The following is a 41524-nucleotide window of genomic DNA, read 5'->3' on the forward strand; positions in this document are numbered from 1 at the left end:
CGCCCCACCCGGCACGGGAAGGGCCCCGGTCACCACGATGGTGACCGGGGCCCTTTCCATGTGCCCGCGCGCGAACTGCTCCGTGTGCCCGCCGCGCGAGCGGCTGTTCCTCAGCCGCTCAGCGCAGCTCGACCGGCTTGGTGCGGTCCTTGTCGACCTTCTCCGTACGCTCCAGCTCGCCCCACACGATGTACCGGTACTTCGAGGTGTAGACCGGGGTGCAGGTCGTCAGCGTGATGTAGCGGCCGGGCTCCTTGACGCCCGACTCCTCCGGGACCGGCTGGATCACGTCGACGTTGAACTTCGACGTCTCGGGGAGCTTCTTGTAGACCTTGTAGACGTACCAGGTGTCCTTGGTCTCGAAGACGACCGGATCACCGTTCTCCAGCTTGTGGATGTTGTGGAACTTCGCGCCGTGCCCGTCGCGGTGCGCGGCCAGCGTGAAGTTGCCCTCGTCGTCCCAGGGGAGGCCCGACTCGACCGGGTCCGTGTAGTAGCCCGCGATGCCGTTGTTCAGGGTCTCGGGGTCGGTGCCCTTCTTGACCAGCACCTCGCCGTTCTTCATGGCGGGCACGTGCAGGAAGCCGATGCCGTCCTTGGTGTCCAGGGCGCCCGGTCCGTCCGCCCATTTGCTGCGGACCGTGTCGCCCTGCTTGTCGGCCTCGCGGTCGGCGAGCACATTGGTCCACCACAGGGAGTACGCGACGAAGAGCGCGAGCACCAGGCCCGCGGTGATCAGCAGTTCGCCGAAGAGGCTGACGGCCGTCGCGACGGGGTGGCGGCCTCGCGGGCGCGCCGGGGGCGGGGCCGCGGAGGTGTCGGCCCGCTCGTCGTGCTCGGTCCTCGCTGCCACCGCACCGTCCCTGTCGTGAGGATGTTCAGCCGACGAGCGCGTCGGGCTTTCCCTGGCTGCGCGGCCGTTCGTCGACCATCTTGCCCCAGACGATCAGCCGGTAGGTACTCGTGAATTCCGGGGTGCAGGTCGTCATCGTGAGGTACCGGCCGGGGCCCTCGAACCCGGACCCCACCGGTACCGGCTCGATCACCGAGATGTTGGACGGCGCGGTCTGCGGGAGGACGCTGGCCATCTCGTACGTGTAGTACGCGTCCTGCGTCTCGACCACGATCGGGTCGCCGGGTTCGAGCTTGTTGATGTAGCGGAACGGCTCGCCGTGGGTGTTGCGGTGGCCGGCCACCGAGAAGTTTCCCTGCTTGTCGGAGGGCATCGCCGTCTTGAGCCTGCCCTCGCCGTAGTGGCCGAGCATCCCCCGGTCGAGCACCTTCTCCTTGTCGATGCCCTCGGCGATCGGGGCGACGACGTCCAGCTTGGGGATGTGCATGATCGCGAAGCCCTGGCCGGGTGCGAACACCCCGGGCTTCCGCTCGCCGTTGGCCCACTCGTCCTGGATCCGGTTGGTCTCCTTGCCGGCGATCTGTTCGGCCCGGATGTTGGTCCACCAGAGCTGGTAGGTGACGAACAGCAGCATCAGGACGCCCAGCGAGATGAACACCTCGCCGACCACCCGGCTGGCGACGACCGCCGGGCTGTCCTTGGCCGCCTTTGCCGCGCGCCGGGCCTCCATCCGGGACATCGGGGCGGCCGGGGCGGCCTGTTCGGCGACCGGTTCCGGGCGCCGGCGGCCGCGCCCCTTGGCCGCCCGCCGCCGCTCGGCCCGCCCACCGGAGGGAGGCGGACCGGGGCGGGAAGCCGGCTCGGGATCGGGCTCGGCCGGAATGCGGCTGATGACTTCGGTGCGCGGCTCGGCGGGCCCCCCGCCGACCGCGGTCATGACTTCGGTGCGCGGCTCGGCGGGAAGGTCCGGGGCCGGGGCCCGCCCCTCGGGCGGAGCTATGCGCGCAGACGGCTCCTGGGGCCCGTACCAGTCGCGCTGGTACCCGGCGGGGTCGTACCACTCGTTCGGGGCTCCCTGGGGCTGCTGAGGCCCTTGGTGAGGCGTGTAACCGCCCCCGTGCGACGAGGCCGCCGCCGGTACGTGCCCGAGCACGGGCTCCGGTACGGGCCCGGGCGTGGGCGCCGGTGCGGATTCCGACGCTCCGGGGCCCGGTGCGGACGCCGGCCCGGGTCCCGGCCCTGGGCCGTCCGTCCCCGGTCCGCCCGGGATGTTGTCCGCCCGGAACCACGGCGAGGCGTGCCCGCCGGGCAGCGGATCGCTGAGCGGATCCGCGAGGCCGTCCACCGCCGCCACGAACGCGCCGTCGGCCCCGTACGCCCCTTGCGGGTGAGGGCCCTCCGGTCCGGCCTCGTGCCCGGGGTGGCCCACGGTCACGCGGCGGCCTTGCCCACCACCGGCGCGAGCCCCGCCGACCGCGCGACGGCCCCCTGGTCTCCGCACTGCTCCAGCCAGTTGGCGAGCATCAGGTGGCCGTGTTCGGTGAGCACCGACTCGGGGTGGAACTGCACGCCCTCGACCGCCCGGTCACGGTGACGCAGCCCCATGATGATGCCGTCCGCCGTGCGGGCGGTGACCTCCAGCTCCGGGGGCAGCGCGCCGGGTTCGGCGGCGAGCGAGTGATAGCGCGTCGCGGTGAAGGGGGACGGCAGTCCGGCGAAGACGCCCTTGCCCTCGTGCGTCACGGGCGAGGTCTTGCCGTGCAGCAGCTCGGGGGCCCGGTCGACGACGCCGCCGTACGCGACCGCCATCGACTGCATCCCCAGGCAGACGCCGAAGACCGGGATACCGGTGTCCGCGCAGTGGCGGACCATCTCGACGCAGACGCCGGCCTGCTCGGGCGTTCCGGGACCGGGTGAGAGCAGGACCCCGTCGAAGCCGTCCTGCGCGTGGGCGGGGGTCACCTCGTCGTTGCGCAGCACCTCGCACTCGGCGCCGAGCTGGTAGAGGTACTGGACGAGGTTGAAGACGAAGCTGTCGTAGTTGTCCACGACGAGGACGCGTGCGCTCACTGGTCTGCTCCTGCTCCACCGGCGCTCTCGCCGTCGACGGTCACATCACCGAACGGAAGCAGCGGCTCCGCCCAGGGGAACACGTACTGGAACAGCGCGTAGACGACCGCCAGAACCAGCACGAGCGAGATGACACCCCGCACCCATGCGTTGCCCGGCAGATGCCGCCAGATCCAGCCGTACATGCTGACCCCTCCATTCGGTACCCGCCCCAGACTAGAGGGCCGCGGCCGGGGAGGGGGTCAGCTGTGGAAAAGCGTGGACAAGCACCGTCAGCCGGAAAGCTCCAGCGGCCTTCCGTCGCTCACCGGACGCGTGGCGTCCAGATGCGCCCAGGCGATCAGCCGGTGGCTGCTGCCCCATTCCGGCTCGCACGTGGTGAGCGTCAGATAGCGTCCGGCGCCCTCGAATCCGGAACCGCGGGGCACCGGGTCGACGACGGCCGTATCGGTGGGCACGGTCCGGTACGGCTTCTTCGCGACGCGGTACGTGAACCAGGTCGTGCCGTCGTTCACGACCACCGCGTCCCCGGGGCGCAACCGCGGGAAGTCCTTGAAGGGGTCGCCGTACGTCCGCCGGTGCCCGGCCACCGCGAAGTTGCCCGTGTCACCGGGGCGGGCCGTTCCGCTGTAGTGCCCGAGCCCCTTCTGCAGGGTCGCGACCGCGGTGTTCTCCAGGACGGGCCACTCCCAGTCGGCGCCGAAGCGCGGGATGTGCATCGTCGCGAAGGGCTTTCCGGCGCGGTACGGGACCGGTCGCGGGTCCGGGGTCTTCGAGGGGGACGTCTCCGGGGAGGCGGGCGGCGGGGCCGGCGCCACGGGCTCCTGGGCCCACTGGCTCCGGAGGGTGTCGATCTCGCCCTCGGCCGCGTCGGCCGCCTTCACACCGGTCCAGAAGAGGAAGTAGACGACGAAGAGGATGATCAGCGCACCCACGGTGATGCAGAGTTCGCTGAAGGTTCTGACGACGAGTCGCACCGACACCGGACGGCCTCCCCGGGGCTCAGCTCGGGCTCACTCCACAGGCTGTGCGTAGTGGAGATCCACTGTGCCCGAGTACCCGGGAAGAGTCACCGCCTCGTTCTCGTCGACTTTCCAGCCCAGCCCGTACGCCTTCACGTACAGCAGGTAGTTCTGGATCGCGGTGGAGTCGTTGAGCGCCTGCTTGAGCTTGCCCGGGTCGCCGACCGCGGTGACCTTGTACGGCGGGGAGTAGACGCGGCCCTGGAGGATGAGCGTGTTGCCCACGCAGCGAACGGCGCTGGTGGAGATCAGCCGCTGGTCCATCACCTGGATTCCCCGCGCCCCGCCCTGCCACAGCGCGTTCACCACGGCCTGCAGGTCCTGCTGGTGGATGACCAGGTCGTTGGGCTGGGGCTCGGGGTAGCCGGGGTTGGCGGTGGCGTCGGGGGGCGCGTCGTCGAGCGTCACGCTGACGGAGTCGCCACTGATCTTCGTGGTGCCGGCCGCCTTCTCCAGTGCCTTCAGCCGGGCGTCCTCGGCCTTGGTGGAGCCGTCGTCGCGCTGGGCGAGGGCGTCGACGTCCGCGCGGGCGCCGGCGACCGCGTCGTTCAGCTCGCCGTTGTTCTCGCTGCGCTCCCTGATCAGGTCGGAGAGCTTGAGCAGGGAGGAGTCGCTGCGCAGATTGGTGCCCTTGGCGGTGTTGGCGCTGGTGACGAAGATGAGTCCGGCCAGGGCGAAAACCGCAGCGGTGAGGCCCCGGACCGCCCACGCGGAGGTGCGCCGGGCCGGGCCTTCTGGGGAGTCGGCGGAATTGCTCAACGTACCCTTATCTCATCAGGCGCCAGAGAAGCACTACGCTAACGGACGCTCGGGGGAGGCAGCATTCCCCCTGGCACCCGCCCCCGGCGCCCGCCACAGATCCCTGCGCGGTCACGCAGCGCATCGACAGGAGAGTCCCTCGTGCCGAAGTCACGTATCCGCAAGAAGGCCGACTTCACGCCGCCCCCGGCGAAGCAGGCAACGACCATCAAGCTGACCAACCGCAGTTGGGTCGCTCCGGTGATGCTGGCCCTGTTCCTCATCGGGCTGGCCTGGATCGTGGTGTTCTACGTGACCGAAGGTGATCTTCCGGTCGACGCCCTGGGCAACTGGAACATCGTGGTCGGCTTCGGCTTCATCGCCGGCGGTTTCGCCGTGTCGACGCAGTGGAAGTGACGACCACTTCCGCGCAAGCCTTGCCCTGAGTTACCCACAGAGTTATCCACAGTCGGGGGAAAAGGTCAGACGATCTGTGGATAACCTCCGCTCATGTTGACGCCGGTGTGACCGCAGCCTCCCTCGTCGAGGGGGGCTGCACCCCGTTGTCCAGGCGGAAAGACCCAGCTCAGCGACGAGGGGAACGCATGTTCCTCTTGCCATGCACAAGATTCTGCGCACACTGTGGACAACTTCGGTCGGCCTGGGGGTGGAGACCCCCTGTTCCGCCCGGAATCCGGCTCGTCCGGCTCAGGTGAGGGACATCGTGCGGGCGACGACGATCCCGACGGACGCCAGCAGGACGAGCGCGCACACACCGGCCTGCACCGCCGTACGCCGCTCGCGCGGGGCGTGAACCATGCCGATGGCGATGGCGACGCCCGCGATCAGACCGCCGATGTGCGCCTCCCAGGCGATGCCGCCCCAGGTGAAGGTGAAGACCATGTTGATCGCCAGCAGCACCAGCACCGGACGCATGTCGTAGTTCATCCGGCGCATCAGGACAGCGGTGGCTCCGAAGAGACCGTAGACCGCGCCGGACGCGCCCAGCGAAGGCTGGTTCTGCGCGGCGAGCAGATAGGTGAGGGCGCTGCCCGCGAGACCGGACAACAGATAGAGCGCGAGATAGCGGGAGCGGCCGAGCGCGGCCTCCAGCTGTCCGCCGAGCCACCACAGCCCCAGCATGTTGAACCCGATGTGCACCACTTCCTCGTGCAGGAACATCGAGGTCACCAGGCGGTACCACTGGCCCTCGGCGACGCCTTCGATCGATCCGGGCGGCGGGCTCGGGTCCCATGCCCGCCCGAGCAGCGTCAGATCGCCCACCAGCGCGGGACGGACGGAGACCAGGAGGAAGACGGCCAGATTGATGCCGAGCAGGATCTTGGTGACCAGGCGCGGATCGGCGGCCACCGAGCCCCCCGCCAGCGTCCGCGGCCGACTGGCCGCCGGGTGGTGCCCGGTGCCCGAGCCCTGGCGTACGCAGTCGGGGCACTGGAAGCCGACCGAGGCGCTGACCATGCACTCGGGACAGATGGGCCGCTCGCAGCGCGTACAGCTGATGCCGGTCCCGCGGTCGGGGTGGCGGTAGCAGGTCGGCGTCGGCACACCGCTTCCCGCGGCGGCACGGTCCCCCGGCGGCTGCTGGTCCATCGGTCCTGGCCTGCCTCTCGGTCCTCGTCGCTCGGCGGCGCGAACAGGGCCGCCCCGCTGGTCCGCTATGTATCAGTACGGACGGGCAGGGCGGTTGGTTCCCGCGAGGGGTGTCCGACGGACTCCCGGGGAATCGGCGGGAGCGGACGTCAGCGGGTCTCGACGACCACGGACTCGATCACCACGTCCTGCAGCGGACGGTCGGTGCGCGGATTGGTCGGGACGGCCGCGATGGCGTCGACGACCTTGCGGCCGGACTCACCGGACACCTCACCGAAGATGGTGTGCTTGCCGGTCAGCCAGGCGGTGGGGGACACCGTCAGGAAGAACTGCGACCCGTTCGTCCCCGGGCCCGCGTTCGCCATGGCCAGCAGATACGGCTGCGTGAAGCCCAGCTCCGGGTGGAACTCGTCGGGGAACTTGTAGCCGGGGCCGCCGGTGCCGTTGCCCAGCGGATCGCCGCCCTGGATCATGAAACCGCTGATGACGCGGTGGAAGACGGTGCCGTCGTACAACCGGTCCGTGGATTTCTCGCCGGTCTCCGGGTTGACCCACTCGCGCTGCCCGGTGGCCAGCTCGACGAAGTTCCGGACCGTCTTGGGCGCGTGGTTCGGCAGGAGCCGGATCTCGATGTCGCCCTGACTGGTCTTCAAGGTGGCGTAAAGCTGCTCGGCCACGGTCTGCCTTCCTTCGTCCTTCACCTGACGTCACATCCATCGCTGACGTCCGCCGATCCTCCCACGGACCGGGAAACGTGCGGCCGGATGCCGGACGAAACGGCGCGTTCGGCACCGAACCATGGCATTGTCGTCGGCACACTTCACATGAACCGTTTTGGCCGCATACGCCGCATGACCCGGATGCCCGTCCCGCATGCCGGGCATCGAGGCAACAGGCATGATTTTGAACTGGGCGGACAGGCGGAGTACCTACCCGCCACCAAGGAGGAGGATCTCGTGACCCGCATCGACAGCGTGCGCGCCGCAACCGACTCGGCGAAGGACAGCGCGCAGCACGCCGCGGAAGTGGTGGCGCCTTACGCCGACACAGCCAAGAAGCAGGCGGCCCACTACGCGCACGAGGCTCGTACGCAACTCGCGCCGAAGGTGACGAAGGCCGCCAAGCAGGCCCGTGTCCAGTACGCGTCCCACCTCGCACCTCGCCTCGAACAAGCCCGTACGCACGTACCGCCCAGGGTCGACGAGGCCGCGCACCGCGCCGCGGTCTCCACCCGTAAGGCCGCACGGAGCGCCGCCGACTACACCGCCCCCCGCGTCGAGCACGCCCGTGCGGTGGCCCTGCCCGTCGCCGAGCAGGCTTCCGCCCGCAGCGCGGCCGCCCTCGCGGCGCTGCGCACCCAGGTGACGGCCAAGGAGATCCAGAAGCTGGCCAGAAAGCACCAGCGGCGCGCCAAGGCCGGCCGGACCGCGAAGGGGTTCCTGGTGCTGGGCGTCCTGGCCGGCGGCGCCTATGCCGCCTGGCGCTGGTGGGACAAGCAGGCCAACCCGGACTGGCTGGTCGAGCCGCCCGTCGCCACCGAGGTGGGTGACGAGCGTTCGCCGCTCAGCTCGGTCGACGGCAGCGCCCGGGCCGACCTCGACCCGGAGGTCAAGGCCAAGCAGGCCGAGGCCGAGGGCGACACCCCCGGACTCGACGACAGGCCCTGACCCGGGGCGCCCCGGGCGTACCCCTGAGAGAACGGACGCGGCTGCGGTAACCGCCCTGGCGGTTACCGCAGCCGCGTCCGTTCGTGTGTCCCCGCCCCGCCGTAAGAAGCCGGCGGGGCCCCGCTCACCGGCGACTACCGGCTCACGGCGAAGCGCATCAGGGCCTGCTCGTCGCCCTGCTTGATCTTCCCGGTCTCGTTGATCACCTGGAGCTTCCAGCCGGCGCCCTCGCGGATCGCCTTGGCCACGGCGACGCCGTTGTCCTGGGTGAGCATGCTCGGCCAGATGTCGGCGACCTGCTGCGTGCTGCCGCCCGTCGCGTCGTACACCTTGAAGCTGATGTTGCGCGCGTTGCTGAACGCGCTGCGCTTCTTGTACGCGGCGGCGATGAAGACGATCGCCGTGATGTTCGAAGGAATCTTGGCGAACTCGACGGTCACCGTCTCGTCGTCACCGTCACCGTGCCCGGTCTGGTTGTCCCCGCTGTGCACCAGCGAGCCGTTGCCCAGCGGGTCCAGCGAGTCCAGACCTGCCAGCCGCACCGGGTCCCCGCCCTGCAGCGCGATGGCGATCAGGTCGAGGTCCGTACCGGCCTTCTGCCGGAGCTTCCCCATCAGGCCGCCGCTGCTCCCGACGGTGGGGTCCCAGGACGCCCCGATGGACAGATGGGTCACCCCACCCAGGTCGGCCGGGCCGTCTTCCTTCGTCAACGTGATCATGCCTGAGTCCTTTTGTGGCTCGACTGTTTACGTATGAAGTGTGCCTGGTACCTCCGCCACGCGTCCCCGGAGGAAGCGCGCCGGGAACGAGAAAGACCCCCCTGAACCGCGTTACCGCAGTTCAGGGGGGTCCTGGGATGTGGAGCCTAGGAGATTCGAACTCCTGACATCTGCCTTGCAAAGGCAGCGCTCTACCAACTGAGCTAAGGCCCCGGGCCACAACGAACGAGGGCAACGTCCAGCACGTCCGTGCCAGGGCTACCGTCGCAGACCAGAGTACCGGGTGACCCCCGTAATCCTGCAAAAGGATAGGGACTCCCCGTGGACGACCACGCTCCGTAAGATGCTCGCAAGGTTCGCAGCAGCGAAGCGGCAGCGATGGGGAGACGCCATGGACGCAGCGCAACAAGAGGCGACGGCAAGAGCCAGAGAGCTTCAACGCAGTTGGTACGGAGAGCCGTTGGGGGCGCTCTTCCGCCGGCTGATCGATGATCTCGGCCTGAACCAGGCCCGGCTGGCCGCTGTTCTCGGGCTCTCCGCCCCGATGCTCTCCCAACTGATGAGCGGCCAGCGGGCCAAGATCGGGAATCCCGCGGTGGTCCAGCGCGTCCAGGCCCTCCAGGAGCTGGCCAGCCAGGTGGCCGACGGCAGCGTCAGCGCGGGCGAGGCCACCGACCGCATGGAGGAGATCAAGAAGTCGCAGGGCGGGTCGGTCCTGACCGCCACCGGCCAGACCACCTCCACGGGCGGCGCTCCCACCGTCCGCCGCGTGGTGCGCGAGATCCAGTCCCTGCTGCGGTCGGTCGCGGCCGCCGGCGACATCATCGATGCCTCGGACGCCCTCGCCCCGACCCACCCGGAGCTGGCAGAGTTCCTCAAGGTGTACGGAGCGGGACGCACCGCGGACGCGGTCGCGCACTACGAGGGGCACCAGAGCTAGCGGCTCCGGACCACGACGGACGACGGAGCCAGGGCACGCGCGCACCGTGCGACGCCCTGGTACCGGCAGGCCACGGGTCCGGACACGGGCCGCGGCAGACGCCGCGGCACCACAGGAACGGGGAGCGGGCGCAGCACAATGGGTGAGGTCTTCGCTGGTCGGTACGAGCTGATCGATCCGATCGGACGGGGCGGGGTCGGCGCCGTCTGGCGCGCCTGGGACCACCGCCGCCGCAGGTACGTCGCGGCCAAGGTGCTCCAGCAGAGCGACGCGCACACGCTGCTGCGCTTCGTCCGCGAACAGGCCCTTCGCATCGAGCACCCGCATGTGCTGGCCCCGGCCAGCTGGGCCGCCGACGACGACAAGGTCCTGTTCACCATGGACCTGGTGAGCGGCGGCTCGCTCGCCCATGTCATCGGCGACTACGGCCCGTTGCCCCCGCGCTTCGTCTGCCTGCTGCTGGACCAGCTGCTCTCCGGGCTCTCCACGGTGCACGCCGAAGGGGTGGTGCACCGCGACATCAAGCCCGCCAACATCCTGATGGAGGCGACCGGAACGGGCCGTCCGCATCTGCGCCTCTCCGACTTCGGCATCTCGATGCGCAAGGGCGAACCCCGGCTGACCGAGACCAACTACGTGGTCGGTACGCCCGGTTACTTCGCCCCCGAGCAGATGATGGGCGCCGAGCCCGACTTCCCCGCGGACCTCTTCGCGGTCGGCCTGGTCGCGCTCTACCTCCTCCAAGGCCAGAAGCCCGACTCCCAGGCGCTGGTGGAGCACTTCGCCGCGCACGGCACCCCGAGCGCCCCGAACGGCGTTCCCGAGCCGCTGTGGCAGGTTCTCGCCGGGCTGCTCCAGCCGGACCCGCACGCCCGGTTCCGGACCGCGACGGGCGCCCGCAAGGCCCTGACCGCGGCGGTCGAGATGCTTCCCGAGCCCGGCCCGGACGACGAGCCGGTGGAGGTGTTCGACCAGATCGGGCCGCTGCCGGCGGGGTTCGGCCCCGACGGGCCCGTGACCGCCCCTCAGCAGCCCGAGAAGCCCTCACCCCCACCCGCGGCCGCACCGGCGCGGCCGGTCGTTCCGGGGCCCGGTCAGCAGGCCTACGCACCGCCCCCCGCGTCGATGTCCGAGACGGGCAGCTTCCACCTCGCGCCCCCGCCCGGAGTCTCGCCCCCACAGCAACAGGCTTACGCACAGCCGGGGTTCCCGCAGCCGCCGGCCGCACCGTTCACGCCGGACGCGCCGCCCCCGTACGCCGTCGGCGCGCCGGACCTCTCCCAGGCGCCGACCTCCGGCGTACCGCACGATCCCGTCGCCACCCGCGCCTACACCGCCCAGCAGCGACAACCACCGGTGCCGGCCCCGCCGGTGCAGCACGCCGCGCCCCACGCGCCCGTACGGGGAACGCGTCCGGGACCGCCCCCGAAGGTCGCGGCCGGGGTGCTGGTGGTGGCGCTGATCTGCTTCGCGGTCGGCATCTGGGCCCTGACCCGGATCTGACGGTCCGCCGGCGAGCCGGCTACCGGCCCGGCGGCGGCCGGTGGCCCCCGTCGGCCGGCGAACCCGCCGCCGGGGCCCCGGCGGCGCGGCGGCGGGCCAGCAGCGTCCAGACGCCCAGCCCGAGCACCAGCACGGACCCCGTGCCGATTCCGGCCGCTGCGACCACCGTCATCGGGCCGCTCTGCGCGGCCTCCCGGGCGTTCTTCCCCTTCCGGGCCACTTCCCGGTCCTGGTCGGTGACGCCAAAGACCCCGGCGTCACCCTCGTACGGGGACGTCTCGGCCTTGTTCTTCACCTGGACCGCCAGCTCGAACGGGATCGGCTCGGCGCCGTAGGAGTCCTTGAGCTTCGGGCTGAGGGACACCGACAGGTAGTACCAGCCCGCGAAGCGCATGGTGCTGACCTGCGTCGAGGTATCGAACCGGTTGCGGTAGGCCACCGGCGGCAGCGGCTTCAGGGACGCGGAGGCGGGGCCTCCGGAGTACGAGAGCGTGGCGTCGGAGACGTGCCCCTGGGCGGGGTTGTCCAGCGACAGGGTGAGCGCGTTGCCGACGAAGTCCGTTTCGGCGCTCGTGCTGTTGGAGAGCCCAGCGGTGGCGTGGATCTGCTGGCCCCAGTCGACCGGCACCCGGTAGAAGCGGGTCTGCCCCGGGGCGACCGTGTCCCGCCAGCGGCCGTTCTCCAGGCTGGTGGCCTCGGAGTACCCGGACCCACCGGACCGCTTCCGCTGCTTCCCGGTCAGCGGCTGCGCCGAGGCCGAGGGCCAGCTTTCGGGCCCGTCGGTCGGCATGGCCGCCCCGCTCTTCAACCGCGGCTCCTGGAGGAAGCGCAACTCCAGCCCCCAGGCGTCGGAGTTGGACGCGTCCTTGCTCTCGCGCTCGACGAGGACGTCGTACTGGCCGCTCTCCTGGCAGGTGGAGCTGCCCTCCTCGACGGTCCGGGAGACGTACGCGGCGATGGGACGCGCGTACTCACCCGAGCCGAAGTTCGCCCGCTCCGAACCGCACCGGGTGTCGTCGGTCTCCCGGAGGCTGACGTCGATGCCGTCGCCGTAGGCGACCGCGCCGCTGTCGCCGGGCACCGCGACCGCCGAGACGTAGGCGGCGGAGGCGTCGTCCAGCGTGACCCGGTAGTAGAGCTTCTCGCCCGGCTTGATCGTGCTGCGGTAGGGGACGCCCTCGTCCAGCGTGGACGCCTCGACGTTGGTCGCCGCGCCCTGCACGTTCTTCGCGTCGGGGTCGAACGCGTACACCCCGGGGCCCGCCGCGTGCGCCTGCCCCGGCAGGGCCGCCGCCGCGCACATCGCCGCGAGTACCGCGGCCACCGGCCGGCCCTTGTTGCGCTGCCTCTTCACGCGCTTCCCCTCGTCGTCCTCACGCGCCGGTGCCGTCGACCGCCCGGCCGCGATGCCGGTCCATCCTGCCCCGCCCACACCGCCGGTGTCTCCGGCCACAGCCGCATTGCCCCTCTTGTCCGCGTTCCTGGCCTCACCGGCACCCACCGGAGTTCACCAGAGCAATTTATGTATGTGCTCCAGTGAACTCAAGAGGCCGGGAGTCCGGGACGTACGGGCGTCACACGCGCACGACGAAGGGCCCGCTCGTCGGCGAGCGGGCCCCGGACAGCACGAAGCCCCGGCCGCTCAGCGACCGGGGCCCGTAACAGACTGTGCCGTCTCACACACCCGAACCTGCGGGCACGGAGTCGGTCGCCTCCGTCCACAGATCCTGCTCGGCGCGATCCGCCTGGATCTGGCGGTACACGAGGAGCCCGCCGATGGCAGCCAGTGCGACCAGGAGAAGCTTCTTCACCGCGCGACCTCGTCTTTCCTTGGCGTAAGGGCCTTCTGTCGCCGACTATACACACCGGCCGATACCGATCGGTTACCTGCCCGGGGCCCCGGAGCACCCCCTCCACGGCGTCCGGAAAGACCTCCCGGCACCCTCTTCCGACCGCCCGCGAGGGCCTGTCCACTCCGGTTGCACCATACGAGTGGTGTTCATCCGAAGATCGGCACAGAGCGGGCGTCGCTCCTCGAAATCACGGCCCGGATCCACATGATCGGAGAAGTCAGCAACCGGACCGTCCGAAAGCGAGGGGCCATGAGCACCTTCCAGCCCAAGAACCTCTGGACCGCCTTCATCACCGCGTTCTTCGCCCTCCTGGCGTCGCTGGGCCTCGCCACCGCCACGGCGAGCACCGCGAACGCCACGAACGCCGCCGCGCAGCCGAGCGCCACGCCCCAGGAGCACACGGCGGCCACCGCGGCAACCCCGATCGCCCCCTCGGTCCGATGGACCCTTCCGCGTGACCGGGCCCTGCCGCCCACGATGAAGCAGCGCATCCGCGCCGAGGCCCACGGCTCCTCCCCGGCCACCCGGCACCTGTCGCTCGACCCCGCGGAGAACGCCCGAACGACCGGACCGGCCGGCTCCCACCACACAGCCCCGGAAGGCGACTCCCCGGCGCCACCCCCCTGATCCCGGCGCCCACCGCACTCCGGGGCCCCTGGTCCGGTTCACACCGGCCGGGGGCCCTTTCCGTGTGCCCGGCCCGGCCCCGTACCCCCAGGACACGGCCTGCGAGGACGCCCCCACCCGCGGCCCGGCCGCGACGTGATCAGAAGAGAGGGACGCCGTGCTCGCGTTGGGCTTCTTCTCCGTCGTCCTGCCGTGCCTGTCCATCGTGAGCTTCACCGGCTTCGCCGCGTGCCGGGCCCAACAGCACAGGCCTTCAAGGTTTTGGCGTACGTGTGCCTGTCGGTCGGCCTCGTGTGCGGGCTGACACCGATAGCGGTCCTGATGCACGCGTCCACGCTGTAGGCGCCCTGCGGCATCCTCTCGCCGGCCGCACATGCGAAAGGCCCCCCACCGTCTCCGGTGAGGGGCCTTCAGGCTGGTGGGGCTAACAGGATTTGAACCTGTGGCCTCATCCTTATCAGGGATGCGCTCTAACCAACTGAGCTATAGCCCCGCCGCGCTGTCGCGCTGACTTCTGAAGATTAGCGCACGTCGGGGCCAGTCCCAAAATCGATACTCGGCGCGCTACTCGTCCTCGGCCAGCGTGAGCTCGACGCCGCCCACGAAGCCCGCCGACAGGTTGTAGATGAAAGCGCCCAGCGTCGCCAGCGCGGTGGCCAGCACCACGTCGATCACGGCGATGACCGAGGTGAAGATGAGCACGCGCGGCAGCGACAGGAACGACTGCAGATCGAAGCCGTTGCTCTCGTTCGAGCCGGTGGCCTCGCTGATCGTGCCGCCGACGGTCTCGAAGACGCCCATCGCGTCCATGACCATCCACAGCACCGCCGACGCCACCACGGTGCAGATGCCCAGGGCGATCGACAGCAGGAAGCTGACCTTCATCACCGACCACGGGTCGGCCTTGGCCACCCGCAGACGGGCCTTGCGGGTACGCGGAGTGGTCCGCGCCCCCGTGCGCGGCTTGCGCGTCGCCTGAGCGCCGCCCACGCCCTGCGCGCCGCCCAGTGTGCCGCCGTCCGGCTGTCCGGGGCGCTGGCCGCCCTGGGTGCCGCCGCCGGGCGCCTGGTACGCCTTGGGCGGGTGGTACGGCCCCGACGGCCCCGGTGCGGGCTCACGCTCGCCGGGCAGGGGCCCGGTCGCGTAACCCTCGTACTGGGGCTGAGGCCCTCGTGTGTCCGTCACAGTGCCCCCTTGGGAGTCCGTGGCAGGGCCACGGGCACCGTTCGCGCCGGCTCCGGAAGCGGCCGAACCGGCGCCCGTGGCTCCACTCACGCTCTACTCCTCGTGCTCCCCGGTCGAAGGCTCCGTGCCCTCGACAGTGCCCTCTGTCACGCCCTCGGCGTGAACCTCGGCCAGCTCGCCATCGACGTCATCGGCCCCATCGACCTCTTCCGCCTCACGGCCGGCCTCGGCATTGCGCGCGATGCCGACGACGGCGTCGCGCTTGCCCAGATTGATCAGTTGAACGCCCATGGTGTCACGGCCCGTCTCCCTGACTTCATTGACTCGCGTACGAATCACACCACCGCCGAGCGTGATGGCGAGAATCTCGTCGGTCTCCTCGACCACCAGCGCACCGACGAGCGATCCGCGGTCCTCCACGATCTTGGCGGCCTTGATACCGAGGCCGCCGCGGCCCTGGACGCGGTACTCGTCGACGGGAGTCCGCTTCGCGTACCCGCCGTCGGTAGCGGTGAAGACGAACGTACCGGGCCGGACGACATTCATCGAGAGCAGTTCGTCGCCCTCGCGGAAACTCATCCCCTTGACGCCCGAGGTGGCACGGCCCATCGGGCGCAGCGCGTCGTCCGTCGCGGTGAACCGGATCGACTGGGCCTTCTTGCTGATGAGCAGCAGATCGTCCTCGGCCGACACCAGCTCGGCGCCGATCAGCTCGTCGTCGCCGCCGTCCGGCATCTCGCGCAGGTTGATCGCGATGACACCGCCCGAGCGCGGCGAGTCGTAGTCCTTGAGCGCGGTCTTCTTCACCAGACCGCCCTTCGTCGCCAGGATCAGGTACGGCACGGCCTCGTAGTCGCGGATCGCCAGGATCTGGGCGATCTTCTCGTCCGGCTGGAAGGCCAGCAGGTTGGCGACGTGCTGGCCGCGCGCGTCCCGGCCGGCGTCCGGGAGCTCGTACGCCTTGGCCCGGTAGACCCGGCCCTTGTTCGTGAAGAACAGCAGCCAGTGGTGGGTCGTCGAGACGAAGAAGTGGTCGACGATGTCGTCTTCCCGCAGCTTCGTCCCGCGCACGCCCTTGCCGCCGCGCTTCTGCGAGCGGTAGTCGTCCGTCTTCGTGCGCTTCACATAGCCGCTGCGGGAGATCGTGACGACGATGTCCTCCTCGGCGATCAGGTCCTCGATGGACATGTCACCGTCGAAGGGCACCAGCTGGGAGCGCCGCTCGTCGCCGAACTTGTCGACGATCGCCGCCAGCTCCTCGCTGACGATGGTGCGCTGCTTGGCGGGCGAGGCCAGGATCGCGTTGTACTCGTTGATCTTCGCCTGGAGCTCGTCGTGCTCGGCGGTGATCTTCTGGTGCTCCAGCGCGGCCAGCCGGCGCAGCTGCATCTCCAGGATCGCGTTCGCCTGGAGCTCGTCGATCTCCAGCAGGCCCATCAGGCCCTCGCGCGCGATGTCCACCGTGTTGCTGCGCCGGATGAGGGCGATGACCTCGTCGATGGCGTTCAGGGCCTTGAGGAGGCCGCGCAGGATGTGCGCCCGCTCCTCGGCCTTGCGCAGCCGGAACTTCGTCCGCCGGACGATGACCTCGATCTGGTGCGTCACCCAGTGACGGATGAACGCGTCGATCGACAGCGTGCGCGGCACCCCGTCGACGAGCGCCAGCATGTTCGCGCCGAAGTTCGTCTGGAGGTCGGTGTGCTTGTACAGGTTGTTCAGGACGACCTTGGCGACCGCGTCCCGCTTGAGGACGACGACCAGGCGCTGACCCGTACGCGAGGAGGTCTCGTCCCGGACGTCCGCGATCCCGCCGACCCTGCCGTCCTTGACCAGGTCGGCGATCTTCTGCGCGAGGTTGTCGGGGTTGGTCTGGTACGGAAGCTCCGTGACGACCAGGCACTGGCGGCCCTGGATCTCCTCGACCGCGACGACCGCGCGCATCGTGATGGAGCCACGGCCGGTGCGGTACGCCTCCTCGATGCCCTTGCGGCCCACGACCAGCGCGCCGGTGGGGAAGTCGGGGCCCTTGATGCGCTCGATCAGCGCGTCCAGCAGCTCCTCGTGCGAGGCCTCGGGGTGCTCCAGATACCACTGGGCGCCGGAGGCGACCTCACGGAGGTTGTGCGGCGGGATGTTGGTCGCCATGCCGACCGCGATGCCCGCGGAGCCGTTGACCAGGAGGTTCGGGAAGCGCGCCGGCAGGACCGTCGGCTCCTGGTTGCGGCCGTCGTAGTTGTCCTGGAAGTCGACGGTCTCCTCGTCGATGTCCCGGACCATCTCCATGGACAGCGGCATCATCTTGCACTCGGTGTACCGCATGGCGGCGGCCGGGTCGTTGCCCGGGGAACCGAAGTTGCCGTTGGAGTCCACCAGCGGCATGCGCATCGACCAGTGCTGCGCGAGGCGCACCAGGGCGTCGTAGATGGAGGAGTCGCCGTGCGGGTGGTACGTGCCCATGACGTCGCCGACGACGCGGGCGCACTTGTAGAAGCCCTTCTCGGGGCGGTACCCGCCGTCGTACATCGCGTACAGCACCCGGCGGTGGACGGGCTTGAGGCCGTCCCGTACGTCGGGCAGCGCACGCGAGACGATGACGGACATCGCGTAGTCGAGGTAGGAGCGCTGCATCTCCGTCTCGAGCCCGACGGGCTCGACACGCATGCCCACACCGGGGACGGTCTCTTCCTCGGGCGTCACGGGTTCAGGTGTCACAGGGGTGTTCTCGTCGGCCATTACTGGTCAAAGTCCTTTCGAGCTGCGGCGTCGCTGGTACGGCCGACTCAGATGTCGAGGAAGCGGACGTCCTTGGCATTGCGCTGGATGAACGAGCGCCGTGCCTCGACGTCCTCACCCATGAGCACCGAGAACAGGTCGTCGGCCTGCGCCGCGTCGTCCAGCGTGACCTGGCCGAGGACCCGGTGGTCGACGTCCATGGTCGTGACGCGCAGCTCTTCGGCGTTCATCTCGCCGAGGCCCTTGAAGCGCTGGATCGAGTCTTCCTTGATCCGCTTGCCGTTCTGCTTCCCGAGCGCCACCAAGGCGTCGCGCTCCCGGTCCGAGTACGCGTACTCGAAGTCGTCCCGGCCCCACTTGATCTTGTAGAGCGGCGGGCGCGAGAGGTAGACGTGCCCGGCCTCCACCAGCGGCCGCATGAAGCGGAAGAGGAACGTCAGCAGCAGGGTGTTGATGTGCTGACCGTCGACGTCGGCGTCCGCCATCAGGATGATCTTGTGATAGCGGAGCTTCTCGATGTCGAAGTCCTCGTGGACCCCGGTGCCGAACGCCGAGATCAGCGCCTGGACCTCGGTGTTCTGGAGGATCTTGTCGATCCTGGCCTTCTCGACGTTCAGGATCTTGCCGCGGATGGGCAGGATCGCCTGGTACATCGGGTTACGGCCGGACTTCGCCGAACCACCGGCGGAGTCGCCCTCGACGATGAAGATCTCGCACTTGGTGGGGTCGTTCGACTGGCAGTCGCTGAGCTTGCCCGGCAGTGAGGCGCTCTCCAGCAGCCCCTTGCGCCGCGTCAGGTCACGCGCCTTGCGGGCCGCCACACGGGCGGTCGAGGCGGCGATGCCCTTGCGGATGATGTCGGCGGCCTCGTTGGGATTGCGGTCGAACCAGTCCGTCAGCTGCTCGTGGACGACCTTCTGCACGAAGGTCTTGGCCTCCGTGTTGCCCAGCTTGGTCTTCGTCTGGCCCTCGAACTGCGGCTCGCCCAGCTTCACCGAGATGATCGCGGTGAGGCCCTCGCGGACGTCCTCGCCGGTGAGGTTGTCGTCCTTCTCGCGGAGCAGCTTCTTGTCGCGCGCGTACCGGTTGACCAGCGAGGTCAGCGCCGCACGGAAGCCCTCCTCGTGCGTGCCGCCCTCGTGCGTGTGGATCGCGTTGGCGAAGGAGTAGACACCCTCGGTGTACTGCGTGTTCCACTGCATGGCGATCTCGGCCGAGAGGAGACGGTCCTTGTCCTCGGCCTCGATGTCGATCACCGACTGGTGAATGACGTCGCCCTTGCGGGAGTTGAGGTACTTCACGAAATCGACGATGCCGTTTTCGTAGTGGTACGTGACCGTGCGGGCGGTCTCCTCCTCGGCCGGCTCGACCGCGTCCGCGCTGTCCGCGCCCGCCGTCGCCTTCGCCGACTCCCGCTCGTCGGTGAGCTTGAGAGTGAGGCCCTTGTTGAGGAACGCCATCTCCTGGAAGCGGCGCGAGAGGGTCTCGAAGCTGTACTCGGTGGTCTCGAAGATGTCCCCGTCGGCCCAGAAGGTGACCGTCGTACCGGTCTCCTCGGTGGCCTCGTGCTGGGCCAGCGGGGCGGTCGGGACACCGAGCTTGTAGTCCTGGGTCCAGCGGTGGCCGTCCGTCTTGACCTCGACGGCGACCCGGGTGGACAGGGCGTTGACGACGGAGACGCCGACGCCGTGCAGACCGCCGGAGACGGCGTAGCCGCCGCCGCCGAACTTGCCGCCCGCGTGCAGCACGGTCAGCACGACCTCGACGGCCGGCTTCCCTTCGGACGGCACGATGCCGACCGGGATGCCCCGGCCGTTGTCGATCACACGCACCCCGCCGTCGGGGAGGATCGTGACGTCGATGGTGTCCGCGTGGCCCGCCATCGCCTCGTCGACCGAGTTGTCGACGACTTCCTGCACGAGGTGGTGCAGGCCGCGCTCACCGGTCGAGCCGATGTACATGCCAGGCCGCTTGCGGACCGCGTCCAGCCCTTCCAGCACGGTGATCGCGCTGGCGTCGTACGAGGCGGCGACCTCGCCGTGCTCGCCCGCTGTGGACGGAATGTTCTCGTTGGGGTTGCCGGAATCGGCCACGAAGCGCCCTTTCTGGCACAGCACAGGCCGTTCTCCGGACAGGCGGGAGCGGCTGCGTCGTTCGGCTTGTATCGACGACTCCCGCCTCAGCGGCGGGATTACTCACCAGTCTACCGGTAGCACTGACATGAATGGGGGTTTGCCGGTACCTGAGTACGCATGTGCCGCCCTGAATGAGCGGCTGACGACTCCCCATATTCGGGAAGGGGCTCCAAGAGGCCCTGAAGGGCTTTGAGCGCTTCGGCCTGTCAACCTCTCACTAAGGTGAGGGACGCTCCGGCCGTACCGCCCGGTTTCCTCTCGCGCGAACCCTGACGAACCCGCCCAGAAGGCCGCCCGGTACACGACAAGTTTACGCCAAAAGTGCAGCTCAGCGCGGTGACCGGTGATCCTTACGGGAATGGCGGGAGGAGCGGACGACCCGGCCGCGGACCCGGCGGGGCCCGACCCCCTCCCGCCGGCGGCCCGCGCCCTCACCCGTAGGTGTCGCCCGGGCCCTTGCTGCCGGGCGCCCGCAACGGCCCGAACCGGCGCTCCGGGCCCCCCGGCCCGACCACTTTGATCATCCGTACGGTGCCCTGCCCCAGATCCGCGTTCAGCCGGGCCACCAGCTGCGGAGCCAGCAGCCGCAGCTGCGTCGCCCACGCCGTCGAGTCGCAGCTGACGGTCAGCACCCGGGCGTCCGGATCGTCGTCGTACCGCAGGGGTACGCAGTGGTTGGCCAGATCGTCGCCGACGATCTGCGGCCACCGCCCCATTACCCCGCCGACCGCCGCGGGCGTCTCCCAGCCCCGCTCGGTGATGAGCCGGTTGATCGCGGAGCCCAGCGGCTGCGGATCCCGGCCGTCCGAACGGGCGCCCGAGCGCAGCCCGCCGCCCCGCCGGGCCTGCTTCTTCTGCTGCGCCGCCGCACCCCGCGCCCTGGCCTGTTCCTTCGCCGCCCGCAACGCGACCCGGGCGAGATCGACCCCGGTCACCTCGGGCGGCTTCGACGCCCCTGAAGGCGCCCCGGAGGCGGCTCCGGACGAAGTCCCGGAGGCCGCCCCGGAAGCGGCCGGATCCGGCAACGCCTCTCCCGGCCCACCGGCCCGGCCCGCGCCCTTGCCCTTCGCGCGCGCCGCTCCCGTACCGCCCGCGCGGGCGGCCGATCCCCGTCGGCCCGCCCCGCTCTCGCCCCGGCCGGTCATACGCGCTCCACCTCGCCCGAGGACACCGCGTACCGCGCCCCCGCCAGCACGCCGGGAACGTCCTCCGCCACCGCGGCCGTCACGAGCACCTGCTCGCCGGGGGCCACCAGCTCCGCCAGCCGCTCACGGCGACGGGCGTCCAGCTCGGCGAAGACGTCGTCCAGCACCAGCACCGGCTCGTTGCCCTCGGAGCGCAACAGCTCGTAACTGGCCAGCCGCAGCGCCAGCGCGTAGCTCCAGGACTCGCCGTGACTCGCGTACCCCTTCGCCGGCATCCCCCGCAGACCGAGCACCAGATCGTCGCGGTGCGGGCCGACGAGGGTCACGCCCCGCTCGATCTCCTGCTTGCGGACGCCCACGAGCGCCGCGATGAGCTGCTCGTACAGCTCGTCGCGGGTGCGCGCGGGACCCACGTCCTCGCCGACCGAACTGCGGTACTCCAGCGCCACCGGACCGCCGCCCGGAGCCACGTCCCCGTACGCCTTGTCGGCCAGCGGCTGGAGCGTGGCGATCAGATCGAGGCGCTGCGCGAGCAGCTCCGCGCCCACGCGGCCCAGGTGCTGGTCCCAGACGTCGAGGGTGGACATGTCCATCGAGCGGCCGCCGTGCCGCCGGGCCATCGCCGCGGACTTCAGCAGGGTGTTGCGCTGCTTGAGCACCCGCTCGTAGTCGGAGCGGACCCCGGCCATCCGGGGGGACCGCGCCGTGATCAGCTCGTCCAGGAACCGCCGCCGCTCACCGGGGTCGCCCTTGACCAGGGCCAGGTCCTCCGGAGCGAACAGCACAGTCCGTACGATCCCGAGCACGTCACGCGGTCTGACCTGCGAGGACCGGTTGATACGGGCCCGGTTGGCGCGTCCGGGGTTCAGCTCCAGCTCGATCAGCTGGGAACGCTCGCCCTGGGTGACCGCAGCACGGATCACCGCCCGCTCGGCGCCCATCCGCACCAGCGGGGCGTCCGAGGAGACCCGGTGGCTGCCGAGAGTGGCGAGATAGCCGACGGCCTCGACGAGGTTGGTCTTGCCCTGCCCGTTGGGGCCCACGAACGCGGTGACGCCCGGGTCGAGAGGGACCTCGACCCGGGCGTACGAGCGGAAGTCGGCCAGCGAGAGATGGGTGACGTGCATGGTGGCCGCCCTCTCCCGACAGTGCTTCCAGGTTGTCGCGGCGCCGGCGCGTGGCCGGCGGCGCGATCAGTTCTCGTTCTTGGACTCGACCGCGTGCCCGCCGAACTGGTTGCGCAGCGCGGCGATCATCTTCATCTGCGGCGAGTCGTCCTGGCGCGAGGCGAACCGCGCGAACAGCGACGCCGTGATCGCGGGCAGCGGCACCGCGTTGTCGATCGCGGCCTCCACCGTCCAGCGGCCCTCGCCCGAGTCGGCGGCGAAGCCCCGGAGCTTGTCCAGGTGCTCGTCGTCGTCGAGCGCGTTGACCGCGAGGTCGAGCAGCCAGGAACGGATGACCGTGCCCTCCTGCCAGGAGCGGAAGACCTCGCGCACGTCGGTGACGGAGTCGACCTTCTCCAGCAGCTCCCAGCCCTCGGCGTAGGCCTGCATCATGGCGTACTCGATGCCGTTGTGGACCATCTTCGCGAAGTGGCCGGCGCCGACCTTGCCCGCGTGCACGGAGCCGAAGTCGCCCTCGGGCTTCAGCGCGTCGAAGACCGGCTGGACCTTCGCCACGTTCTCCTCGGTGCCGCCGTACATCAGGGCGTAGCCGTTCTCCAGGCCCCAGACGCCGCCGGAGACTCCGCAGTCGACGAAGCCGATGTCCTTGATGCCCAGCTCGACCGCGTGCTTCTCGTCGTCGGTCCACCGCGAGTTCCCACCGTCGACGACGACGTCGCCGGGCGAGAGCAGGTCGGCGAGCTCGTCGATCGTGGACTGGGTCGCGGCACCGGCCGGGACCATGACCCAGATGACCCGCGGGCCCTTCAGCTTGCCCACAAGCTCTTCGAGACTGTGGACATCGGCGACATCCGGGTTGCGGTCGTAACCGATGACGGTGTGGCCTGCGCGGCGGATGCGCTCGCGCATGTTGCCGCCCATCTTGCCGAGGCCGACGAGACCGAGCTCCATCAGAGATTCCTTAAGCGTCGTGGCGATAAGCGTCGGGGCGTTTGCGCCCAGGACCGAGCCTACGCCCGGCCGGGGACAGCGCGGCGGGCCCGCTCCGCGCCGAGCGGGCCCGCCGGAAACTGCCGCGGATACGTCCCCCGATCGGCCGGGGGATGCCGGGATCAGCCGGAAAGGCGCACCGGCATGATCAGGTACTTGTACGCGTCGTCCGCCTCGGCGTCGACGGCCGGACGGCCGCTGAGCAGGGCGGGCTTGGTGGACGTGGTGAACGAGAGCTGCGCGACCGGGGAGTCGATCGCGCTCAGACCGTCCAGCAGGAACGTCGGGTTGAAGGCGATCGAGATGTCGTCGCCCTCCAGCACCGCGTCGACGCGCTCCACAGCCTGTGCGTCGTCGCTGGAGCCGGCTTCCAGGATGAGGACACCCTGCTCGAAGCTGAGCCGTACGGGGGTGTTGCGCTCGGCGACCAGGGCCACACGCTTGACGGCCTCGACGAACGGGGCCGTCTCGATCACGGCGACGGAGTTGAACTCGGTCGGGAAGAGCGTGCGGTACTTCGGCAGGTCGCCTTCGAGGAGGCGCGTGGTCGTCCGGCGTCCGGCGCCCTCGAAGCCGATCAGGCCCTCGCCCGCGCCGGAGCCGGAGAGCGCCAGGGTGACCGTGTCGCCGCTCGTGAGCGCCTTGGCGGTGTCCAGGAGGGTCTTGGCGGGCACCAGGGCGACCGCCGAGGCGTCGGCGTCCTCGGGCTTCCACAGGAACTCGCGGACCGCGAAGCGGTAGCGGTCGGTGGAGGCGAGGGTGACGGTGTCGCCCTCGATCTCGATCCGCACACCGGTGAGCACCGGCAGCGTGTCGTCGCGCCCGGCGGCGATGGCGACCTGGGCGGCGGCCGAGGCGAAGACCTCACCGGGGACGGTGCCCGTGGCGGTCGGCATCTGCGGCAGCGCGGGGTACTCCTCCACAGGCAGTGTGTGCAGGGTGAAGCGGGAGGAGCCGCAGACGACCGTGGCCCGCACACCGTCGGTGGAGATCTCCACCGGGCGGTTGGGCAGGGCGCGGCAGATGTCGGCGAGCAGCCGGCCGGAGACGAGCACCGTGCCGTCCTCGTCGATCTCCGCGTCCACGGAGACCCTCGCGGAGACCTCGTAGTCGAAGCTGGAGAAGCTGAGAGCTCCGTCCTCGGCCTTCAGCAGAAGGCCCGCGAGAACGGGCGCCGGCGGACGGGCCGGGAGGCTGCGGGCCACCCAGGCCACCGCCTCCGCGAGTACATCGCGCTCCACCCGGATCTTCACCGGAACCGCCTCCTGCTGTTGCTCGCTCGCCCTGCTGGCCTTCGTCGTCTGGACCGGAGCTCCCTGCCGAGGGCTGGGGAGGCTCCGGGGTCCAGTCTGACGTACGGCACCGACAGTCGTTGCTGCTCGGGGTCAAGTCGGGCCAAGAGCTTCGCGGCGGTCGAGGGTCGAGTTGTACACAGGCCCCACTTCGAAGCTGATTCCTGGCTAACTCTGGGTGGTAGTAGTAGTAGGCCTTGTGGATACCGTGGATAACGTCGTTTGCGCAGGTCAGCGACTGTTTTTTGTCCACCGGTCCTGTGGGTGGCGCCCGTGGAAAACCAGGGCTTTCTGTGGACGGGCGAAAGTTCTGCACACCCGATGCACAGGAGGGGGCCACTTCTCCCCAGGCCTGTCCCCAGCTTTACCCACGTTCCCCACAGCCCAACCGACCACCTTGGTGTGACGCCTTTCACTCCGGGCGGTGAGAGCGTGTGTTGCGTTGCCGAACAGTGGACAGAGGTGTGGAGAAGCAGGCAGAAGCTGGGGACAACACGGCGCAACCTGTGGGCCGCCGGTGGACAACAACGATCACCTCCTGTGGACGAAAAAACTGTCCACAGGCTGTGGATCACGGTTGACCACAAATCCCCAGCCACGTGACCTGGCCTGATGGAGTATCGGCAGCACACCCTGTGGACGCAATATGGACAACTTCCCAGTCCCCAGGCTGTGGACGGAAGATTTCTCCCCTATCTGTGGAGAAGGGCCCCTGAGCAGGCCGTATTCGAACAGCGCGGGGCCGACAGGGTGCTCGACGCGGGCTTCGAACAGGCCGACGGGGTGATCGGCGCGGGCCGCGAACAGCCCGACGGAGGCTTCGGAGGGCCCGCCGCAGGGCCCTGAGAGCGCGAAAAGGCGCCTGCCGCGGACCGTGGAGGTCCGTGACAGGCGCCCATGAGGAACGCTCCGGGGGAAGCCCGGCGATCCGGCGTCAGCCGTTCTTGATGCGGTTGGTCAGCTCGGTGACCTGGTTGTAGATGGAACGGCGCTCCGCCATCAGCGCCCGGATCTTCCGGTCCGCGTGCATCACCGTCGTATGGTCGCGGCCGCCGAACTGCGCACCGATCTTCGGCAGCGAGAGGTCGGTCAGCTCGCGGCACAGATACATGGCGATCTGGCGCGCCGTCACCAGGACCCGGCTGCGCGAGGATCCGCAGAGGTCGTCCACGGTCAGGCCGAAGTAGTCCGCGGTCGCCGCCATGATGGCCGGCGCGGTGATCTCCGGCGCCGATTCCTCGCCGCCCGGGATCAGATCCTTCAGGACGATCTCGGTCAGCCCGAGGTCCACCGGCTGCCGGTTCAGGGAGGCGAAGGCGGTCACCCGGATCAGCGCGCCCTCCAGCTCACGGATGTTGCGCGAGATCCGCGAGGCGATGAACTCCAGGACCTCCGGCGGGGCGTTGAGCTGCTCCTGCACCGCCTTCTTCCGGAGGATCGCGATCCGGGTCTCCAGCTCGGGCGGCTGGACGTCGGTCGTCAGACCCCACTCGAAGCGGTTGCGCAGCCGGTCCTCCAGTGTCACCAGCTGCTTGGGCGGCCGGTCCGAGGAGAGCACGATCTGCTTGTTCGCGTTGTGCAGCGTATTGAAGGTGTGGAAGAACTCCTCCTGTGTCGACTCCTTGCTCGCCAGGAACTGGATGTCGTCGACCAGCAGGATGTCCACGTCGCGGTACCGCTTGCGGAAGGTGTCGCCCTTGCCGTCGCGGATCGAGTTGATGAACTCGTTGGTGAACTCCTCCGAGCTCACGTACCGCACCCGGGTCCCCGGGTAGAGGCTCCGCGCGTAGTGCCCGATGGCGTGCAGCAGGTGGGTCTTGCCGAGCCCCGACTCCCCGTAGATGAAGAGGGGGTTGTACGCCTTCGCCGGAGCCTCGGCGACGGCGACGGCCGCGGCGTGCGCGAACCGGTTGGACGCCCCGATGACGAAGGTGTCGAAGAGGTACTTCGGGTTCAGCCGGGCGTGCGGTTCGCCGGGGCCCGGCGCGGGGGCCGGCTGGGCGCCCATCGGCCCGGGGACCGAACCGCCGGTCCGCCCGGGCCCGTGACCGCCCTGGCGGGGGCCCGGCTGCTGCTGGTCCTGCCGGTCGGGGCGCTGCTGCTCGTACCCCTGGTGCTCGGGGGGCTGCGACCGGTAGTCGTGCTGCTGCTGGGGGCGCCCGGTGCCGTACGGCTCGCGCCACTGCTCCGGGTGCTGCTCCCGGTACTGCTCGTTCTCGCGCTCCCGGTACGACTCGCTCTCGCGGTACGGCTCGCCGGAGGGCTGCTCGCGGTCCTGGTACCCGCCGTGCCGCGGCTGCTGCCAGGAGAGGTCCTCCTGGGTACGCGGCCAGGCGCCGGGCTCCGGGCGCTGCTGCTGGTAGTCGGGGTAGGCCGGCCGGGCCGTCGGCATGCCGTCGTCGGAGGGACGGTGGCCGTATCCGTCGTACGCGTCGCCCCGCGGACCGTCGTCGCGCGGCTGCGCCGGGTAACGGTGGCCCTGCTGGCTCAGGTGCGACTGGTGCATCGGGGGCGCCGGCGGGGAGGGCGGTTCGCCCGCGGAGTCGTCGACGGTGATCGCGATCCGGATGGGGCGGCCGCACTCGCGGGTCAGCGTCTCGCTGATGAGCGGCGCGAGCCGGCCCTCCAGGACGCGCTTGCCCCATTCATTGGGGACGGCCAGCAGTGCGGTGTCGGCGACGAGTGCCAGGGGCTGGCAGCGCTCGATCCACTGCTTGTCCTTCGGCTCGATGCCCTGCTGACCCTCCCCGAGGAGTTGTTCCAGCACTCGCGGCCACACTGCGGCAAGATCGGCAGGTACGTCAGCCACAAGGCACGCTCTCTCGCATGTCCCACGAATGTGTGGTTCTCGGGACGGGATGGGTCGGGTCGGGTGAGGCCCGGCAGTCGGGAAGGAAAAGAACCGGAGTTCAGCCACGGTAGTCAGGCGGAGCCGCGCGGTTCAAGTTGTTGTCCACAGGCTGTGCACAATGGGGGGTCCCGCGAAGCCGGTTTGACCGGATGGCGTAGCCGCGCGTACCGTGACCAGGTCGAGTTGTCGATGGCTGCTGCCGCCTGCCTCCGATGGGCAAAGATCACGATCTGTGATTGTGAAGCGGTGCACTAAGGCGTTTACGCGAGTTCCTCGTGGGCGCACGGTGACAGCCAGGCGATGTCCCGCCAACACACGAATCATTTCTGGAGCCCCCGAGTGAGCAAGCGCACCTTCCAGCCGAACAACCGTCGTCGCGCCAAGACCCATGGCTTCCGGCTGCGCATGCGTACCCGTGCCGGCCGTGCGATTCTCGCGAACCGCCGTGGCAAGGGCCGCAGCAGCCTGTCCGCCTGATCGCCAACAGGTCCATGACGTGCTGCCTACCGAGAATCGGCTGAGGCGGCGCGAGGACTTCGCGACCGCGGTACGACGAGGACGTCGAGCCGGACGTCCACTGCTCGTCGTCCATCTACGCAGCGGTGATACGGACCCGCACGTGACGGGGGAGACTGTTCCCCCGCCGCGTGCGGGTTTCGTTGTCAGCAAGGCCGTGGGGGGCGCGGTCGTCCGTACCTCGGTGAAGCGGAAGCTTCGCCACCTGGTCCGCGACCGGCTGGCTCAGCTGCCCCCCGGTAGCCTTGTTGTCGTACGGGCGCTGCCCGGTGCGGGCGACGCCGATCATGCACAGCTGGCCCGAGACCTGGACGCCGCCCTGCAGCGGCTGCTGGGAGGGGGCGCGCGATGAAGTACCCGCTGCTTGCTCTCATCAAGCTGTACCAGTGGACGATCAGTCCACTCCTCGGGCCTGTCTGCCGTTATTACCCGTCGTGTTCCCACTATGGATATACGTCGATCGACAGGCACGGTGCCATCAAGGGAACAGCGCTGACAGCCTGGCGCATCCTGCGGTGCAATCCGTGGTCACCCGGCGGTGTGGACCATGTCCCGCCACGCAAGCGTCCGCGGTGGCACGAGCTGCTGCGCAATGCCCTGCGCGGCGAAAAGGGCGGGGAGTCCGCCGCTGATGTGCCGTCCGGGGGGTCGGTCTCCGAACCTCCGAGCCCGGCCGCAGAGACCTCGCCCAATGCTCAAGGAGCCTGATTAGTGGACACGATTGCCAGTCTGTTCAGCTTTATCACCACACCCGTCTCATGGGTCATCGTTCAGTTCCACAAGGTCTACGGGGCGCTCTTCGGCGACGACTCCGGCTGGGCCTGGGGTCTGTCGATCGTGTCGCTGGTGGTGCTGATCCGGATCTGCCTGATCCCGCTCTTCGTGAAGCAGATCAAGTCGACCCGCAACATGCAGGTGCTCCAGCCGAAGATGAAGGCGATCCAGGAGCGCTACAAGAACGACAAGCAGCGTCAGTCCGAAGAGATGATGAAGCTGTACAAGGAGACGGGCACCAACCCGCTCTCCTCGTGCCTTCCCATCCTGGCGCAGTCCCCGTTCTTCTTCGCCCTCTATCACGTGCTGTCGTCCATCGCCTCGGGCAAGAAGATCGGGGCGATCAACCAGGACCTGCTGGACAGCGCGCGTCAGGCGCACATCTTCGGCGCCCCGCTGGCCGCGAAGTTCACGGACAGCGTCGAGAAGGTCACCTCGCTCGACGCTTCTCTGATGGACGTCCGGATCGTCACCGCGATCATGATCGTGCTGATGTCGGCGTCGCAGTTCTTCACGCAGCGCCAGTTGATGACGAAGAACGTCGACCTGACGGTGAAGACCCCGTACATGCAGCAGCAGAAGATGCTGATGTACATCTTCCCGGTCATCTTCGCCGTGATGGGCATCAACTTCCCCGTCGGTGTCCTCGTCTACTGGCTGACCACGAACGTCTGGACCATGGGTCAGCAGATGTACGTGATCAACCAGAACCCGACGCCGGGCAGCAAGGCGCAGGACGCCTACCTCCAGCGGGTCCTCAAGAGCGTGACCGCCCACGAGCAGGTGCGCGGCCGGACCCGGCGCAACACCGTCAAGGCCATCGTCGCCAAGGGCCCCGACCGCAACGACATCGAGCGCAAGTTCATCACCGGCCTCGGCAAGCTGGGTCTCGCGGCCCAGGACGACGGCACGGTGCAGAAGAGCGAGACCGCCGCCGCCGACGTCGAGGGCAGCCAGGCGCACAAGCGCCAGCAGCCCAAGCGCCAGACCAAGGCGAAGCGCCAGACGACCGGTGCCACGGCCGGTGGAGCCAAGGACGCGGAACCCGCGGACGCCGGCCCCAAGACCTCGCTCGAGAAGCAGGACGCACCGCAGGACGACAAGCCGAAGTCGGCGGGCAAGCCCGCCTCCGGCTCCTCACGCCAAGCCAAATCCGGACAGCGCAAGGGCCCGCAGCGGCCCAAGCACCCGTCCAAGAAGTAAGAAGGAGTCCATCCGTGACGGAAGGCACCACCTCCACGGCCGCCGCTGAGGCCGGCAGCGACACCCTGACCCGCTTGGAGCAGGAGGGCGAGATCGCGGCCGACTATCTTGAGGGACTGCTCGACATCGCCGACCTCGACGGTGATATCGACATGGACGTCGAGGCGGACCGGGCCGCGGTGTCGATCATCAGCGAATCGGCGCGCGACCTCCAGAAGCTCGTGGGCCGCGACGGTGAGGTCCTGGAGGCGCTCCAGGAGCTGACGCGGCTGGCCGTCCACCGGGAGACGGGTGACCGCAGCCGTCTGATGCTGGACATCGGTGGCTTCCGTGCCAAGAAGCGCGAGATCCTCGCGGCGCTGGGTGCCAAGGCCGCGGACGAGGTCAAGAGCTCGGGCGAGCCGGTGAAGCTGGACCCGATGACGCCGTTCGAGCGCAAGGTCGTGCACGACGCGATCGCCGCGGCCGGTCTCCGGAGCGAGTCGGAGGGCGAGGAGCCGCAGCGCTTCGTCGTCGTTCTCCCGGCCTGACCGGATCCTTGTACTGTCGGCCCCGTCTGTTCGCAGGCGGGGCCGATCTTTGTCAGCCTGATAGTCAGCCACCCACAGTGCGCTAGTGCGGTATGGAAGGACGGTCCCCGTGACGGAGGCAGCAGAGCTCCCCCAGGCACCTGCGGAGGCGCAGGCGGTGTTCGGAGAGCTCTTCCCGGAGGCTGTCCGGTACGCGGAGCTTCTTGCGGATGCCGGGGTCAAGCGAGGCCTGATCGGGCCGCGTGAGGTCCCCCGGCTGTGGGAGCGGCACCTGCTGAACTGTGCGGTGCTCTCCGAGGTCGTGCCCAAAGGCGTCACCGTCTGCGATGTGGGCTCCGGCGCGGGGCTGCCGGGTATCCCGCTGGCTCTGGTGCGCCCCGATCTCAAGATCACCTTGCTGGAGCCGCTGCTGCGGCGGACGAACTTCCTCCAGGAAGTCGTCGAACTGCTCGGCCTGGACCATGTGACGGTCGTGCGCGGCCGGGCCGAGGAGGTCCTCGGGACGCTTCAGCCCGTTCATGTGGTGACCGCCCGTGCGGTGGCGCCGCTGGACCGGCTGGCGGGCTGGGGCGTGCCCCTGCTGAAGCCTTACGGGGAGATGCTCGCGCTCAAGGGCGACACCGCCGAGGAGGAGCTCAACGGCGCCAGGGCCGCGCTCAGCAAGCTCGGTGTCCTGGAGACGGAGGTGATCCAGGTCGGTGAGGGTTTGGTCGATCCGCTCTCCACCGTGGTCCGTGTCGTGGTGGGAGAGAGCCCGGGCGGTGTGAGGTTCGCCGCAAAGAGGGCCAAGGCCGCTCGGACGGAGCGGACGCGCAGGCGTCGCTGAGGGGCAGCTCGGGACGGTGGCGTCGTCCGGTCGGGAGCTCTGTCCGGCCGGGCGGTATGAGGTTTCTGTATGCTCTCGCGTCGCTTAGCGGCGGTTCTGCCGGAAAGTAGCGATACGTACCCCGTGCGGAGTGTCGTGGCCTGGTAGTTGCTTCGCGGGGGCATCGTGTTTCACGTGAAACGTCGCTCTCTGCTGCAGGGAATCATCGGCCGCGGTCGTGCGGCTGCCACGCCGCGCGACCGCAAGCCCGGACGGGTTGCCGAGTTGTCCACACGCACGGATTCATCCACAGAACAGCGGGCCTCGCTGGTTCACGACCCCGAAAGCATGGCAGGCTCTGTTCATTGCGAGCCTGAAGTCGAGGAGAGTGAATCCTTGCGGTCCGACGCCAACATCGCGGGACCGATGACCGACCCGGTCCCCGGTCCCCGAACCGAGTCCGTGGGTGAGGGTGTTTCACGTGAAACACCGCCGCCGATGGACGACACACCCATCGGCCGAGCCGCTCAGCTGGCGGTCGAGGCCCTCGGCCGCGCCGGCGAAGGGCTGCCCCGTCCTGACCGCACCCGCGTCATGGTGGTGGCCAACCAGAAGGGCGGGGTCGGGAAGACGACCACGACGGTCAACCTTGCCGCCTCCCTGGCCCTGCACGGTGCACGCGTTCTGGTGGTCGACCTCGACCCGCAGGGCAACGCCTCCACGGCCCTGGGCATCGATCACCACGCCGATGTTCCCTCGATCTACGACGTCCTGGTGGAGAGCCGCCCGCTCTCCGAGGTGGTCCAGCCCGTACCGGACGTCGAAGGTCTCTTCTGTGCCCCCGCCACCATCGATCTCGCCGGTGCGGAGATCGAGCTGGTCTCGCTGGTCGCACGGGAGAGCCGGCTCCAGCGGGCCATCCAGGCGTATGAGCAGCCGTTGGACTACATCCTCATCGACTGCCCGCCCTCGCTGGGTCTGTTGACGGTGAACGCGCTGGTGGCCGGGGCCGAGGTGCTGATCCCCATCCAGTGCGAGTACTACGCGCTGGAAGGCCTGGGCCAGCTCCTGCGGAACGTCGACCTGGTGCGGGGCCATCTCAATCCGGACCTGCACGTCTCGACGATCCTGTTGACGATGTACGACGGCCGGACGAGGCTCGCCTCGCAGGTCGCCGAGGAGGTTCGTACCCACTTCGGCAAGGAAGTGCTGCGGACGAGCATCCCGCGGTCGGTGCGCATCTCGGAGGCACCGAGCTACGGGCAGACCGTGCTGACCTATGACCCGGGGTCCAGCGGTTCGCTCTCGTATCTCGAAGCCGCCCGGGAGATCGCCCTACGGGGCGCCGGGGTGCACTACGAGGCTCAGCACGCCCACACGAGCAGTCAGAACAGCCAGCAGAACGTTTCGGAGGGCATTCAGTGAGTGAGCGTCGTAGAGGACTGGGGCGTGGGCTCGGTGCGCTGATCCCCGCCGCTCCCCAGGAGAAGCAGGTGTCGGCGCCCGGAGGCGGTGCGGCGTCGTCCGGCGCGGGTCCGGTTCTGACGGCCGAGCGCGGGGTGGCCGCTGCGAAGGTGACCGCGCTGCCTTCCGTCCCGGTGGTGCCGGAGCCCGCGTCCACTCCGGAGGGCCGGTCCGAGCAGGAAGCCGGGACGTCCGGCGCGTACTTCGCCGAGCTGCCGATCGGGACGATCACCCCGAACCCTCGCCAGCCTCGTGAGGTCTTCGACGAGGACGCGCTGGCCGAGCTGGTCGTCTCCATCAAGGAAGTCGGCCTTCTTCAGCCGGTCGTCGTCCGGAAGGTGGGCCCGGACAGCTACGAGCTCATCATGGGTGAGCGTCGGTGGAGGGCCTGCCGTGAAGCGGGCCTGGAGCGGATTCCCACCATCGTCCGTGCCACGGACGACGAGAAGCTGCTGCTGGACGCGCTTCTGGAGAACCTCCACCGGGCTCAGCTGAACCCGCTGGAGGAGGCCGCTGCGTACGACCAGCTCCTCAAGGACTTCAAGTGCACCCATGACCAGCTGGCCGACCGGATCGGCCGTTCGCGTCCGCAGGTGACGAACACACTGCGGCTGCTGCGGCTTTCGCCGCCGGTGCAGCGCCGGGTCGCCGCAGGCGTCCTCTCGGCCGGCCATGCCCGCGCGCTGCTGTCCGTGGACGATTCCGAGGAGCAGGACCGGCTGGCCCACCGCATCGTGGCCGAGGGGCTTTCGGTGCGCGCGGTCGAGGAGATCGTGACGCTCATGGGCTCGCGCCCCACGAGCGCTGCGAAGCCCAAGGGTCCGAGGGCCGGTGGCCGTCTGTCCCCCGCTCTGACCGACCTGGCGACCCGACTGTCCGATCGCTTCGAGACCCGGGTGAAGGTCGACCTCGGGCAGAAGAAGGGCAAGATCGTCGTCGAGTTCGCCTCGATGGAGGACCTGGACCGGATCCTCGGCAGTCTCGCCCCGGGCGAGGGGCGAGTGCTGGAGCGTCGGCTCGACGAGTCGTCCGAGGAGGACGACGAGGGCTGAGCGGCGGGACCCGAGGAAGGGCGGGCCGTGAGCCGGGTGCATACCGGAACACGGCCCGCCCTTTGCGCTCTCTCGGTATCCGCATCACCTCTGGGTGGATACGATGCGTTCTGGGACGGCGCATCCACGGTGATCGACCTCAGAGGAGGGCGGAGGCCTTGCGAAGAGTGAGCCGCAGTCGGCTCGTCACGGTCGGGCTGGGCCTGGGCGCCGTCGGGGGATTCGTCGGCAGTCTGTTCCATGAACGGAGCACACTGGCAGCCGCACGTGGTGCGGCGGGCGAAGGAAGGGAGGGATCGCTGTCATGGGGCGTCGGCTCGTACCACTCACCCTGGACAACCTTCCGGATCTCCCCGAGCGTTGCCGCTCGTGCGTCTTCTGGGAGCTTGACCCGGTCAGTGGGGAAGCCGCGGTAAAGGCGGGCAAGCCGGAGCTGGAGAAGGAAGCCTGGATCTCCGCGGTCCTCCTGGAGTGGGGGTCCTGCGGCCGGGTGGTCTATGTGGACGACGTGCCGGCGGGCTTCGTGCTCTATGCCCCGCCCGCGTACGTCCCCCGCTCGACGGCTTTCCCGACCAGCCCGGTCTCCCCCGATGCCGTCCAGCTCATCACTGGGCTGATCATTCCCGAGTACCAGGGTCAGGGGCTGGGCCGTGTCATGGTGCAGACGGTGGCGAAGGACGTTCTGCGCAGGGGTTTCAAGGCGATCGAGGCGTTCGGTGACGCGCGGTCCGAGCAAGCCACCTGCGTGCTTCCCGCGGATCATCTGCTGGCCGTCGGCTTCAAGACCGTGCGCCCGCATCCCGTGTACCCACGGCTGAGGCTGGATCTGCGGACGACGCTCTCCTGGAAGGAAGACGTGGAGATGGCGCTCGACCGGCTTCTGGGGGCGGTTCAGAAGGAACCGGTGCTGCGGCCGTTGTGAGGCAGGAACGCTGCTATCTGCCGCCATGCGAAACGGGCCCACCCCTTCAGGGGGTGGGCCCGTTTCACGTGAAACATCGCGCGCTGATGCGCGATTACGCGCTGATGAAGCCTTCGAGGTCGCGGAGGATCGCGGCCTTCGGCTTGGCGCCGACGATGGTCTTGGCGACCTCGCCGCCCTGGTACACGTTCAGGGTCGGGATGGACATCACGCCGTACTTGGCGGCGGTGGCCGGGTTCTCGTCGATGTTGAGCTTGACGATCTCGATCTGGTCGCCGTGCTCCGCTGCGATCGCCTCCAGCGAGGGGGCGATCTGGCGGCACGGGCCGCACCAGGCGGCCCAGAAGTCCACCAGAACGGGCTTGTCGCTCTTGAGGACGACCTCGTCGAAGGTGTCATCCGTAACGTGCTTCAGGTCGCCGGCCACGGCGGCCTCCTTAGTCTCTCGGGGTGGTGGGATGCGGTGCGGACGTTCAGACGGCCGGGGTCTTCTCCGGCTCGGCGGGCTCCGCGTCGGCCAGGGCCGCGAGGAAGCGCTCGGCGTCCAGGGCGGCGGAGCAGCCGGTGCCCGCTGCCGTGATGGCCTGACGGTAGGTGTGGTCGACCACGTCTCCGGCGCCGAAGACGCCGGTGAGGTTGGTACGGGTGGAGGGCGCCTCGACCTTCAGGTAGCCCTCGTCGTCGAGCTCCAGCTGACCCTTGAAGAGCTCGGTGCGCGGGTCGTGGCCTACGGCGATGAACAGTCCGGTCACGGGGAGCTCGGACGTCTCGCCGGTCTTGGTGTTGCGCAGGGTCAGACCGGAGAGCTTCTGGTCTCCCTTGACCTCGGCGACCTCGCTGTCCCACGCGAACTTGATCTTCGGGTCGGCGAAGGCCCGGTCCTGCATGGCCTTGGAGGCGCGCAGGGTGTCACGGCGGTGGACGATCGTGACGGACTTGGCGAAGCGGGAGAGGAACGTCGCCTCCTCCATCGCGGTGTCGCCGCCGCCGACCACGGCGATGTCGTGGTCCTTGAAGAAGAAGCCGTCGCAGGTGGCGCACCAGGAGACACCGCGTCCGGAGAGGGCGTCCTCGTTGGGCAGTCCGAGCTTGCGGTGCTGGGAGCCGGTCGTGACGATGACGGCCTTGGCGCGGTGGACGGTGCCCGCGGTGTCGGTGACCGTCTTGACGTCACCGGTGAGGTCGACCGCGACCACGTCGTCGGGGATCAGCTCGGCGCCGAAGCGCTCGGCCTGGGCGCGCATGTTGTCCATGAGCTCGGGGCCCATGATGCCGTCCTGGAAGCCGGGGAAGTTCTCCACGTCGGTGGTGTTCATCAGCGCACCGCCGGCCGTGACGGCGCCCTCGAAGACCAACGGGTTCAGCGAGGCGCGGGCGGTGTACAGCGCGGCGGTGTACCCGGCCGGTCCGGAGCCGATGATGATCACATTACGGACGTCGCTCACGGGTTTCTTCCTCGTTTCTGCAGACTGCCTAACTGCCTACGGGGTCGGTTCAACGACTCACACCCCACCCAACGGATCCTACGGCTGATGCATTCCCGAACGTGCCGCGGCGGTCGCGGACGGTTCTCAGGGGCGGTCGTAGGCGCGGGTGAGCAGCAGCTGCCCCGTGGACTCCGGGGCGGTGTCCACGCAGGAGGAGGCGACGAGATAGGCCCGCACGCGTGAGGGGTCGCTCGGGTGCGGAAGGACGACGAGATAGGCGTCCGTTCCCTGGTACGTCCCCTTGTCCAGGGCGAGGGCCGGCGTGGTGCGGCCGGTGGCCTGCTGGACACAGGGGGGAACGTCGACAGCAGGGGCCTTCAAGGGGCTCCTGGACGTCTCGGCCTCGGGGGTGAGGGCCTCACTCGTCGACTTGGTGTCCGCGCCCGGCGGCACCTTCTTGGCGCCGGGGCTCTCCGGGGATGCCCCACTGCCGAGGAGGTCCTGGACCTGCGATTCCAGTGTGCCGTCGGCGTAGGCGTGCGCGCGGCTCTCCCCGGCGCTGACCCCGCTGTCTGCCGCGGTCTTGGAGGAGTCGCCGGACGGGGCGATGGACTGGAGGAAGAAGACGCTCATCCCGATGACCGCCGCGCCGAACGCGGTGCCGAGGACCACAGCGCGCCGCCGCCGGCGGGAGGGACGACGGCCCGGTCCGGTGGCGGCGGAGGACCGGCCCGCAGGGCGGTCCGGAACGGAGGCGCCGACGCTCCTGGGAGCGGGTTCGTGCGTCGCACGGTCGGTCGTCGAGTCTTCGCCGGTCGTTGTTTCACGTGAAACAACGACCGGCTCGTCCACGGCGGGAGCGGTGGGGCGGCCCTCCGCCGCGAGAGCCGCGTCGATACGGGCGGCGATGTCCTCGGGCATCGGCTCCGGGGCGGGCATGGCTCCGAGGAGCCCCCGGATCTCTTCCAGGGATTCCTGTACCTCCGAGCAGAGGTCGCATCCCGCGACGTGCTGCCGGACGTCCGTCGCCCGGGAAGGGGAGAGCAGTCCCTCGGTGAGATCGGAGATCTCGGAGACCTCCGGGTGCTGAGCCGTGTCGGCCGTGGATGTCACGGGCGCCCACCTGCTCCCTTCGTAGCGGCAGGATCGCTTGCTCCTGCGTCTCTGGGGCCTGACGCAGGTGGGACGGATGCTCCGGGCGTCCGGTTCCTTCCGGTCGCGCCGCTCTCCCCGTCGGGGGTCTGCCCCCCGGTTCCCGCGCGCAGATGACGGACCAGGGGGGCCAGTCTCGCCCGGCCCCGGGCGCATCGGCTTTTCACTGTGCCGGTCGCCACCTCAAGGATGCTGGCTGCCTCCGCGACGGGGTAGCCCTGCATGTCGACGAGGACGAGGGCCGCCCGCTGTTCGGCGGGCAGTGTGGCCAGGGCTTCCTGGAGCTGACGGTGGAGGTCCTGCCGGACCGCTGGCGCCTCGGCCGATTCGTGGGGTTCCAGGAGCTGATCGAGCCGTTCGGCGTCGTCCACCGGGGATGTCTTGCGGGAGGCGGCCTTGCGGACCCGGTCGAGGCAGGCGTTCACGGTGATCCGGTGCAGCCAGGTGGTGACCGCGGACTGGCCGCGGAAGGTGTGGGCGGCGCGGAAGGCGTTGACGAGGGCGTCCTGGACGGCGTCGGCCGCCTCTTCCCTGTCCCCCAGGGTGCGCAGCGCCACGGCCCAGAGTCGGTCGCGGTGGCGGCGTACGAGCTCACCGAAGGCGTCGGGGTCACCCGCCACATGCTGGGCGAGCAGGTCCGAGTCGCTCGGTGCCTCTGGTGGAACGGAATCCACCGTGCTCCCCCTCCGAACCGGATCCGATGTCATATGCGGGCCGCACCCGGTGAAGCGGTGCGACGGGGAGAAGCCTGCCGTCACGGGTGTGACGGCCGCAACCCTTGTCGCCGCAGGCGCTCGGTGGTGCGGGCGGTCCGCCCCACAGTAACGGGCGAGTGGTGTCGGTGATCACGGGCCGGTACGGGTGGCCCGGCCCGGCCCGTGCGTCAGCCGAGGACGGAGATGTCGGTGACGCCGCCCCGGTAGCCACCCGTGCCGTCCGAGGGGAGTTCCGTGACGTGGATCAGGACGTAACGCGTCCGGACGGGCTCGTCGAGCTTCTCCTTGAGCGTCTTTCCCGCGACCGTCCGCTTGACGATCGGCTGGTCGAAGTCGGCCGTCGTGGAGGGGGACGAGGCGTTCGGGGCGGCGGCGAGGACCGTCGTCGTCTGCCCGCTCCGGTACATGGACACGTCGATGCCGGAGACGTCCCGCACCTTGCCGAGGTCGACGATGATTCCGCTGCCCTGCTTGCGCTGGGGGAGGTTCCCGAAGTTGGCGAACCCCTCGTACCGCGGGGTGACCCAGTGGGTTCCGGAATCGCCGTCGATGGTGTTCTGCACCTCCCGCTCCTTGATGCCGGAGCCGTCGGGCATGAACTCGGTGGCACCCGCGATGTCCAGCGGTTCGGCGGACGGCGCGGGCTTGTCGTCCTTGTTCTTGTCGTCCTCGTTCGGCTCGGTGACGCCGGTGTCCTCGGAGCCCTTGGTGCGGTCGAGCAACGCCTCCGCGAGCTGCCAGCTGCCGAGGCCCAGCGCGGCGATGAGGAGCGCCGAGACGGTCCACTTGAGCGCGCGGCCCGCACGGCTCTGCAGAGGGGCCGGAGGGACGGGCATCACGGGCTGGGTGGCGGCGGACGGGTGGGAGGACGGCCGTCCGTACGTGCCCTGCTGGTAGGTCGTGCGCTGGTAGGCCGGTGGCGCGGTGAACGTGGGTTCCGGAGGAAGGATGCGCGGCATGGCTGCGACGGCTTTGGCCAGCTCGTCCGGGGTGGTGCAGGGCGGTTCCTGCCGGGAGGCGGTGGCACCGTCGTTGGCGAGCGCCCGCATGGCGAGCTCGGAGAGGCCGCGATGGACGCCGGCCCGGACCTGGTCCGGGGCGATGAGGCCCAGGCCCTTGGGCAGCCCGGCGAGACCGTGGGCGTCGTCCCCGTACGGCCAGCGGTGGGTCAGTGCGGCGTACAGCAGGGCGCCGATGGCCTCGGTGTCCGTCCGGAGGGGGCGCTCCGCGGTGATGCCGCGCAGGGCGGCGTTCACGGCGAGGCCACGGATGCGGTACTGCCCGGTGGAGCTGCGCAGGACCGCGCCGGGGGTGAGCCGCAGATGGGACAGGCCCTCGCGGTGGGCGGCGGCCATCGCCTGGGAGAGCTGGCTGACGAGCTGGTAGGCGTCGTGGGCCTCCATCGGCCCGGTGGCCAGCAGAGCGGTGAGCTCGGTGGCGTCCGGCAGCCATTCGTGGACCACGTAGACGAGGTCGTCCTCCTCGACGGCGTCCAGGACCTGGACGAAGCGGGGGTCGCCGAGCAGAGCTGAGGAGCGGGCGGCGGCCAGCACCGAGCGGGCCCGCGGGTGGTCCGCGGGCAGCAGGTGCACGCCCACCGCCCGGCGGAGTTTCTCGTCGACAGCACGCCAGCTGCTGAAGCCGTCCAGGCGGGTGACGCACTCCTCCAGGCGGTAGCGCCCGGCGAGTTTGTGACCGCTGTGCAGATCGGGTGAGGCCGGAACGGCCTCGGAACGCTCCCGTCCGCCGTCCGTCTTCTCGGTGTCCTTGGGGCTCGCGCCCTCGGTTTCGTCGGCTTGCGCCGTCCCGTCGGTCGTGGCCTTGTCCGCCTTGGCGGTCAGCGGCTCGTCGCCGCCGTTGTCAGCCACGTCGACGGCAGCCGTGCTACGTTCCGCCACCGTCGTTCCTGCCTCCCCATCCGTTGCGCGATGCCAGCCAGCTCTGCACAGTCACGCCAATTGTGCCCACACTCCGGCGCTATGCACGACACGCGGAGTGCGGCGATGGTTGTGCGGGCGAGCGCTCATTCAGCGTCCGAGCCGTCCACGGACCATGCCGACCAGCCCGTTGACCTCTTCGATGCGCATCTTCTTCGCCGCGACGAAGAAGATGCCCAGGAGGATGACGCCGCCGCAGATCAGCGCGGCCAGTGAGCCGAGCGCGCCGGTGCCGACGAGTTCCAGGATCCCGAATCCGACGGCGCCGCCGACCAGGGCGGCGGGCACCGCGGCCATGCAGAGGCGCGCGTAGGTCCGCACGATGTGCGCGCCGTCCAGGTCGCCGCCCAGCCGGTTGCGCAGTCGGCGCCAGGCGACACCGACGCCGACCGCGTAGGCCAGACCGTAGGAGAAGGCCATGCCGACGACGGCCCAGCGGGCGGGCAGGACGACGTAACAGAGTGCGGAGGCGGCGGCGTTGACGGCGGCCACGATGACCGTGTTGTAGAAGGGGGTGCGGGTGTCCTCGTAGGCGTAGAACCCGCGGAGGACGACGTACTGCACGGAGTACGGGATCAGACCGAGCGCGAAGGCCATGAGGATGAAGCCCATGGAGCGGGCGGCCTCGATGCCGCTGGAGGCGTAGAGCAGAGTGGCCATCGGCAGGCCGAGCGCGAGGAAGGCGAAGGCCACCGGCACGATGGCGACGGCCGAGTTGCGCAGTCCCTGCGAGATGTCGTCGCGGACCGCACCCGGGTCGTTGTCATGGGCGGCCCGGGAGATGCGGGGCAGCAGCGCGGCCATGACCGAGACGGTGATGATGGCCTGCGGCATGCCCCAGATCAGCTGGGCGTTGGAGTAGGCCAGGAACCCGGTGCCGTCGTGGCCCGAGGCCGTGCCGGCCGCGGTGGCGAGCTGGGTGACGACCAGGACGCCCGCCTGGTTGGCCAGGACGAACAGCACGGTCCACTTGGCGAGCTTGACCGTCTTGCCGAGCCCGTGGCCCTTCCAGTCGAACCGGGGACGGAAGCGGAAGCCCGTCTCGCGCAGGTACGGGATCATCGCCAGGGACTGGACGACGAGGCCGAGCAGGGTGCCGATGCCCAGCAGCCGGACGCCTTCCGGCGGGATGGTGTCGACGCCCATCTGCGATTCGGCGGAGGTTCCATAGACCCAGATGAACAGCCCGAACGTGATGATCATGACGATGTTGTTGAGGACCGGGGTCCACATCATCGCGCCGAACTTGCCACGGGCGTTGAGGATCTGACCCATCACCACGTGCACGCCCATGAAGAAGATGGTGGGCAGGCAGTAGCGGGCGAAGGTGACGGCGACGCTGTTGGCGGCCACGTCATCGGCGATCGTGCTGGACATCAGCTTGATCAGCACCGGGGCGACGAGGACCGCTGCGGCGACGATCAGGCCGAGCGCGACCATCACCAGGGTCAGGAGCCGGTTGGCGAACGCCTCACCGCCGTCCTCGTCGTCCTTCATGGCACGGACGAGCTGCGGGACGAAGACCGAGTTGAGGCCACCGCCGACGGTGAGGATGTAGATCATCGTCGGCAGCGTGTAGGCGATGGTGAAGCTGTCGCCGAGCAGCGCGGCGCCGAGTGCGGCGGTGATGACCAGGGACCGCACGAAGCCGGTGAGCCGGGAGACGAGCGTGCCGGCGGCCATGACCGCGCTGGACTTGAGGAGTCCCGAGACCTTGCCACCGCCGCCCTTGGCGGGCACGGGTGCGGGAGCCGGTTCGGGCTGGGGCGGTACCGGGGGCTTCCCCGATCCCTCCTGGTCCCGGAAGAGGTGGGCGAAGGCGTCCGGCTCCTGCCGGTCGTCCGACGCCTGGGTGACGAGCGCGTCGACGCCGACGAACTGCGTGGTCGCCGGGCGGTCCCCGTACGGCAGGTGCCGGGAGGGCCCCGCCGGCTCGGGGGGCGGGGTCTGGGCCCAGATGCGCGG

39 protein-coding genes and 2 tRNA genes are annotated in these 41524 nt (G+C 69.6%); 14 read left to right on the plus strand and 27 right to left on the minus strand.

Annotated features, from left to right (window positions below; genetic code table 11):
• Positions 1-118: 118 nt before the first annotated feature.
• The 6 genes from HET64_RS09095 to HET64_RS09120 form a co-directional block, all read right to left on the minus strand.
• The gene (locus HET64_RS09095; protein WP_215103568.1) at positions 119-853 is read right to left on the minus strand and encodes a class E sortase; all 735 of its coding nucleotides are present in this window, start codon (positions 851-853) and stop codon (positions 119-121) included.
• A 25-nt stretch (positions 854-878) separates the two neighbouring features.
• Positions 879-2288, minus strand: coding sequence for a class E sortase (locus HET64_RS09100; protein WP_215103569.1), 1410 nt, complete (start codon positions 2286-2288; stop codon positions 879-881).
• A complete protein-coding gene (locus HET64_RS09105) occupies positions 2285-2923 on the minus strand; it encodes an aminodeoxychorismate/anthranilate synthase component II (RefSeq protein WP_215103570.1) in 639 nt (212 codons plus the stop codon). Before HET64_RS09105 ends, HET64_RS09100 begins: the two co-directional genes overlap by 4 nt.
• Positions 2920-3108, minus strand: a complete 189-nt coding sequence (locus tag HET64_RS09110; RefSeq protein WP_003967905.1) for a hypothetical protein — start codon at positions 3106-3108, stop codon at positions 2920-2922. The genes HET64_RS09105 and HET64_RS09110 overlap by 4 nt, the downstream gene beginning before the upstream one ends.
• A gap of 87 nt (positions 3109-3195) precedes the next feature.
• Entirely contained in the window at positions 3196-3906 is a 711-nt protein-coding gene (locus HET64_RS09115; protein WP_215103571.1) for a class E sortase, read from the minus strand.
• Positions 3907-3936: 30 nt separating this feature from the next.
• The gene (locus tag HET64_RS09120; protein WP_215103572.1) at positions 3937-4704 is read right to left on the minus strand and encodes a DUF881 domain-containing protein; all 768 of its coding nucleotides are present in this window, start codon (positions 4702-4704) and stop codon (positions 3937-3939) included.
• A 141-nt stretch (positions 4705-4845) separates the two neighbouring features.
• On the opposite strand from HET64_RS09120, the gene crgA reads away from it, so the two are divergent.
• A complete protein-coding gene (gene crgA / locus HET64_RS09125; protein WP_097865620.1) occupies positions 4846-5100 on the plus strand; it encodes a cell division protein CrgA in 255 nt (84 codons plus the stop codon).
• Between the two features lie 291 nt (positions 5101-5391).
• Here crgA and HET64_RS09130 read toward each other — a convergent pair whose 3' ends face one another.
• Both HET64_RS09130 and HET64_RS09135 read right to left on the minus strand, forming a co-directional pair.
• Positions 5392-6294, minus strand: coding sequence for a rhomboid family intramembrane serine protease (locus HET64_RS09130; RefSeq protein WP_215103574.1), 903 nt, complete (start codon positions 6292-6294; stop codon positions 5392-5394).
• Positions 6295-6443: 149 nt separating this feature from the next.
• Positions 6444-6971: a peptidylprolyl isomerase gene (locus HET64_RS09135; RefSeq protein ID WP_215103575.1), complete on the minus strand. Its 528-nt coding sequence runs from the start codon at positions 6969-6971 to the stop codon at positions 6444-6446.
• A 279-nt stretch (positions 6972-7250) separates the two neighbouring features.
• Between HET64_RS09135 and HET64_RS09140 the strand changes: the two genes are divergently transcribed.
• Positions 7251-7961, plus strand: coding sequence for a DUF5324 family protein (locus tag HET64_RS09140; RefSeq protein ID WP_215103577.1), 711 nt, complete (start codon positions 7251-7253; stop codon positions 7959-7961).
• A 134-nt stretch (positions 7962-8095) separates the two neighbouring features.
• On the opposite strand, the gene HET64_RS09145 is transcribed toward HET64_RS09140, so the two are convergent.
• Both HET64_RS09145 and HET64_RS09150 read right to left on the minus strand, forming a co-directional pair.
• Positions 8096-8680: a TerD family protein gene (locus tag HET64_RS09145; protein ID WP_215103583.1), complete on the minus strand. Its 585-nt coding sequence runs from the start codon at positions 8678-8680 to the stop codon at positions 8096-8098.
• Between the two features lie 140 nt (positions 8681-8820).
• Positions 8821-8893, minus strand: a tRNA-Ala gene (locus tag HET64_RS09150).
• 178 nt (positions 8894-9071) lie between these two features.
• Here HET64_RS09150 and HET64_RS09155 point away from each other — a divergent pair.
• Positions 9072-9620 (plus strand): transcriptional regulator, encoded by a 549-nt coding sequence (locus HET64_RS09155; protein WP_032790318.1) that lies wholly within the window; start codon positions 9072-9074, stop codon positions 9618-9620.
• 138 nt (positions 9621-9758) lie between these two features.
• Positions 9759-11123 carry a serine/threonine-protein kinase gene (locus tag HET64_RS09160; RefSeq protein ID WP_215103595.1) on the plus strand — a complete coding sequence of 455 codons (1365 nt, stop codon included), beginning with the start codon at positions 9759-9761 and terminating at the stop codon, positions 11121-11123.
• 19 nt (positions 11124-11142) lie between these two features.
• Here HET64_RS09160 and HET64_RS09165 read toward each other — a convergent pair whose 3' ends face one another.
• Together HET64_RS09165 and HET64_RS09170 are read right to left on the minus strand one after the other, a co-directional pair.
• Positions 11143-12477: a hypothetical protein gene (locus tag HET64_RS09165; protein WP_215103597.1), complete on the minus strand. Its 1335-nt coding sequence runs from the start codon at positions 12475-12477 to the stop codon at positions 11143-11145.
• Between the two features lie 322 nt (positions 12478-12799).
• Positions 12800-12934 carry a DLW-39 family protein gene (locus HET64_RS09170; RefSeq protein WP_003958712.1) on the minus strand — a complete coding sequence of 45 codons (135 nt, stop codon included), beginning with the start codon at positions 12932-12934 and terminating at the stop codon, positions 12800-12802.
• A gap of 291 nt (positions 12935-13225) precedes the next feature.
• Here HET64_RS09170 and HET64_RS09175 point away from each other — a divergent pair, with 291 nt between their 5' ends.
• Positions 13226-13603 carry a DUF6344 domain-containing protein gene (locus HET64_RS09175; RefSeq protein WP_215103599.1) on the plus strand — a complete coding sequence of 126 codons (378 nt, stop codon included), beginning with the start codon at positions 13226-13228 and terminating at the stop codon, positions 13601-13603.
• Between the two features lie 416 nt (positions 13604-14019).
• On the opposite strand, the gene HET64_RS09180 is transcribed toward HET64_RS09175, so the two are convergent.
• The 9 genes from HET64_RS09180 to dnaA form a co-directional block, all read right to left on the minus strand.
• Positions 14020-14096, minus strand: a tRNA-Ile gene (locus tag HET64_RS09180).
• Between the two features lie 71 nt (positions 14097-14167).
• Positions 14168-14788: a DUF3566 domain-containing protein gene (locus HET64_RS09185; RefSeq protein WP_215103601.1), complete on the minus strand. Its 621-nt coding sequence runs from the start codon at positions 14786-14788 to the stop codon at positions 14168-14170.
• A gap of 93 nt (positions 14789-14881) precedes the next feature.
• Positions 14882-17521: a DNA gyrase subunit A gene (gene gyrA / locus HET64_RS09190; protein ID WP_215103603.1), complete on the minus strand. Its 2640-nt coding sequence runs from the start codon at positions 17519-17521 to the stop codon at positions 14882-14884.
• 47 nt (positions 17522-17568) lie between these two features.
• The gene (gene gyrB / locus HET64_RS09195; protein WP_215103611.1) at positions 17569-19638 is read right to left on the minus strand and encodes a DNA topoisomerase (ATP-hydrolyzing) subunit B; all 2070 of its coding nucleotides are present in this window, start codon (positions 19636-19638) and stop codon (positions 17569-17571) included.
• Between the two features lie 449 nt (positions 19639-20087).
• Positions 20088-20591 (minus strand): DUF721 domain-containing protein, encoded by a 504-nt coding sequence (locus HET64_RS09200; protein ID WP_018957316.1) that lies wholly within the window; start codon positions 20589-20591, stop codon positions 20088-20090.
• A 206-nt stretch (positions 20592-20797) separates the two neighbouring features.
• Positions 20798-21928, minus strand: a complete 1131-nt coding sequence (gene recF, locus HET64_RS09205) for a DNA replication/repair protein RecF (RefSeq protein WP_215103613.1) — start codon at positions 21926-21928, stop codon at positions 20798-20800.
• Between the two features lie 66 nt (positions 21929-21994).
• On the minus strand, positions 21995-22879 hold the full coding sequence (gnd, locus tag HET64_RS09210) for a phosphogluconate dehydrogenase (NAD(+)-dependent, decarboxylating) (RefSeq protein WP_215103615.1): 885 nt from the start codon (positions 22877-22879) through the stop codon (positions 21995-21997).
• A 161-nt stretch (positions 22880-23040) separates the two neighbouring features.
• A complete protein-coding gene (gene dnaN / locus HET64_RS09215; RefSeq protein ID WP_215103617.1) occupies positions 23041-24171 on the minus strand; it encodes a DNA polymerase III subunit beta in 1131 nt (376 codons plus the stop codon).
• Positions 24172-25144: 973 nt separating this feature from the next.
• On the minus strand, positions 25145-27019 hold the full coding sequence (gene dnaA, locus HET64_RS09220) for a chromosomal replication initiator protein DnaA (RefSeq protein WP_215103619.1): 1875 nt from the start codon (positions 27017-27019) through the stop codon (positions 25145-25147).
• 381 nt (positions 27020-27400) lie between these two features.
• Between dnaA and rpmH the strand changes: the two genes are divergently transcribed.
• The 9 genes from rpmH to HET64_RS09265 all read left to right on the plus strand — a co-directional run bounded on the left by rpmH (position 27401) and on the right by HET64_RS09265 (position 34327).
• Positions 27401-27538 carry a 50S ribosomal protein L34 gene (gene rpmH / locus HET64_RS09225; RefSeq protein WP_003967884.1) on the plus strand — a complete coding sequence of 46 codons (138 nt, stop codon included), beginning with the start codon at positions 27401-27403 and terminating at the stop codon, positions 27536-27538.
• A gap of 19 nt (positions 27539-27557) precedes the next feature.
• The gene (gene rnpA, locus HET64_RS09230) at positions 27558-27929 is read left to right on the plus strand and encodes a ribonuclease P protein component (protein WP_215103627.1); all 372 of its coding nucleotides are present in this window, start codon (positions 27558-27560) and stop codon (positions 27927-27929) included.
• Positions 27926-28285 carry a membrane protein insertion efficiency factor YidD gene (gene yidD, locus HET64_RS09235; RefSeq protein WP_006125986.1) on the plus strand — a complete coding sequence of 120 codons (360 nt, stop codon included), beginning with the start codon at positions 27926-27928 and terminating at the stop codon, positions 28283-28285. Before rnpA ends, yidD begins: the two co-directional genes overlap by 4 nt.
• A gap of 3 nt (positions 28286-28288) precedes the next feature.
• Positions 28289-29554 (plus strand): membrane protein insertase YidC, encoded by a 1266-nt coding sequence (yidC, locus tag HET64_RS09240; protein WP_215103629.1) that lies wholly within the window; start codon positions 28289-28291, stop codon positions 29552-29554.
• A 14-nt stretch (positions 29555-29568) separates the two neighbouring features.
• Positions 29569-30084: a R3H domain-containing nucleic acid-binding protein gene (locus tag HET64_RS09245; protein ID WP_097865601.1), complete on the plus strand. Its 516-nt coding sequence runs from the start codon at positions 29569-29571 to the stop codon at positions 30082-30084.
• A 109-nt stretch (positions 30085-30193) separates the two neighbouring features.
• Positions 30194-30910 carry a 16S rRNA (guanine(527)-N(7))-methyltransferase RsmG gene (gene rsmG / locus HET64_RS09250; protein ID WP_215103631.1) on the plus strand — a complete coding sequence of 239 codons (717 nt, stop codon included), beginning with the start codon at positions 30194-30196 and terminating at the stop codon, positions 30908-30910.
• Positions 30911-31237: 327 nt separating this feature from the next.
• Complete coding sequence (locus HET64_RS09255) at positions 31238-32314, plus strand: ParA family protein (protein ID WP_073799897.1); 1077 nt, start codon at positions 31238-31240, stop codon at positions 32312-32314.
• Positions 32311-33405, plus strand: a complete 1095-nt coding sequence (locus tag HET64_RS09260; RefSeq protein WP_215103633.1) for a ParB/RepB/Spo0J family partition protein — start codon at positions 32311-32313, stop codon at positions 33403-33405. The genes HET64_RS09255 and HET64_RS09260 overlap by 4 nt, the downstream gene beginning before the upstream one ends.
• Before the next feature lie 304 nt (positions 33406-33709).
• Positions 33710-34327: a GNAT family N-acetyltransferase gene (locus HET64_RS09265; protein ID WP_215103635.1), complete on the plus strand. Its 618-nt coding sequence runs from the start codon at positions 33710-33712 to the stop codon at positions 34325-34327.
• Positions 34328-34421: 94 nt separating this feature from the next.
• On the opposite strand, the gene trxA is transcribed toward HET64_RS09265, so the two are convergent.
• The 6 genes from trxA to murJ all read right to left on the minus strand — a co-directional run.
• Positions 34422-34754 (minus strand): thioredoxin, encoded by a 333-nt coding sequence (trxA, locus tag HET64_RS09270; protein ID WP_018957328.1) that lies wholly within the window; start codon positions 34752-34754, stop codon positions 34422-34424.
• Positions 34755-34800: 46 nt separating this feature from the next.
• On the minus strand, positions 34801-35772 hold the full coding sequence (gene trxB, locus HET64_RS09275) for a thioredoxin-disulfide reductase (protein ID WP_215103637.1): 972 nt from the start codon (positions 35770-35772) through the stop codon (positions 34801-34803).
• Positions 35773-35898: 126 nt separating this feature from the next.
• Positions 35899-36867: a hypothetical protein gene (locus HET64_RS09280; protein ID WP_215103638.1), complete on the minus strand. Its 969-nt coding sequence runs from the start codon at positions 36865-36867 to the stop codon at positions 35899-35901.
• Positions 36864-37580 (minus strand): RNA polymerase sigma factor SigM, encoded by a 717-nt coding sequence (gene sigM / locus HET64_RS09285; RefSeq protein WP_215103640.1) that lies wholly within the window; start codon positions 37578-37580, stop codon positions 36864-36866. The genes HET64_RS09280 and sigM overlap by 4 nt, the downstream gene beginning before the upstream one ends.
• A 209-nt stretch (positions 37581-37789) precedes the next feature.
• The gene (locus HET64_RS09290; RefSeq protein WP_215103642.1) at positions 37790-39520 is read right to left on the minus strand and encodes a protein kinase family protein; all 1731 of its coding nucleotides are present in this window, start codon (positions 39518-39520) and stop codon (positions 37790-37792) included.
• 129 nt (positions 39521-39649) lie between these two features.
• Positions 39650-41524: murein biosynthesis integral membrane protein MurJ (murJ, locus tag HET64_RS09295; RefSeq protein WP_215103644.1), on the minus strand; the 1875-nt coding region annotated here is incomplete at its 5' end.

Origin of the sequence: Streptomyces sp. McG3 (assembly GCF_018619185.1) — a bacterium.
Taxonomy (GTDB): domain Bacteria; phylum Actinomycetota; class Actinomycetes; order Streptomycetales; family Streptomycetaceae; genus Streptomyces.

Coding starts and splice junctions, on each gene's coding strand:
- HET64_RS09175 (WP_215103599.1), top strand. CDS start 13,226: ATGAGCACCTTCCAGCCCAAGAACCTCTGGACCGCCTTCATCACCGCG.
- HET64_RS09110 (WP_003967905.1), bottom strand. CDS start 3,108: ATGTACGGCTGGATCTGGCGGCATCTGCCGGGCAACGCATGGGTGCGG.
- gyrA (WP_215103603.1), bottom strand. CDS start 17,521: ATGGCCGACGAGAACACCCCTGTGACACCTGAACCCGTGACGCCCGAG.
- HET64_RS09155 (WP_032790318.1), top strand. CDS start 9,072: ATGGACGCAGCGCAACAAGAGGCGACGGCAAGAGCCAGAGAGCTTCAA.
- HET64_RS09130 (WP_215103574.1), bottom strand. CDS start 6,294: ATGGACCAGCAGCCGCCGGGGGACCGTGCCGCCGCGGGAAGCGGTGTG.
- HET64_RS09160 (WP_215103595.1), top strand. CDS start 9,759: ATGGGTGAGGTCTTCGCTGGTCGGTACGAGCTGATCGATCCGATCGGA.
- HET64_RS09145 (WP_215103583.1), bottom strand. CDS start 8,680: ATGATCACGTTGACGAAGGAAGACGGCCCGGCCGACCTGGGTGGGGTG.
- recF (WP_215103613.1), bottom strand. CDS start 21,928: ATGCACGTCACCCATCTCTCGCTGGCCGACTTCCGCTCGTACGCCCGG.
- HET64_RS09265 (WP_215103635.1), top strand. CDS start 33,710: ATGGGGCGTCGGCTCGTACCACTCACCCTGGACAACCTTCCGGATCTC.
- yidD (WP_006125986.1), top strand. CDS start 27,926: ATGAAGTACCCGCTGCTTGCTCTCATCAAGCTGTACCAGTGGACGATC.
- HET64_RS09255 (WP_073799897.1), top strand. CDS start 31,238: ATGGCAGGCTCTGTTCATTGCGAGCCTGAAGTCGAGGAGAGTGAATCC.
- gnd (WP_215103615.1), bottom strand. CDS start 22,879: ATGGAGCTCGGTCTCGTCGGCCTCGGCAAGATGGGCGGCAACATGCGC.